67 protein-coding genes and 1 pseudogene (2 of these 68 running past the window's edge) are annotated in these 57,306 nt (G+C 40.8%); 34 read left to right on the plus strand and 34 right to left on the minus strand.

The window, feature by feature from the left end:
• The 5 genes from JI667_RS00315 to JI667_RS00335 all read left to right on the plus strand — a co-directional run.
• Positions 1-945, plus strand: partial view of a Tn3 family transposase gene (locus JI667_RS00315; protein WP_206848852.1) — the 3' end only. Its footprint begins 2,007 nt before the window's first position; only the last 945 of its 2,952 coding nucleotides appear in the window; its start codon lies off the left edge, out of view; the stop codon is at positions 943-945.
• Between the two features lie 304 nt (positions 946-1,249).
• Positions 1,250-1,795: a VanZ family protein gene (locus tag JI667_RS00320; protein WP_206848854.1), complete on the plus strand. Its 546-nt coding sequence runs from the start codon at positions 1,250-1,252 to the stop codon at positions 1,793-1,795.
• An 18-nt stretch (positions 1,796-1,813) separates the two neighbouring features.
• Complete coding sequence (locus tag JI667_RS00325; RefSeq protein ID WP_206848855.1) at positions 1,814-2,206, plus strand: hypothetical protein; 393 nt, start codon at positions 1,814-1,816, stop codon at positions 2,204-2,206.
• A 90-nt stretch (positions 2,207-2,296) separates the two neighbouring features.
• On the plus strand, positions 2,297-2,743 hold the full coding sequence (locus JI667_RS23105) for a VanZ family protein (RefSeq protein WP_206848857.1): 447 nt from the start codon (positions 2,297-2,299) through the stop codon (positions 2,741-2,743).
• A gap of 345 nt (positions 2,744-3,088) precedes the next feature.
• Positions 3,089-3,655 carry a cell wall hydrolase gene (locus JI667_RS00335; RefSeq protein ID WP_206848866.1) on the plus strand — a complete coding sequence of 189 codons (567 nt, stop codon included), beginning with the start codon at positions 3,089-3,091 and terminating at the stop codon, positions 3,653-3,655.
• Positions 3,656-3,703: 48 nt separating this feature from the next.
• Here the strand turns inward: JI667_RS00335 and JI667_RS00340 are convergent, their stop codons facing one another.
• Entirely contained in the window at positions 3,704-4,408 is a 705-nt protein-coding gene (locus tag JI667_RS00340) for a hypothetical protein (protein ID WP_206848868.1), read from the minus strand.
• Positions 4,409-4,691: 283 nt separating this feature from the next.
• On the opposite strand from JI667_RS00340, the gene JI667_RS00345 reads away from it, so the two are divergent.
• Positions 4,692-5,243, plus strand: a complete 552-nt coding sequence (locus JI667_RS00345) for a recombinase family protein (protein ID WP_206848870.1) — start codon at positions 4,692-4,694, stop codon at positions 5,241-5,243.
• Positions 5,244-5,296: 53 nt separating this feature from the next.
• Here JI667_RS00345 and JI667_RS00350 read toward each other — a convergent pair whose 3' ends face one another.
• Together JI667_RS00350 and JI667_RS00355 are read right to left on the minus strand one after the other, a co-directional pair.
• Complete coding sequence (locus JI667_RS00350) at positions 5,297-5,701, minus strand: sporulation protein (RefSeq protein ID WP_206848878.1); 405 nt, start codon at positions 5,699-5,701, stop codon at positions 5,297-5,299.
• Positions 5,701-5,838 carry an FbpB family small basic protein gene (locus tag JI667_RS00355; RefSeq protein ID WP_206848880.1) on the minus strand — a complete coding sequence of 46 codons (138 nt, stop codon included), beginning with the start codon at positions 5,836-5,838 and terminating at the stop codon, positions 5,701-5,703. Before JI667_RS00355 ends, JI667_RS00350 begins: the two co-directional genes overlap by 1 nt.
• A 348-nt stretch (positions 5,839-6,186) precedes the next feature.
• On the opposite strand from JI667_RS00355, the gene JI667_RS00360 reads away from it, so the two are divergent.
• The 3 genes from JI667_RS00360 (at position 6,187) to JI667_RS00370 (ending at position 7,722) form a co-directional block, all read left to right on the plus strand.
• Entirely contained in the window at positions 6,187-6,612 is a 426-nt protein-coding gene (locus tag JI667_RS00360; RefSeq protein WP_206848882.1) for a DUF1801 domain-containing protein, read from the plus strand.
• A 192-nt stretch (positions 6,613-6,804) separates the two neighbouring features.
• A complete protein-coding gene (locus JI667_RS00365; RefSeq protein ID WP_206848884.1) occupies positions 6,805-7,440 on the plus strand; it encodes an FMN-dependent NADH-azoreductase in 636 nt (211 codons plus the stop codon).
• Between the two features lie 96 nt (positions 7,441-7,536).
• Positions 7,537-7,722: a hypothetical protein gene (locus JI667_RS00370; RefSeq protein WP_206848885.1), complete on the plus strand. Its 186-nt coding sequence runs from the start codon at positions 7,537-7,539 to the stop codon at positions 7,720-7,722.
• A gap of 90 nt (positions 7,723-7,812) precedes the next feature.
• On the opposite strand, the gene safA is transcribed toward JI667_RS00370, so the two are convergent.
• Complete coding sequence (gene safA / locus JI667_RS00375; protein ID WP_206848894.1) at positions 7,813-8,442, minus strand: SafA/ExsA family spore coat assembly protein; 630 nt, start codon at positions 8,440-8,442, stop codon at positions 7,813-7,815.
• A 201-nt stretch (positions 8,443-8,643) separates the two neighbouring features.
• On the opposite strand from safA, the gene JI667_RS00380 reads away from it, so the two are divergent.
• The 3 genes and pseudogenes from JI667_RS00380 to JI667_RS00390 all read left to right on the plus strand — a co-directional run bounded on the left by JI667_RS00380 (position 8,644) and on the right by JI667_RS00390 (position 10,323).
• A complete protein-coding gene (locus JI667_RS00380) occupies positions 8,644-8,814 on the plus strand; it encodes a tRNA U-34 5-methylaminomethyl-2-thiouridine biosynthesis protein (protein WP_206848897.1) in 171 nt (56 codons plus the stop codon).
• A gap of 54 nt (positions 8,815-8,868) precedes the next feature.
• The gene (locus tag JI667_RS00385) at positions 8,869-9,615 is read left to right on the plus strand and encodes an HAD family hydrolase (RefSeq protein ID WP_206848899.1); all 747 of its coding nucleotides are present in this window, start codon (positions 8,869-8,871) and stop codon (positions 9,613-9,615) included.
• A pseudogene (locus JI667_RS00390) lies at positions 9,612-10,323 on the plus strand (nucleotidyltransferase domain-containing protein). Before JI667_RS00385 ends, JI667_RS00390 begins: the two are co-directional and overlap by 4 nt.
• A 60-nt stretch (positions 10,324-10,383) precedes the next feature.
• On the opposite strand, the gene JI667_RS00395 reads toward JI667_RS00390, so the two are convergent.
• A complete protein-coding gene (locus JI667_RS00395) occupies positions 10,384-10,779 on the minus strand; it encodes a sporulation protein (RefSeq protein ID WP_206848907.1) in 396 nt (131 codons plus the stop codon).
• 358 nt (positions 10,780-11,137) lie between these two features.
• Here JI667_RS00395 and JI667_RS00400 point away from each other — a divergent pair, with 358 nt between their 5' ends.
• From JI667_RS00400 to JI667_RS00445, 10 genes are all read left to right on the plus strand, one after another.
• Entirely contained in the window at positions 11,138-13,261 is a 2,124-nt protein-coding gene (locus JI667_RS00400; RefSeq protein WP_206850453.1) for a peptidoglycan D,D-transpeptidase FtsI family protein, read from the plus strand.
• A gap of 218 nt (positions 13,262-13,479) precedes the next feature.
• Positions 13,480-15,381, plus strand: a complete 1,902-nt coding sequence (locus tag JI667_RS00405; RefSeq protein ID WP_206848909.1) for an IucA/IucC family protein — start codon at positions 13,480-13,482, stop codon at positions 15,379-15,381.
• On the plus strand, positions 15,347-17,323 hold the full coding sequence (locus tag JI667_RS00410) for an IucA/IucC family protein (RefSeq protein ID WP_206848911.1): 1,977 nt from the start codon (positions 15,347-15,349) through the stop codon (positions 17,321-17,323). The genes JI667_RS00405 and JI667_RS00410 overlap by 35 nt, the downstream gene beginning before the upstream one ends.
• A complete protein-coding gene (locus tag JI667_RS00415; protein WP_206848913.1) occupies positions 17,320-18,531 on the plus strand; it encodes an MFS transporter in 1,212 nt (403 codons plus the stop codon). The genes JI667_RS00410 and JI667_RS00415 overlap by 4 nt, the downstream gene beginning before the upstream one ends.
• A gap of 3 nt (positions 18,532-18,534) precedes the next feature.
• Positions 18,535-19,770 carry a type III PLP-dependent enzyme gene (locus tag JI667_RS00420; RefSeq protein WP_206848915.1) on the plus strand — a complete coding sequence of 412 codons (1,236 nt, stop codon included), beginning with the start codon at positions 18,535-18,537 and terminating at the stop codon, positions 19,768-19,770.
• A gap of 76 nt (positions 19,771-19,846) precedes the next feature.
• Entirely contained in the window at positions 19,847-20,011 is a 165-nt protein-coding gene (locus tag JI667_RS00425) for a hypothetical protein (RefSeq protein WP_206848917.1), read from the plus strand.
• Between the two features lie 134 nt (positions 20,012-20,145).
• On the plus strand, positions 20,146-20,391 hold the full coding sequence (locus JI667_RS00430; protein ID WP_206848919.1) for a nucleotidyltransferase family protein: 246 nt from the start codon (positions 20,146-20,148) through the stop codon (positions 20,389-20,391).
• An 87-nt stretch (positions 20,392-20,478) separates the two neighbouring features.
• Entirely contained in the window at positions 20,479-20,958 is a 480-nt protein-coding gene (locus JI667_RS00435; RefSeq protein ID WP_206848921.1) for a YjdJ family protein, read from the plus strand.
• 105 nt (positions 20,959-21,063) lie between these two features.
• The gene (locus JI667_RS00440) at positions 21,064-21,474 is read left to right on the plus strand and encodes a MerR family transcriptional regulator (protein ID WP_206848923.1); all 411 of its coding nucleotides are present in this window, start codon (positions 21,064-21,066) and stop codon (positions 21,472-21,474) included.
• A 42-nt stretch (positions 21,475-21,516) separates the two neighbouring features.
• Positions 21,517-22,785 carry a hemolysin family protein gene (locus tag JI667_RS00445; protein WP_206848925.1) on the plus strand — a complete coding sequence of 423 codons (1,269 nt, stop codon included), beginning with the start codon at positions 21,517-21,519 and terminating at the stop codon, positions 22,783-22,785.
• A 366-nt stretch (positions 22,786-23,151) separates the two neighbouring features.
• Here the strand turns inward: JI667_RS00445 and JI667_RS00450 are convergent, their stop codons facing one another.
• Both JI667_RS00450 and JI667_RS00455 read right to left on the minus strand, forming a co-directional pair.
• Positions 23,152-23,544 (minus strand): SET domain-containing protein, encoded by a 393-nt coding sequence (locus JI667_RS00450; RefSeq protein ID WP_206848932.1) that lies wholly within the window; start codon positions 23,542-23,544, stop codon positions 23,152-23,154.
• Positions 23,545-23,648: 104 nt separating this feature from the next.
• Positions 23,649-24,962, minus strand: a complete 1,314-nt coding sequence (locus JI667_RS00455; protein ID WP_206848934.1) for a D-alanyl-D-alanine carboxypeptidase family protein — start codon at positions 24,960-24,962, stop codon at positions 23,649-23,651.
• A 263-nt stretch (positions 24,963-25,225) separates the two neighbouring features.
• Here JI667_RS00455 and JI667_RS00460 point away from each other — a divergent pair, with 263 nt between their 5' ends.
• The 4 genes from JI667_RS00460 (at position 25,226) to JI667_RS00475 (ending at position 28,444) form a co-directional block, all read left to right on the plus strand.
• A complete protein-coding gene (locus JI667_RS00460; RefSeq protein ID WP_206848942.1) occupies positions 25,226-26,239 on the plus strand; it encodes a S66 family peptidase in 1,014 nt (337 codons plus the stop codon).
• 242 nt (positions 26,240-26,481) lie between these two features.
• Positions 26,482-27,027 carry a GNAT family N-acetyltransferase gene (locus JI667_RS00465; RefSeq protein ID WP_206848944.1) on the plus strand — a complete coding sequence of 182 codons (546 nt, stop codon included), beginning with the start codon at positions 26,482-26,484 and terminating at the stop codon, positions 27,025-27,027.
• Positions 27,024-28,040, plus strand: a complete 1,017-nt coding sequence (locus JI667_RS00470) for a serine hydrolase domain-containing protein (protein ID WP_368077865.1) — start codon at positions 27,024-27,026, stop codon at positions 28,038-28,040. The genes JI667_RS00465 and JI667_RS00470 overlap by 4 nt, the downstream gene beginning before the upstream one ends.
• Positions 28,041-28,126: 86 nt before the next feature.
• Complete coding sequence (locus JI667_RS00475; protein WP_206848946.1) at positions 28,127-28,444, plus strand: hypothetical protein; 318 nt, start codon at positions 28,127-28,129, stop codon at positions 28,442-28,444.
• Between the two features lie 1,295 nt (positions 28,445-29,739).
• Here JI667_RS00475 and JI667_RS00480 read toward each other — a convergent pair.
• Together JI667_RS00480 and JI667_RS00485 are read right to left on the minus strand one after the other, a co-directional pair.
• Positions 29,740-29,889, minus strand: a complete 150-nt coding sequence (locus JI667_RS00480; protein ID WP_206848948.1) for a DUF2639 domain-containing protein — start codon at positions 29,887-29,889, stop codon at positions 29,740-29,742.
• A 61-nt stretch (positions 29,890-29,950) separates the two neighbouring features.
• Complete coding sequence (locus tag JI667_RS00485) at positions 29,951-31,021, minus strand: undecaprenyldiphospho-muramoylpentapeptide beta-N-acetylglucosaminyltransferase (protein WP_280515454.1); 1,071 nt, start codon at positions 31,019-31,021, stop codon at positions 29,951-29,953.
• Between the two features lie 361 nt (positions 31,022-31,382).
• On the opposite strand from JI667_RS00485, the gene JI667_RS00490 reads away from it, so the two are divergent.
• Positions 31,383-32,741 (plus strand): MATE family efflux transporter, encoded by a 1,359-nt coding sequence (locus JI667_RS00490; protein WP_206848950.1) that lies wholly within the window; start codon positions 31,383-31,385, stop codon positions 32,739-32,741.
• A gap of 49 nt (positions 32,742-32,790) precedes the next feature.
• Here JI667_RS00490 and JI667_RS00495 read toward each other — a convergent pair whose 3' ends face one another.
• From JI667_RS00495 to JI667_RS00510, 4 genes are all read right to left on the minus strand, one after another.
• Entirely contained in the window at positions 32,791-33,564 is a 774-nt protein-coding gene (locus JI667_RS00495; protein ID WP_206848952.1) for an SDR family oxidoreductase, read from the minus strand.
• 332 nt (positions 33,565-33,896) lie between these two features.
• Complete coding sequence (locus tag JI667_RS00500) at positions 33,897-34,715, minus strand: CAP domain-containing protein (protein ID WP_206848954.1); 819 nt, start codon at positions 34,713-34,715, stop codon at positions 33,897-33,899.
• A gap of 318 nt (positions 34,716-35,033) precedes the next feature.
• A complete protein-coding gene (locus JI667_RS00505; RefSeq protein ID WP_206848956.1) occupies positions 35,034-35,393 on the minus strand; it encodes a hypothetical protein in 360 nt (119 codons plus the stop codon).
• A gap of 96 nt (positions 35,394-35,489) precedes the next feature.
• Entirely contained in the window at positions 35,490-35,768 is a 279-nt protein-coding gene (locus JI667_RS00510) for a hypothetical protein (protein WP_206848958.1), read from the minus strand.
• A 70-nt stretch (positions 35,769-35,838) separates the two neighbouring features.
• Here JI667_RS00510 and JI667_RS00515 point away from each other — a divergent pair, with 70 nt between their 5' ends.
• Positions 35,839-36,084: a DNA alkylation repair protein gene (locus JI667_RS00515; RefSeq protein ID WP_206848959.1), complete on the plus strand. Its 246-nt coding sequence runs from the start codon at positions 35,839-35,841 to the stop codon at positions 36,082-36,084.
• A gap of 48 nt (positions 36,085-36,132) precedes the next feature.
• Here the strand turns inward: JI667_RS00515 and JI667_RS00520 are convergent, their stop codons facing one another.
• The 3 genes from JI667_RS00520 to JI667_RS00530 form a co-directional block, all read right to left on the minus strand.
• Positions 36,133-37,752, minus strand: coding sequence for an MDR family MFS transporter (locus tag JI667_RS00520; RefSeq protein ID WP_206848961.1), 1,620 nt, complete (start codon positions 37,750-37,752; stop codon positions 36,133-36,135).
• A 152-nt stretch (positions 37,753-37,904) separates the two neighbouring features.
• On the minus strand, positions 37,905-38,330 hold the full coding sequence (locus JI667_RS00525; protein ID WP_368077866.1) for a MarR family winged helix-turn-helix transcriptional regulator: 426 nt from the start codon (positions 38,328-38,330) through the stop codon (positions 37,905-37,907).
• 191 nt (positions 38,331-38,521) lie between these two features.
• Entirely contained in the window at positions 38,522-39,442 is a 921-nt protein-coding gene (locus tag JI667_RS00530; RefSeq protein ID WP_206848963.1) for a CobW family GTP-binding protein, read from the minus strand.
• Positions 39,443-39,665: 223 nt separating this feature from the next.
• Between JI667_RS00530 and JI667_RS00535 the strand changes: the two genes are divergently transcribed.
• A complete protein-coding gene (locus JI667_RS00535; protein ID WP_206848965.1) occupies positions 39,666-40,391 on the plus strand; it encodes a helix-turn-helix domain-containing protein in 726 nt (241 codons plus the stop codon).
• 213 nt (positions 40,392-40,604) lie between these two features.
• Here JI667_RS00535 and JI667_RS00540 read toward each other — a convergent pair whose 3' ends face one another.
• The 5 genes from JI667_RS00540 to deoD form a co-directional block, all read right to left on the minus strand.
• Positions 40,605-40,769: a hypothetical protein gene (locus JI667_RS00540; RefSeq protein WP_206848967.1), complete on the minus strand. Its 165-nt coding sequence runs from the start codon at positions 40,767-40,769 to the stop codon at positions 40,605-40,607.
• Positions 40,770-40,844: 75 nt separating this feature from the next.
• The gene (locus JI667_RS00545) at positions 40,845-42,305 is read right to left on the minus strand and encodes a S41 family peptidase (protein ID WP_244668157.1); all 1,461 of its coding nucleotides are present in this window, start codon (positions 42,303-42,305) and stop codon (positions 40,845-40,847) included.
• 117 nt (positions 42,306-42,422) lie between these two features.
• Complete coding sequence (locus JI667_RS00550) at positions 42,423-43,010, minus strand: YitT family protein (protein ID WP_206848969.1); 588 nt, start codon at positions 43,008-43,010, stop codon at positions 42,423-42,425.
• A gap of 168 nt (positions 43,011-43,178) precedes the next feature.
• Complete coding sequence (locus JI667_RS00555) at positions 43,179-44,018, minus strand: M15 family metallopeptidase (protein WP_206848971.1); 840 nt, start codon at positions 44,016-44,018, stop codon at positions 43,179-43,181.
• A 151-nt stretch (positions 44,019-44,169) separates the two neighbouring features.
• Positions 44,170-44,874 carry a purine-nucleoside phosphorylase gene (gene deoD / locus JI667_RS00560; protein ID WP_206848974.1) on the minus strand — a complete coding sequence of 235 codons (705 nt, stop codon included), beginning with the start codon at positions 44,872-44,874 and terminating at the stop codon, positions 44,170-44,172.
• A gap of 131 nt (positions 44,875-45,005) precedes the next feature.
• On the opposite strand from deoD, the gene JI667_RS22850 reads away from it, so the two are divergent.
• A complete protein-coding gene (locus tag JI667_RS22850; RefSeq protein ID WP_257475071.1) occupies positions 45,006-45,128 on the plus strand; it encodes a hypothetical protein in 123 nt (40 codons plus the stop codon).
• Between the two features lie 18 nt (positions 45,129-45,146).
• Positions 45,147-45,290: a hypothetical protein gene (locus tag JI667_RS00565; protein ID WP_206848976.1), complete on the plus strand. Its 144-nt coding sequence runs from the start codon at positions 45,147-45,149 to the stop codon at positions 45,288-45,290.
• A gap of 66 nt (positions 45,291-45,356) precedes the next feature.
• Here the strand turns inward: JI667_RS00565 and JI667_RS00570 are convergent, their stop codons facing one another.
• From JI667_RS00570 to JI667_RS00580, 3 genes are all read right to left on the minus strand, one after another.
• Positions 45,357-45,677 carry a YodL domain-containing protein gene (locus tag JI667_RS00570; RefSeq protein ID WP_206848978.1) on the minus strand — a complete coding sequence of 107 codons (321 nt, stop codon included), beginning with the start codon at positions 45,675-45,677 and terminating at the stop codon, positions 45,357-45,359.
• A gap of 95 nt (positions 45,678-45,772) precedes the next feature.
• Positions 45,773-46,546, minus strand: a complete 774-nt coding sequence (locus JI667_RS00575; RefSeq protein ID WP_206848979.1) for a sporulation protein — start codon at positions 46,544-46,546, stop codon at positions 45,773-45,775.
• Positions 46,533-46,757, minus strand: a complete 225-nt coding sequence (locus JI667_RS00580; RefSeq protein ID WP_206848981.1) for a hypothetical protein — start codon at positions 46,755-46,757, stop codon at positions 46,533-46,535. Before JI667_RS00580 ends, JI667_RS00575 begins: the two co-directional genes overlap by 14 nt.
• A gap of 564 nt (positions 46,758-47,321) precedes the next feature.
• On the opposite strand from JI667_RS00580, the gene JI667_RS00585 reads away from it, so the two are divergent.
• Positions 47,322-48,413, plus strand: a complete 1,092-nt coding sequence (locus tag JI667_RS00585; RefSeq protein ID WP_206848984.1) for a DUF2515 family protein — start codon at positions 47,322-47,324, stop codon at positions 48,411-48,413.
• A 119-nt stretch (positions 48,414-48,532) separates the two neighbouring features.
• Here the strand turns inward: JI667_RS00585 and JI667_RS00590 are convergent, their stop codons facing one another.
• Entirely contained in the window at positions 48,533-48,709 is a 177-nt protein-coding gene (locus JI667_RS00590; protein ID WP_098350299.1) for a YozD family protein, read from the minus strand.
• Positions 48,710-48,833: 124 nt separating this feature from the next.
• On the opposite strand from JI667_RS00590, the gene JI667_RS00595 reads away from it, so the two are divergent.
• Complete coding sequence (locus JI667_RS00595) at positions 48,834-49,004, plus strand: hypothetical protein (protein WP_206848986.1); 171 nt, start codon at positions 48,834-48,836, stop codon at positions 49,002-49,004.
• Here JI667_RS00595 and JI667_RS00600 read toward each other — a convergent pair.
• The 9 genes from JI667_RS00600 to JI667_RS00645 form a co-directional block, all read right to left on the minus strand.
• Positions 48,988-49,647 carry a hypothetical protein gene (locus JI667_RS00600; RefSeq protein WP_206848988.1) on the minus strand — a complete coding sequence of 220 codons (660 nt, stop codon included), beginning with the start codon at positions 49,645-49,647 and terminating at the stop codon, positions 48,988-48,990. The two genes, JI667_RS00595 and JI667_RS00600, sit on opposite strands and share 17 nt — an antisense overlap.
• Positions 49,648-49,849: 202 nt before the next feature.
• Positions 49,850-50,074 carry a YozE family protein gene (locus JI667_RS00605; RefSeq protein ID WP_206848990.1) on the minus strand — a complete coding sequence of 75 codons (225 nt, stop codon included), beginning with the start codon at positions 50,072-50,074 and terminating at the stop codon, positions 49,850-49,852.
• 102 nt (positions 50,075-50,176) lie between these two features.
• The gene (locus JI667_RS00615; RefSeq protein ID WP_206848992.1) at positions 50,177-50,461 is read right to left on the minus strand and encodes a YokU family protein; all 285 of its coding nucleotides are present in this window, start codon (positions 50,459-50,461) and stop codon (positions 50,177-50,179) included.
• Complete coding sequence (gene ablA / locus JI667_RS00620; RefSeq protein ID WP_206848994.1) at positions 50,454-51,881, minus strand: lysine 2,3-aminomutase; 1,428 nt, start codon at positions 51,879-51,881, stop codon at positions 50,454-50,456. The genes JI667_RS00615 and ablA overlap by 8 nt, the downstream gene beginning before the upstream one ends.
• 96 nt (positions 51,882-51,977) lie before the next feature.
• A complete protein-coding gene (ablB, locus tag JI667_RS00625; protein ID WP_206848996.1) occupies positions 51,978-52,811 on the minus strand; it encodes a putative beta-lysine N-acetyltransferase in 834 nt (277 codons plus the stop codon).
• Positions 52,812-53,026: 215 nt separating this feature from the next.
• Entirely contained in the window at positions 53,027-54,292 is a 1,266-nt protein-coding gene (locus JI667_RS00630; RefSeq protein WP_206848999.1) for a peptidase, read from the minus strand.
• A gap of 18 nt (positions 54,293-54,310) precedes the next feature.
• Positions 54,311-54,970 (minus strand): 3-oxoacid CoA-transferase subunit B, encoded by a 660-nt coding sequence (locus JI667_RS00635; RefSeq protein ID WP_206849001.1) that lies wholly within the window; start codon positions 54,968-54,970, stop codon positions 54,311-54,313.
• Entirely contained in the window at positions 54,949-55,647 is a 699-nt protein-coding gene (locus JI667_RS00640) for a 3-oxoacid CoA-transferase subunit A (protein ID WP_206849004.1), read from the minus strand. Before JI667_RS00640 ends, JI667_RS00635 begins: the two co-directional genes overlap by 22 nt.
• The gene (locus tag JI667_RS00645) at positions 55,648-56,955 is read right to left on the minus strand and encodes an aspartate aminotransferase family protein (protein WP_206849006.1); all 1,308 of its coding nucleotides are present in this window, start codon (positions 56,953-56,955) and stop codon (positions 55,648-55,650) included.
• 340 nt (positions 56,956-57,295) lie between these two features.
• On the opposite strand from JI667_RS00645, the gene JI667_RS00650 reads away from it, so the two are divergent.
• Positions 57,296-57,306 carry the 5' portion of a methyl-accepting chemotaxis protein gene (locus tag JI667_RS00650; RefSeq protein ID WP_368077867.1) on the plus strand. The gene runs 1,780 nt beyond the window's last position, so the window shows 11 of its 1,791 coding nt (coding positions 1-11); the start codon lies at positions 57,296-57,298; its stop codon lies beyond the right edge, outside the window.

Below are 57,306 nucleotides of genomic sequence, written 5' to 3' on the forward strand. Positions count from 1 at the left end.
ATATGGGGAGATGGTACCACTGCATGTGCATCTGATAGCAAGAAGTTTGGTGCATGGGATCAGAATTTGCTTACAGAATGGCATATTCGCTACAGGGGACGCGGTGTAATGATTTATTGGCATTTAGAAAAGAAATCAACATGCATCTATTCTCAATTGAAATCATGCTCATCTTCTGAAGTTGCTTCTATGATTGAAGGGCTACTTCGACATTGTACAAACATGGAGGTAGAAAAAAATTACGTTGATACACATGGACAAAGTGAAGTAGCGTTTGCCTTTTGTCACTTGTTAGGGTTTCAGCTTATGCCGAGGTTTAAAGCCATCCACGCTCAAAAACTATACCGCCCAGACAATGGAATACAAGAAGCTTTTTCCAATTTACAACCTGTATTAACTAGACCAATTAATTGGGCATTAATAGAGCAACAGTATGATCAAATGATTAAATACGCTACTGCTTTAAAGTTAGGTACTGCTGAAACGGAGGCTGTACTGAAACGTTTTACACGGAACAGTGGTCATCCAACGTACCGTGCTCTAAGTGAACTCGGGAAAGCAATGAAAACCATTTTTTTAAGTGAATATTTGTCTTCAGAAGAGGTTCGGAGAGAAATCCATGAGGGACTGAACGTCGTTGAGAACTGGAACTCCGCAAATAGCTTCATTTTTTATGGGAAAGGAGGTGAAATTCAAACGAACCGTATGGAGGATCAGGAAATTGCTGTGTTGGCTCTACACTTAATTCAAAACTGTCTAGTCTACATCAACACATTAATGCTACAAGAAGTGCTATTGGAGCAAGATAAGTCACTGCTTCAGAAACTAGTACCGGAGGATTTTAGAGCCCTCACCCCATTGATTTATTCGCATGTAAACCCTTATGGAACTTTTAGATTGAACATGCAGGAACGACTATCTTTCCAGAGAGCATTTAAAGTTTGAACTAAAAAATATGATAGAAAGAGAACATTAACGACTCACACAAATGGATATTATCCTTTCTATATTATAACTCTTTAAATCAGGTATATTTAGATTCCCTAACTTTATTACTAAATGGCACCCGTATAATTTCTATAAAATTACTTTTTTTGAAATAAATGAAAAAACATAAAGGGATTTACTTTAATGAGTCGAATTAATTTAGTAATATATATTTTGATGGAAAGGGGGAGATATTCTGCTAGATTTTAAGGTATTTTATTATTTACCTCTAGTAATCTTATATTCTGTAGGGGTAATTCTTTTGTATTTTTCAGGAAAAAGAAACTTCAACCTCTTCAGTCACCTGATTAACATTACATTTCTTCTTTACATCCCTTGGTTAATGAGCATAACACTTTTTCCAATTCCAATTGATTCAAGATTGATTCAAAGTTTAATAGAAACAAATACTGCTGCAAGCAACAACTTTGTACCTTTCCAAACAATTTCTCAGAGTGTGTTAGGAGCCTTTCGACAAGATTATTTTTTGGGATTTGCTAAGGTAATCCTAGGAAATATAGTAATGATGATCCCTATCGGGTTCTACCTCCCATTGATTAGACCAAACCTTCATTCAAGAAGAAATATCTTTATTTTGGGTTTCTCTGCGGCCATTAGTATGGAAATTTTACAAAAAATAATTTCTTTAGTCGTTAATGTCAGTTATAGAAGTTTTGACGTAGATGATATCATCTTAAATACCATTGGAGTCTTAATAGGTTCAATTATTTTAAAGTTAGTTAACCCGTTAATTAAGAGATTAAAAGGTTACCTTGATGATAATCAATCTGAGACATTTACTTATTAAAAATGGAAGGAATTAAAAATGAAGAAACTCAAGAAAATCATAACTGTACTATCGTTAGTAGCAATACTTTCTGCCCCTGCTGCGTCAGTATTTGCATATTCGCATAATTACGCATTTGACTTTAAATATAAGTTGAATTCCAACATTTATTATTTAGACCCTGGCACAAAAAATAGAATATACATTGAAAATGACGCTAATGGTGGAGCTGGTGTATACTATTTTGATCTGTACAAGGGAGATAGTTTTGGTAGCACTTATCTAGGGACGTCAAGTTTCCCTAGAAATGGTAGGGGCTATGTAGACCTTCCTGGAAAAGGAAGTGGAAAGTATTGGTTTACACTCAGAAAATCCGATGATGGCGCTTATGTTAAAGGCAATGGAGAAATTGCTGACTATGATTTTAATTAAACACTTGAAGTCAATCCCGAAAATTGGGATTGACTTTTTTGTACTACCTTAACTTTTATGGACATACGTATCTAAGGGAGGTGTATTTTTATGGAAGTTAATTCAAATAAAACTTTCCTTTTTTTACTGTTGAGTGTATATATATTTTCCATTCTTTTTTTGAGTTTATTCGGTGTAACTGGAAGTCTGCATTTTATTAAGGTATATGATGTTTCTAATAACTTTATCCCCTTTCATACTCTAAGTGACTATATATTTAACTTTAATAAATACAATTTTGATACCTGGTTCTTTAATACGTTTGGGTTAATCATTGTTTTCATTCCTATTGGATTTATATTCCCCTTCCTGGTTAAACAGTCAAGGTCCTACTTTGGAGTAGTTCTTATATCTTTGTTAATTAGTTCAGCGTTTGAGACGATCCAAAGTCTTACCAAATATGGTGTTTTTGATGTAGATGACATTTTACTAAGCATAGTAGGCGGTTGTTTAGGATTAATGTTTTTTATAAAAAAGAAAAATAAGGGGTCCCGGTAGCAAAACGCGGAAAACTTACGCTAAGGAAAAATTCGACAAGATACAAGCTGTACTTTCTACTCTAAGAAAGCACAGTTTTTTTTATTTTTTAAAAGGGGGTGACGTCAGGTAATTAAAATAAAACGTTTAGTAAATTAACTCTTGAGTTATCCTTTTTGCTCTACTCCTGATTTTATATAATTTTTCCGACCAATATATTTTTAATTGACATTGGAAAATGACAATCATCAACACAATAACACATATAAAAACCTAAATATTTGTAATTATTTGAAATAAAAAGAGGGATTACCAATTATTAAGAGAATTTATCATTATATAAAATAATAATAGGGATGTGGGGAAATGGAAAAAAGAATGCTTTCCGTAATATTATGCTTTGGAATCTTATTCTCAGTACATGTCGTATCTCCCTCTAAGGCATCAGCTGCTGGCGCCTGCTTAACAGACAAAACAGGATTAACTGAATTTAACGGATTAAGTAATGTAGATTTGTTGGCTCGATTAGTTTATTCAGAAGCAAGAGGAGAATCTTACTCAGGAAAAAAAGCTATTACACAGTTAGTTATAAATAGGCAAAATAAAAACCTATCGGAATTTGGAGGGAGTAGCCTTTCTGGCGTTGTATTAAAATCCCCTGGAGGATTCGTTGGCATGACTACTTCAAGCGCTAGGTGTCCCTCAACTTCTACTCAAGGATGGCAGGATAGCCTAACAGCTGCAAGTTACCCTGGTACAGATATCATTGGCTACAGTTTATGGTTTAATACCAATTCTCTATTCAGTCAGCAAAGCCGCATAGGCTCTTCTGGATATTTAGAATACAAATTCCCTGGAACCAGTACATATAAAAGAGTAATGGAGAAACATGTAGTAGACAATCATACCTTCTTTAGAATAATTGGGTATTAGTACAAATAAGGAGGTGCCGTAAAAGACTATATTACGGCACCTCCTTATTTAATTTATTGGTTCAAATTTAATTTCTTTTGCTTGATACAAATTTTTATTCAAAGTATAAGTAATAAAAATCTCCCCTATATATCCTCCAGAAGGTGATATTGTTGCTCCAACGATAGCCACTAACTTATCATTAATAACTTTATATTTAATTACGCTTCCGAAAGCAATATTTGAAAATAAATGACTCGGCTTAATCCCATACTTGTCAATATTAACTTTGATTTTTTTATTTTGTACGTCAATTATCGCTTCATTTTTAGAAAGTGTGGTAGTTACATTCTTATTTATAACTTTAATAGGGTCTTCAACAACCTTTTCCGTAAACCTATTATTATCTTTGTGGAAAACATGGACTTTCTGAATCACTACCTCACTGCCGTAATCTGTGGTTAAAACAACGATTAATTCCTTATTTTGATCGTGATTAAGGTCCGTGAAGTAGAGATGTGGACTATAAGTTGGATTTGATACGTTCACCCAATCCGGAAAAAATAAAGTATCTTTGTCTATTTGGAGTTTAAAATCAGTTAATATCCCTTCTTTTTCTGATGCATATAAATTGACTTTTGCATCAGGTATACTACCTATAAGCTGCTTAGATGATTGGTTTACTTGTTTACTTCCTTCAGTTGCAGATGAAGCCAAAGGAAAAAAAACAAATATGGTAACTAAAGCGATAGTGTACTTTATAAGTTTTTCCATAGTGATCTTTACCTCACTTATTTTTTATTATTGTCTATAAGTGTCTTACTTTTTATGCACTAATATTTCATTGATTTAATTTACAAATTATAGAGATATTAAAGTAACGTTTAAATTCATTTTGTAACAAATACGAACATTTTTGTTACAAAATAAACAATAAGAATGGTAAGTTGACTAACGTATATACATACCGTAACAAAAATATGTAACAAATTAAAATTGTAACATTACCTCCTCTGACCTATTTTGATACAATATATGTGGAGAGGGGTGTACATAAATGAAATTTGGTTACATGCGTGTTTCCACAGTCGAGCAAAATTTTGATAGACAGAAAAAACAATTAGAAGAATTTGGATGCAAACGCATTTTCTTTGAAAAAGTAACGGGTACAAAGCGAGAACGTCCAGAGCTTAACCGTATGTTGGATTTTTTGCGAAAGGAAGACACTGTTGTAGTAACAGACTTAACAAGACTGTCTAGATCTACAAAGGACTTAATTGAAATCACTGATATGATTTCAAAAAAAGGTGCTCACCTTAAAAGTCTAAAAGAATCTTGGCTAGATACAACGACAGCTCACGGGAAAATGCTTTTTACAATTTTTGCTGGTATTGCACAGTTTGAAAGGGATCTAACCTCAGAGCGAACCAAAGAAGGAATTATGGCGGCAAGAAAACGGGGAAAGCATCCAGGAAGACCAAAAACTGATGAAGAAAAAGTTCAATATGCCATCTACTTAATTGAAAAAGGTCTTAGTCGAACAGCAGCTGCTGAAAAAGCTGGTATATCTCGGATGACACTCTATAGAAAATTACTACAAGGCGAATAGAACAATATTTATTACAGAAGGCAAAGTATCTGTTGATTCTACTTTGCCCCTGGTTACACGAACGCTGGTACTGGGCCAATTGAGATGTAATCCTCATCCACGCTTTCAACCCCCTGGTCAAATGTCAGCTTGGTCTTGAACAGAAACCGTGATCCTGATTCAAAAGAAGGGAGTTTACCGGGTATACGGTAGGTAAAGGAAAGTTTATTGCGTTCTTCCGCACGAATGATGTCCGATTTTAATACAGTAGTCGAATCAATGCGTTTTTCTTCTTTCCCATTTCTATCGATCATAACCAAATCACATTCTACACGCTTCAGTTTTTGTTCAATAATTCCGCCTTCTAAAAAGAAATACCCATGCAAAAGTTCTCCTTGTTTAAATGATGATTTGGGTAAGACCAAATCAATTTTAGCCGAACCTATACCGAAGAGGGTCATGTATTTCCGCAAAATCATTAGGCATTCTCCTTATTGGTAGAAGTATATTTCATGTCTATTTTTTTCTCGATTTTATCTATTTCTTGTTGATCGCTCAAAATTTCTTCTTTGTTTTGTTCTATTAGTTGCGAGAAGTTTGTTTTTAATTTTTTCATGTTCCACTACTTCCTTTCAAAGTGAAGTGATAAAGAAAAAGACCTTTACCACATGTGGTAAAGGTCTTAAATGAACATATATAAGCCTTCACCAACTGGTAAAGGTCTCGCTAACAACATTGTTGTCAATAAAGCCGAGAGTGTGCACTCTGTAATGACGACCTTATTGTTACAGCTACTCCCCTTTAGGAGAATATTAAATTATGAGACCATCATACTTCAAGGGATGGTGGTTGTCAATGAATAGAAAGGAGTGGTGTCCAAAAGAAAAGTCATACCCCGTGCAGGAATCCACATTATTGAAAGAGAAGTAATGAATAGTAATGTCACTGAAAAGGAGATGTTCAAATGTATGAATTGAAAACGAAGCAAAATGATAATAGCGTACTTGAGTTCATCGAAAGGATTGACAATCCTAGAAAAAAGGAGGAGGCATATAGCCTTCTCGACATTTTCAGTGAAACGACCGGATGCGACGCTAATCTGTGGGGACCAAGTATTATTGGATTCGGCTCATATCACTACAAATATAAGACCGGCCACGAGGGGGATGCACCACTGGTGGGCTTTTCACCCCGCAAGGCGAAGATAAGCCTTTATTTTGCGACTGGTGACCCGAATAGGGAAAAACTTTTAGATGCTTTTGGAAAACATACATCGGGCAAAGCCTGTGTGTACATAAACAAAATGGCTGATATAGATGAATCTGTGTTAAAGCAATTGATCCTTCAATCAGTAAACTACCTTAAAACGGCGTATCCGGAAGATCATTAGCATGTTTACCAGGAATTAGTCTCTCTCTTATGAGTCTAATTCCTTATTTTTTTATGAGGAAGCTTTAAATTTGTATTCATTAGTAATCTCCTATATTATTAATCTTGAATTAAAAATATTCTAATTCAAGATAGTTGGATGTTATCCTGGACTGGAGTAGTAGAATTTCACATTTAGAAAGGGACGATTTACATGACAAAGGTTTTATATATTACAGCTCATCCCCACGATGACACACAGTCTTATAGTATGGCTGTAGGAAAGGCATTTATTGATTCTTATAAGGAAGCAAACCCTACGCATGAAATTGTTAATGTTGACTTATATAAGGAGAACATTCCACATATCGATGCAGATGTATTCAGTGGATGGGGTAAATTACAATCAGGTAATGGTTTTGAAGAACTGTCACAAGAAGAACAAGCAAAAGTGGGACGACTGGGTGAATTGTCCGATCAGTTTGTTGAGGCGGACAAATACATCTTCGTTACACCATTTTGGAATTTCTCATTCCCACCTGTAATGAAAGCTTATATTGACTCTGTATCCGTTGCTGGCAAAGCCTTTAAATATACAGAACAGGGTCCTGTAGGGCTTCTGACGGATAAGAAGGCTCTACACATCCAAGCACGTGGAGGAATTTATTCAGAGGGACCTGCTGCCGCGATGGAAATGGGCCACCGCTACCTTGAAGTGATGATGCAATTCTACGGCGTCCCTTCATTTGAAGGATTGTTCGTTGAAGGACATGCTGCAATGCCTGATAAAGCAGATGAAATCAAAGAAAATGCGATTGCAAGAGCAAAGGATTTAGCTCAAACGTTTTAATAGAAGGAGAGCCAGCGTGTTGGCTCTCTTTTTTATTTTTCAAAAAATGAAACTTCACCAGACGTTCACCCGTAAACATACAAGGGAGGTGAGTATGTGAAAGATCAAGTGTTTATGGATATCAACATTAGTAAGGAAGAGTCACTGGCGGAATTGTTACAAGGAATTGTTTTAAGAAAAAGGGAAGAAGCGGGAACTCATTCGGTTTATGTACAAGAGGTTATCCCTACATATCCTGGTAGTTTTACAATCATTCTTGAAATCGACCGATCCATATATTAATCATATGTAGAATTCTCATTAAAAAAATGACCCTGGTTTCGATACCAGAGTCATTTTATGATGTAACAAGGAGTTTATTCTTTGGAATATTTACCTTTTAATAAACATTTGAGTCCAATAATGGCCGTACGATCCACCTTTCACATACCCAACTCCGATTTCAGTATATGTCGGGGAAAGGATATTTTTTCTATGACCTTCGCTATTCATCCAGGCCTCTACAACTTCTGCAGGCGTTCTCTGACCGGCAGCGATGTTTTCTCCTGCTGCTTGATAAGAAATGCCGAAATCTTTCATCATTTGGAATGGAGATCCGTACGTCGGGGAAGTGTGACTGAAGTAGTTCTTATTAATCATGTCTTCAGATTTGTACCTCGCCACCCTGGATAACTCCCAGTTTTCCTTTAGAGGAGGGAGACCGACTTTTGAACGTTCCACATTGACCAATTTCACCACTTCATATGTATAGTTTTGAGAAGTGGAATTTACACCTGGAATATTCAAGCTTTGACCAGGGTAAATCATATTTGGATTACTGATCTGGGGGTTAGCTGAGATTAATTCAGATACACCCACCTGATTCTTAACAGCAATCTTCCACATCGTATCTCCATATGTAACTTTGTAAGTACCTGCAGCGGAAACCTTGGATGAATTACCAAAACCAAAGACTAAAGTGACAGACAACAATGAGATAAATAAAAGTTTTAAAGTTTTCATAGTTCTATTGAAATATAATTCTGTAAACTTTTAAACAGGTAGTTGTTACCACCAGTATAAAAAGCCCATTAAATCAGAACATAGTAAATATTTCTAGCGTGTCAGACGGTTACTTTTTTATCATGAACTCATCCGAATTATGGTCATAATTGATATAATAATAGATACTAAAGTTGGTCTGATTTGAAAGGAGAGCGTTATATGAAGTCCATTTTATTATTGACATTCGGTGCCGTTCTAGGTTGGGGCATTAGCGGCTTCTTCACGAACGGTTTTGAAACAGATTATCTTTTTATCTTAATCTTGGGTATCGTTGTAGGATACATCATAGGACAGAGGAAGGAGAAAGAAGATATAACAGAGTCTCTATGAATATTGTAGCATTCAAATCACATATCTATAAATAGATAAAGGAAGAGAACTTTCATGAAACCTCTATGTCTTAATGGCTATGAAGTATTCTTATTTGATCTGGATGATACGTTATTCGATCATTCAGAAGCTTATGAAAGGGGAGTTATAAATACCATTGCCAATTTCCCCTTGATATCCAATCTTGATTCAGCTGAATTTTTGCGAATATTCACTTCGCACAATCATAATTTGTGGCCCAAATTTGCCTCTAATGAAATAAGCTTTGAGAGATTCTCCTCCATGAGGTTTGAAAATACTTTGAGGGATTTCAATATAAACATAGACGGCACACCCGAACTTCTACAGCAGATGGTTAAAACTTTCCAGATTTCATATATACAGCAGATACAACCTCAAACCAGAACTCACCGTTTCCTTTCTGATGTATCAAAGTATGTAAAAGTGGGGATCGTCACAAATGGGACGGTATTTAATGCTTACGAAAAGGTTAAGCGACTTGGCCTAGACGATATCTTCCCGGACACCGCGATCATTGTTTCCGAGCGGATAGGTTTCGCCAAGCCGCAAATAGAAATATTTGAACATGCACTGGAACTGTTTAGAGTAGAAGCATGCAAGGCCCTCTTTATTGGTGACAACTATTTCACTGATATTTCCGGGGCAGATTCCATTGGAATGGATACAATTTGGATTAATAAACATGACTATGAATGTCCAGGAAGTGTATATCCGTCTTATACAGTAAAACATTTGCTGGCTATGGAAGAATTAATCTACAGAAAAGAGTGGCTAAGATGAAAAGACCAACAGCGATTGATGCAGCCAAGAAATTCATAGAATTACACTTCCCAACGAGTCAAGCCGCCATTCTCGCAGGGAGTGTTGTAAGGGGAGAAGAGACTTCCACATCAGATCTCGATATTGTCGTCATCCATGAACAGACCCCCTCTGAATACCGCGAATCCCTTATCGAATTCGGTTGGCCGATAGAAGTTTTCGTACACAATCAGCATACCATCCGTCAATATTTTCAATCTGACTGTGAGAGGACCAGACCATCACTGCCAAGAATGGTAGCAGAGGGCATTCCCCTCATCAAACATCCTGTCATCACAGCACTCAAACAAGAGGCGAACTCATTATTGAGGGACGGACCTCCAAGCTGGTCATTACAAACCATTGAAAGGAAGAGGTATTTTCTTACAGATGCTCTCGATGACTTCATCGGATCAACGAATCGGGGGAGAAAGTCTATGCATTGCCAATACAATAGGCGAATCGCTTCATGAATTTGTGCTCAGAACGAATGGTCATTGGGTCGGATCTTCAAAATGGATCATCCGAGCATTAAAGGAATATGATCTGCAATTCGCCAGCGAATATGTAGACGCTTTTGAACAATTCTATCGAAAGGACGAAAAGAACGCCATTGTGAAATTGGTTGATACCGTACTCGATGGCCATGGTGGCAGATTGTTTGAAGGATTTTCGATGGGTAAGAAATAAACTTGATGTACTATAAAAAAAGCCCTTCTGGAAAATTGAAGGGCTTTTTCTGCATGATCATTATATCAAAATCTGAAACTCATCATGATCCACACTATTCACACCATCATCGAAGACCAGGCGTGTGACAAACTTATAGGAAAGTGTTTCACTGCTCGGCGGGAACGTATCTGAAAGTCTGCACGAAAAGTGAATGGACCGTTGTTCATTTGCTTTCATGGTGGATGAACTTAATATGGTATTTTGGTGAAGAACAGATGAACGATCCATGGAGTGATTATACTGAAGGAGGTCCGTTTCGATCCTCTTTAATTTCTGTTCGACCCTTCCTCCGGTAAGTTCATATTCACCCTTGATGACATCACCTGGGCGGAACTCCTTTTTATTCAATACTAAATCAATCTTTGTTGCCCCGATACCGAATCTGCACATCAGTTTACTAAACATAACAGCCATTCAACCTCTCATTCATCTAGTTACCAATTCTACGTATTATGGAGATCTTTGGTTTCAATTATCTGCACCTAATCTACGACTATATTCTAAAAGAAAGAAACCCCATTTGTCTATATTCCTCCTTCGACATATTTCGCGTTTAGTTCTGTTAGCCTTCACTCCACAATTCCTGTATCTAACTACAACACTCATGTAGTAAATTAAATGGAATTTGTTCCATATAGAGGTAGAAAAATAGTCGAAAATTCTATAAAATAGGACTAGAACATTATCATATTTTGGTAAAATACGAGCTTAAAAGGGGTTATTAAAATTGAAGGATAAGAAGAAAAAGAAAAAAACCCATGTCCCATTGAGAATGAATTTACTGTTTATTTCGGTCTTTTTTCTATTTTCACTTCTGATTCTTCGTCTTGGGATTGTGCAAATCGTGCAGGGAAACCATTATGAAGCAGAAGTCGCAAGAACCGAGAATGTCAAATCCCATAATGGAACACCTCCGAGAGGGAAAATCTATGACCGATACCGGAATGTCATCGTCGACAACGTTCCATTGAATGCCATTACGTACACAAGAACACAAACGACGAAACCTAAAGATATGCTGAAGGTCGCTGAGGAATTGGCTGAATTGATTGAAATGGACACAAAAAAAATCACCGATCGTGATCGCCAGGATTTCTGGCTCCTCACACATCCAGATGAAGCCGAAAAACTGGTTACCAAAGAAGAAATAAAGAAGCTGGAAGATGACGAAGATCTTGCAGAGGATGACAGAAACAAAAAAATTTACGAAATGCAGTTAGAGAGGATCACGAAAAAGGATATTGAGTCATTCTCTGATCAGGAAAAAGAAGTATTGGCGATTTTCCGTGAGTTCAATACGGGATATGCCCTCAGTCCTCAGATCATTAAGAATAAGGATGTATCTATGGAGGAGATGGCGAGGGTGAGTGAACGTTTGTCGGAAATGCCCGGCGTTAACGTTACGACCGATTGGGAACGGAAGTATGTGAATGACAGTACGTTGCGGACGATTCTGGGAAGGGTTTCCACCTCTCAACAAGGTCTGCCTAGCGAACTGGTAACAGCTTATAAGGCTCAGGGCTATGCTTTGAATGATCGGGTAGGAACGAGCTATTTTGAGTCTGAGTATGAAAATGTCCTTAAAGGGCAAAAAGAAGAAATCGAATATATTACGAAAAACGGGAGTGTCCTGGACACTCAGCTCGTAAGCGAGGGACATAGCGGAAAAGACGTAGTTTTGACCATTGACTTAAAGTTGCAAAAAGAACTGGAAAAGATTGTTGAAGAAGAACTCAGTAAACAAGCATCCCAATATTGGGAATCTCCTTTTCTTGATCGGGCATTTGTCGTCATGATGGATCCCCATTCAGGTGAAATTCTTTCAATGGTTGGAAAGAAATACGGTAAGGATGAGAATGGAAAGACTGAATTACAGGACTATGCTTTAGGAACGTATACTTCTGAATATGGGGTAGGGTCTGCTGTAAAGGGTGCTACTGTATTGACGGGATATATGACCGGAGCGTTGAATGTTGGGGATGTTTTGTATGATGAAGCGATCGCAATAAAGGGCACTCCGGTTAAAAGATCATGGTTTAACCTTTCTAGAGGGCCAATGTACTTAAATGATATCGATGCCCTTGAAATTTCTTCGAACGCATACATGTTTAAAACAGCTATAAAAATCGCTGGAGGTGTATACAGGAAGGACCAGCCAATTGATATGGATCCAAAAGCGTTTGATACCATGCGAAATTACTATAGTCAGTTTGGACTTGGTGTAAAGACGGGTATTGATCTCCCTGGTGAAGTCGAAGGGTTAAAAGGTACAGAAAGAGAGCCAGGTAAGTTAATGGATTTTGCCATTGGCCAATATGATTTATATACACCTATGCAACTTGTACAATATGCATCAACAATCGCTAATGGAGGTTTCAGAATGGAACCTCATTTAATGAAGGAAATTAGGGAACCAAGTCAGGAAAGGGACAAAGTTGGACCTTTAATTTATGAAAATGATGCTAAGGTTTTAAATCGGATCGATGCAACGGAAAGACAAATTCAGCAAGTGCAGAGAGGATTTTATAAGGTCGCACATGGGAGCCAAGGTACTGCAAATAATTTTAGAAACGCACCATACGATGCAGCAGCTAAGTCCGGTACTGCGGAAGCATTTTACTATAGTCCAGAGGACAAAAGACAATATGATACCTACAACACAACCTTAATAGGCTATGCACCATACGACAACCCAGAAGTGGCTTTCTCAGTAGTGCTGCCTTATTCACACCAAGACAAAGATCCTTACGTTAATAAAACAATCGCTAAAAGAGCGATGGACAAATACTTCGAACTGAAAAAACAATACGAAAAAGACGGCTACTTCAACTCTTCAACCGAAGAGAAAGTACGCAATGCAGATCAGCTTGAAGATCAGGAAACGACAGAGGAATAATGAAAGAGCAGCCCTTTTGAACCAAGGGCTGCTCTTTTATTTTTTCATGGGGTTCTTATTAGTATTTCATCATCATAACATGAAGGGCAGAATCACAGTAAATATATGACCATTTCAAGGACTTTCTTCCTTATTTCCGTATTTTAGATTGACAATGAGAATCATTTTCAATTAAACTTTGTAATTGAAAATGATTCTCATCAAAAGGAGGAAAAGATATGACTTTATCTACTGGGTGCCATTCAGAACAAGATGAGTACAATAGGATTCAAAAACTAGCTAATGAAAAAGTAAAACAATCAGAAACTCGTATCCTCAATAAATTAATGCAGGCCATGATACGGGAAGAACTCATTCAATACACCTATGAAACCACAGAAGAAAATGTAAAGCTCATCTACATAACACCGGTGAAAACAGCTAAGATCACCGTACCCATAAAAAATTCCTACTTCCTTGGACAGTTGGATATCGGAGGTAGAATTACTGTAAAAAAAGAAGGATCTACTACTCAAATTCATACACCGACACAGTTAATCAAAGAACTTTTCCCTAAAGTAGATTCCCGACAATTAGAACTTCTTATAAATGAACTGGAGAACAGTGTGAAAAATGACGCATTGGCATTAACGGCAGAGGAGATGCAGAAGGACCTTTACTCAGGAATAGGGACGTTTGAGTACCTGCACCGACAGTCTTCTAATACTGAGTTCAGTCCGCTTGTTTTCCTGGAGCAATCGGTCATTGAAGGCCACACACTTCATCCATGTTCGAAAACAAGGCTGGGATTAACTGGGGAAGAAGTCATGAAGTATGCTCCAGAATGGAGGGGAGAGGTGAACGTCCAGCCTGTCGCCATTCATAAAGACATTTCGTCTTTCAGCACTGTAAAAGGTGGACCGACCATGACAGAGATTTTATTGAAAGAATACCCTGCCATTGAAATTGGAATGAAGAGACAATTTAAAGAGTTACAGAAAGATCTAAAAGACTACGAAATCATCCCAGTCCACCCTTGGCAATTCGAGCATATTGTAAAGCGTTATTTTAAGGAAGAGTTGAAACAGGGACTGCTTATTCCAGTTGACATGACCATCCCTTCACAGCCGCTCATTTCGTTTCGTTCTTTAGCACCCCATAACCGGAGACATCACCATTTGAAGACAGCATTAAATGTTCAAATGACCAGTGCAAAGAGAATCGTTTCTCCTACATCGGTATGGAATGGTCCTGTAATCTCGGAACTGTTGAATATTGTTTGTATTCACGATCCGGAAATTAAGGAGAAGATACATTTTTTATCAGAATGTGGCGGGGGGCATTATCGTTCTCATCGGATAGAAGCATCTATCAATCTAGAAAAAAACTTGTCCGCTCTTATCAGAGAAAATCCTGAAAATAAGCTGGAGAAAGGACAAATAGCTGTTCCAGGAGCCGCTCTCATTAACACTTCACCAGTGTCGGGAAAGGTACTTTCACTAGAAATCATTGAAAAATGGTCAATAGAAAGAAACGTTTCTGTGGAAGCAGCTGCGGTCCATTTTATTCATGAGTACTCCAATACACTTATTCCGGGACTTATTCATTTAATCGTAAAACATGGAGTCAGTCTGGAAGCCCATCTTCAAAATGCCATCATGATCTTTGAAAACGATTGTCCAAAAACATTGATGATTCGTGACAACGGCGGAATTAGAATATTAAAACATCGCCTTCCATTAGAGTTCCAAGACGGAAGAATCAGTAACAAAACAAACTTACTTACTACAGAAGCTGTTGATCTATATAAAATGTTCTCACATGCAGTCCTGCACAACCATTTAGGCGAAATCATCGTAGGAATTATAAAGGAAACCGGACTTTCCGAAGGACTTCTGTGGGAACAGGTTACGAAAGTCATCCAATCTACAATTGATTCTATAAAAGAAGATGCAGCCCACTGCAAGAATGCATCACAATTCGAACAGGAAATCTTCGGTACAGTCACTTACTTAAAATCACTGATAAAGATGCGTCTATCTGATGTGTTTACGGAAAACGTATATATTAGCGCTCCCAATCCATTAACGCGAAAGGGGAATACTGATGAAGTTACTATCTGCAAAAATCAACTGGCTTGAAGATGAATTAAAATGTATGAGCTACCTGGAAGAAAGGCAACCGCATTTGGTTACACACTTTAAACAGAATCTAAAAAAAGGACGACAGGCGATACTGCATAAATTGGCCGCTTCCCTCTTAAGAGAAAACGTAAACTCACTATACAGCGATTCTGTACAAATTAAGAAAATAGGATCTGTCTATGTCACAAGTCTGTTAAAAGTGTACAAACAATGGGAGCCTTTCCTTCACCAGCTGCAGAACGTTGAACTAAAAGAAGGAATTTCATACAGAATGAAATCCTTCGGTGAGTATATGATCTTATTTCCCATTAAGACCGAACTCGCCTTTCAACGATTCACACTCGAAGGAGACATCGTGTGGATATCTCGGGAATCCCATCATAGTATTCAAACGGCAACCGAGCTAATGAATTTTCTGGGTCTGTCTGAAGAAGGAAAGGAACTGGTTCGTGAACTTGACAATGGTACAGCAAATCAAACACTTAGCTACGCCGCAGAATCGCACTGGAAAGAGAAGCTAAGGGATGACTCTCAATTAACCCCTTATCATTCCACATTCCAGTACATCCAAAATATGAAGAAGGTAGAACCCGCATGGAGTTCTCTCGCATTCTTCGAGCAGATGAGCGTTGAAGGTCACCATTTGCACCCTGGTTCAAAAACCAAAATGGGGATGAGTCCTCAAGAGGTTGCTACATATTCCCCGGAATTCAGGCAAACGTACAAAATTTGCTTTGTGGCGATCCGAAAAGAATGGATAGAATTCACCGAATCAGAACCGTATGTAATTGAAAAGACGTTTGAAGATATTATTCCGCGTTACCATGAATTCATGGAAGAGAACGGTCTGGCTCCTGAACTATTCCAACTCATACCCGTTCATGAATGGCAATTTCATCATGCCTTATACAGTTTATACGAGAATGAAATTGAAAAGGGGATCATCGTACCAATTGATTCAATCAGTGTTGAATGTCATGCTACATCGTCCTTTCGAACAGTCATGCCCATTACACAATCCAATCGATTTGTGAAATTGGCCGTTAACAGTCAGATGACGTCCACGGTAAGATCGATTTCCACTCAAACAGCTCTAAACAGCACCGTTTTTAGTGCTTTAGTGGGTGAAGTGCTCAGTAATGAGGCAGAGTTATCAACCTTTTTGCCACTAGATGAAATCGCCGGATACTCATTCATTTCAGATGACAATGAACAAAGAAGAAATCTGACCGTGGTTGTAAGAGAAAACAGGGAGGAAGAATTGAATGAAGATGAGGTCATGATCACTGGAAATAGCTTGTATGCAACCTCTCCTTTTTCTGAAGATACGATCCTTGCCGAGCTTCTCACAGAATACTGCGCGAATCGTAACCTGTCCATGGGAAAAGGCGCACGATTTTTCTTTAAGGACTATTTATCTGTAACACTTCCAGGCTATCTAACACTGCTAACAAAATATGGTGTTGCACTAGAAGGACATCTTCAGAATAGTATCCCTGTTTTTAAAAGAGGGAAGCCGGTTCGATTCTATTTCAGGGATTGGGGTGGGGCAAGAATTTACAAGAGGCGATTAGAAGAAAGAGGAATGTATCCGAAGTTTTACCCTGAAAGTATCACGTTGACTGAAAATAAGGAAGAAATGTATTCAAAAGCGCACTATACAATCTTCCAGAATCATTTAGGAGAGATTATCCGTCTACTTGTAGAAGCGTCAGGCGTATTTGAAGGGGAATTCTGGACGTTGGTCAAAGAGGCTTGTGACGACATTTTTTCCTCCCTGTCCCATGAAGTTCCAGTAAATGTGATAGAAGATCGTCAATTTTTATATCATAAAAAAGTAAACCACAAAGCATTGACGAAGATGAGATTGAGACCAAGCGCAGGCTATCTTTATGCTGATGTGGAAAATCCATTAGGAAAAGAAGCTGGTTTACATTGAATGATTATCCTGCTCAGCAACAGTTTGCACTGAAATCACCACCCTTTCGAAGATTTTTATACGGCAGTTTCTTCGTACGATGCTCGGACTGGATGGACTTGACCATTCTGAACTGGATTGTGTACGAGTGGACCCATTCACCACTATCCCTTGGGATCTTGAATGCGTGCAGGCTGATCCCTGTTTTCCTTTTTTCCATGTATGCAGGTGGGGTGGCTGACAAATATAATCGAAGGCAATCTCTTCTCGTCATATACAGTGGAATGCTGGTATCGACTCTTTTTATTGCGTTCATCATCGGAGAGCAAGCGTCGTTCATATTATTATTATCCGCTGTTACTGTCCGGTCCGTGTTAATGAGCTTTGAAGTGCCGATCAGAAATGCCTGGTTGGCAGACCTCGTACCAGGCAGTATGCTCGGGAGCGCCATAACCCTGCAAACAACCATTATCAATGTGGCCAGGATGGTTGGACCGGCATTTGCCGGAGTACTTTTGGGATATTTTGCTGCCAGTAACATCATGCTGTGGGTATCAGCAGGTACATTATTGGTCATATTTACCCTATTGACGGTTCCGGGTGACCAAGAAAATACAGAGCAGGGAAAAAAGCGTGAGAGTAAATCCATAAAAGACACCATTCAATACATAATAGGCCAACCTGGCATTCTCGCTGTTTTACTCGTGGCCATCGCTCCCATGATATTCGGATTCCCTTATACGACCATGCTCCCTATTTTTTCTAAAGAGCTGATGAATCTTGGTTCTGCCGGGTTTGGTTTCTTGCTTTCCATATCATCTTTAGGGGCGATTACCGCAACAGGACTCCTTGCATTTCGGCAACCGGTCATGGGAGGGAGATGGCTTATAGTATCAACCTTGGCTTTTGGGACAAGCCTTGTCCTTTTTACCACCTTTAGCGGATTTTATTTAGCATCCGCAGGACTCATGTTTCTTATAGGATTCACCAGTCAGTATTACCGGACATTGAGCAGGATCATGATCCAAATGAAGGTGGATGGGGAATATAGAGGCAGGGTCTTGAGCATCGCCCTCATGGACCGTGGCTACATTCCCCTTGGGTCCCTCTTTATTGGCTGGATTGCAAGCTCATTTGATGCATATGTTGCCGGACTTTCAATGGGACTGGGAACGATTCTGTTTACCATCCTCATAGTTCGCAGCAATCGAAATTTGTGGAAGGAGTAAAGTATGATTTCTAAAACTGTCATGGCCTTTCTTCCTTCGCTTCTGAAGATAAGGAAGAAAGAGCCGATTTGTGCCTATATTTATGATATACATGCATTAAAAAATCATGTTCAGCACCTGAGGGAGACCCTGCCGGGATACTGCGCCCTGTATTATGCTGTTAAAGCGAACCCCGATACATCTATTCTTCAGGCATTGGAAAAGGACATCGATGGATTTGATACAGCTTCTGAAGGGGAAATTGTGAAGGTCCTGAGTCTGTCAGATAAACCTATTATCTTTGGGGCACCTGCCAAAAAGGATAAGGAATTGGAGTATCTTTCTACGGGGGAACTTCAGACCGTGAATATCGAAAGCGAAAGGGATATGCAGCGGCTAAATCGGTTGGGTTCCATGGTAGGAAAGAAGCTGTCAGTGCTCATTCGTGTAAACAGTACCTATCATGTGGCAAACAGTTCACACCGAATGACCGGTGTGCCGACACAGTTTGGAATAGAAGAAGATGAGATTCCGACTCTATTGAAGAAGCTTGTAGAATTCCCTTATCTAGAAGTAAAAGGGTTTCACTTTCATGCCATGAGTAATAACCTGGATGCCCATGATCACCTGAAATTCATCTCATTTTGCAGAGATAGGATGTTAGGGTGGAAGGCCAAGTTTTCACTAGTTTCTGCCACTACATTAAATGCAGGCGGAGGCATAGGGGTAAACTATCATCAACCGGAGAATCCATTTCATTGGGAAACGTTCTCCAGTGGGTTGCATCAAATGGAAGACACATTTACTCATGAGGGGCTGCATCTTATACTGGAGCTTGGACGTTATATGGTAGCCCACTACGGATATTATGTGGCAGAAGTAATGGATATTAAGAAAAATCACGGAGAGCATTTTGCCTTGATAAGAGGAGGGACTCATCATTTACGCCTTCCGGCCGCGTGGAAAATGTCCCACCCTCATACGATTTATCCCGTGGAGAAGTGGTTTGACGAACCACTTCCGCGACCCGGGATCAAGGGAAAGAATGTAACGGTTGCCGGGGAATTGTGTACTCCCAATGACATTTTGATTCGACAGGCGTATGTCGAAAGATTACGTGCAGGGGACCTGGTCATTTTTACAATGGCGGGAGCGTATGGATGGACCATTTCACATCATGATTTCCTCTCTCATTCACATCCTGTCTTTCATTATCTGGATTCATCCTTGGAGAAAAGAAGATTTCCAGAATTGTTGTAAGTTAATTTGAAACTTTCCCTCCTTTCACTCGTATATATAGTAAAGGTGAATTTTCCTAAAGAAAGGAGTGAGTAGAATGCTATGGTGGATCATAGGTATAGCTGTTGGATTTGGAATCATTAGTGGAATCCTCAGACGTAAATTTTCTCAGAATACATTTGAAGCCGGAAATCAACATGAAAGACAGCTCCAGGAAGAAGAGCGCGTGAAGGCGAGCAGCTGGTTTCATGGAGGTCAATAGATGAACATGCCAGGGAGTATTCCCGGCATGTTTTTTTATTCTTTATATAGGGTGAAACTAAGATTAAAACCCTCTTAAGCTGGAACATATGGTAAAATAAGCTAATGTAATACACGTTTAAAAAGAGGGATAACATGTTCGAATCGGAACAGGATATTATCAATTTAGTGAAAAAAGATGCTTGGATGATGAGCATGATTGAAGCCGCCAAGATGTTACATCTGCCAGACTGGTGGATCTGTGCCGGTTTTATTAGATCAAAGGTGTGGATACACTGCATGACTATTCAAATAACACAGACTTACCGGATATTGATGTCGTATATTAAGATCCTTTCTATGAGGCTGAATGGAGGGACGGACCTCCATTCAGCCTCATAGATCAGAGGGAATCCTTATTATTACACGTTTTTCATTCTGAATATTATCATTTTATGAGGTCCGTCCCTCATAAGGGAGGAGCAGGTTATGTCTATTAGGTATTGGTCGCAATTGGGGATTGGGTTGGTTATATTGGTATTTTCGACTTTGGTTTCTTGGTATGAGGGGAGTGCATTACTTGAGGATCCTTGGGAATGGAAATATTCGGCTCCGATCAGTGAATGGATGTATGGGAGCGTTGGTGGTTCAAAGGATATTTCAGGTCTTGACTTTTTTGTTTATGCTGCCAAGTTTTCACCACTTTATCCCGCTTTGATGATTGTAAGCGCAAGCTATTTAATCGTTTTGATCGGGATCAGGTTATTGAATACGACAGGGATCCGTATCTTGCTAGTCATTTTTGGATTGATTGAACTTGGTTTATCATTCATCCTGTCCACATCTCCTACAGCAGGTGGGGAATTACTTTCCTGGCTATTTCTTTCAGTTGGTATACTGATGCTCATACTAGCTGGTACCATTCACTTGCTGCCACTGCACAGAGATAAGCATTTTTCACATCAGTGACAGCTATGAGAAGTATATTTTTATTATGTATTAAAAACCGTAACGTTTAACTGTACGGTTTTATTAAAATAAAGTATACTACTTGAGAGGTGATAACTTGGGAATTTGTATCGAATAGGCGAGCTATCCAAATTAAGCAAAGTGTCCAAGAGGACCATTGATTATTATACGAAGATGGGTTTATTAAAATGCGACAGATCAAACAATAATTATCGATATTATCATGAAGAGACTTTAAATGACCTTAAGCTGATTGAACAGTGTCAACAGATGAATATGACCCTCCATGAAATTAAAGATCGCATGATACTTCTGAAATCCAAGCAGGTGGATCAATCTGTGCTTGAAAAACAGGTCAAACATATACGAAATGAAATGAAACATTTGCATAATGAATTGCATGAAGTGCTACAGGCAATGGAAACTTTAGGGGTAGAAGATCGCAAACGTGTGTTGAAACAGGTCTCCCCACAGGCCCTGGCCTTGTTTCAAACCTTAATGGTTTTTTCTGGTTAATCCAGCATAATAGATAAACAACTACAGGAGAGTGACTTTTTTTTGGACGATATACCACTGAATTCATTAGTATTATTAGGAGCATTAATCCTTTTATCTGCCTTTTTCTCATCGGCGGAAACGGCGTACTCAAGCGTCAACAAGATCAGACTTAAGAACTTTGTAAGTGAAGGAAGAAGAGGAAGCGTCAAGGCGCATTATATTGCTGAGAATTTTGATAAAGCACTGTCAACGATACTGGTTGGGAACAACATCGTGAACATCGCTGCGGCCAGTATTTCAGCAAAGCTTGCAACTGATATTTTCGGAGGGAACACGGGACTTCTCATCAGTACATTCGTCATGACGCTGTTAATTCTCATTTTCGGGGAGATCCTCCCGAAGTCATTGGCAAAAGAAAACGCTGAAACCTACTCCCTGAGCATTTCCGGAGTGCTGTTCTTTTTAATAAAAGTCCTGACACCGATCAATTTCTTCTTCATCAAGTTGAAGGAGTTGGTATCGAAGTTCTTTTCGAAAGATCACGAGATGCCGTCAGTCACTGAGGAAGAGTTAAAAGTAATGCTTGATATTAGTGAAGAAGAAGGAGTCATCGATAAAGAGGAACGGGAATTGATTCACCGCTCCATGGATTTTGATGAAATCCTTGCAACAGAGGTCCTGACACCTAGGATCGACGTCAAGGCCGTGGAAGTGAACCGACCGATTGAAGAAATCAAAGAGATTTTCTTTGAAGAACGCTTTTCACGGATTCCGGTTTATGAGGATCATATCGATAACATTATCGGAATCCTCTCTGAAAAAGAGTTCTTTACTCACTTGATTAAGTTCGGTGAAGTGAACATCCGGGAATTGATTCGTGAACCGATGTTTATATTTGAATCTGTTAAAATCTCAACTCTTCTTACTAAGCTTCAAAAAAACAACGTGCATATGGCGATTGTAGTGGATGAATTTGGTGGGACCACCGGAATTATCACTCTTGAAGACATTTTGGAAGAGATTGTAGGGGAAATCTGGGATGAGCAAGATGAGAAAACACATTCCATGAGTAAAATCAGTGACAAAGAATATAGATTTGATTCGCAATATCAATTGGATGAATTTACTGAGCTACTCGATGTACCAGAGCCTGAAAGTTCTTACCATACCCTTGGCGGGTGGGTCGTTGAAAGCTTTGAAGACCTTCCATCAGAAGGAGACAGCTTCGATTATGAAAACTTAAAAGTGAGTGTCGAAGAAGTGGATAACCGCCGGGTACGGACCATTAAAGTTGAAATTTTAGAAGGAAAAACCGGGGACCTGGTTTAAAATACTTTCCAGATGACAGGCTGAGACGCCTGTTATTTTTTTACCTTAAACGAAAGGATATGTACCATGCGTCAGGAAGTAATGAATGAGGTCCTCTTAAAGGAACTGGAGATTGTCAATAAATGGGCTGAGGATCAGAAGGGACTTTGGTTTTGGGAGAAACTGGGTCGGATTCCATTTATGATCCTTGACCGAAGAGGGACGGACCTCAATATAACCAGGCTAATTCAAGCAGAATTCAGCTTTAACGCATTGTTTCTATTAATTATAGAGATTAATGAGAGGTCCGTCCCTCTCTATAACACAACTATATTTCTAATGAATGAGAATGAAAAAGGGACCTCCAAATCGGAAGTCCCTTTTACTTTATTCTTCTTCAGCCTTATCTTTATTAAACCAAAGTGGCTCATCATTATCCACTTCGCCGTTATAATTAATAAGCAGCTCTTCTCCGGCTTGAATGTCTTTATAGGCATAAAAGTCGAACGTATGATTATCAAAATTGATTTCATAAATCGTGTTCGGCGTATATGAATGGTTAAACAACATTCCATATCCTAATAAGAGTGCTGTGTGATTGATTCCATATTCGAATACATAATCCGCGAGGAATGTTTTCTCAATATGTTCATGTTCCTCGTTAGGATATGGGATGACCGGTGCTTCATGAACCAGTTCCCCTTTGGCTATATCCCTTTTTGCAAAAACTCCACGATTAAGATCGCCGTCGCTGAGAGACGATAGTTTCACTTCGATCATTATGCCACCTACTTTCTAAATCCTTGACTTAGCTAAGCTTGACACGAACCGGAAAGAAAAGCAACACTAAATCTTTTACATCATGATGTTTGAGGATTGACTGTTTACAAAAGATTACCGAAAAAATCCTGAATGCTGCGGGCACTTCTTACAAACCAGCTGGCTTTTTTCACTGATTCGGCTGCATAAACATCCAACCTGTAAGGTGCTTTCTTCTGATCGAAGATGTATTCTGCATCTTCACCGGGTTCGATGACCAATTGCCCGATCTTCTCTCCTTTTTCTATTGGTGCTTCAAGACTGCCGTCTTCGTCGACTTTCATATCATCAAGCTCCAGTGCGGTTTTCACCTTATCTTTCTCCTCGTCTGAAAGGCGGAGGGAGATGGGATTATCTATTTTAATGGAAACTGTTTGATCCTTGCCGTTTGGAACCGGCAGTGTGTGGTCCTTTTTCGTTTCAATGTTATCCAAATTAAAGGTTACACTCTTAAATTCTTTGAAACCATAGTCGAGGAGTTCTCTGGATTGGATAAATCGTTCTGCACTGCTCGGTTGTCCAGTCTCATCCTTCGCATCCAAAATGACGGAAATATAGCGGACCCCATTTCGTTCCGCCGTTCCTGTGAAGGTTGAACCAGCGAAGGGAGTCGTGCCTGTTTTCAGTCCGTCAGCCCCCTTATAATAGTAAGACTTCCCCTTTAAAAGACCATTTGTATTCTTCATAACCAATTCTTCACTCGTACCGGGCCTGAATACTTTAGAGGAGAGACTGGATGTCTCCAATACTTCAGGAAAATCATGGATGAGATAGTAAGCCAGTGTAGCCATGTCTTCGGCTGAAACCATATTTTCATCATCTTCACGCGTACCTTTTGGGTACATGCCCAGCATGTCATAGTTGCTAAGACCGGAAGAATTGACAAAGTGATAATGTTCAAATCCCAGTTCCTTCGCCTTGGCATTCATCATTTTCACAAATTCACCTTCGGAACCTGCCACCACTTCAGAAAGTGCGATTGCAGCACCATTTCCAGATTTAATAACCATGGCATCGTATAATTCCCTCACTGTATACTCTTCATCAGCCCTCAACGGAACATTGCTCAATCCCGGGGCATTGGCTAATTGATATACTTTATCACTTACCTTATACGTTTGATCCCACTTTATCTTTCCTGTGTCTATCGCTTCCAGTACCAGATATTCCGTCATCATTTTCGTCATGCTGGCAATACCCAGCGGTTTGTCTTCATTTTCGCTATAAACAATTTTTCCTGTATCTGCTTCAACTAATATAGCGGCATCCGCCTGAATATCCAAAGTTGATTTACCATGCGCCGTTTGCTGAAATGGCGTCACAGCCATGAATGATATCAGCAAAATCGACAGGCTTTGCTTCACCGTTTTCTTATTCAAACCATAAACCTCCAAAAAACCAATTTTACACAACCACATTATTTTACCACACAAACCTGATATACACCCCAAATCACCGGAACCGTTTCAAATCGTTCATATTATTGTAAAAAACTGTGGTGCATTCAAGGGACGGACCTTCTCTTCACAATTTTGGTTTACCATAATATGAAAGGTAAAGGTCCGTCCCTCAGGAAAATAATTCTTGTACGAGTTCTACCAATCTGGTAAAATCATGTAAATTAACCGTTGGGGGGATAGGGATGATTGTATATCCATTGCTTAGGATACATTCTACTGTAGGCGTGACCGCACCTTCTTCAGGTGTGCCACATGAGCTGCATGATTCACTGAAGAAAGCCATGGCTAAAATGGAAGAAAAGGGGTACTTCATAGAGTCTGGTGAAACCGTCTGGAAGCAGCACAAGGCAAAGTCTGCCCCTGCAGACGAGAGAGCAGCCGAATTAAATCGCATGCTCCAGGACGAGTCGATTTCACTCATCGTTCCGCCATGGGGAGGAGAACTTCTCATTGAAATCCTCGAGTTAATCGATTATGAACAAATCAAGACTAAGTGGGTGCTTGGATATTCCGATATCAGCGCCCTCTTACTTGCCATTACTTTGAAAACTGGGATTGCCACGGCACACGGGACCAACCTCATCGATTTACGAGGAGAGTATACGGATCCTACGACGAAGCAATGGGAAAATGCCCTTTCGACAGAAAAGGGCTCTTCGGTAACCCAATTTTCATCCCAAAAGTTTCAAAAAGAATGGAAGCATGATCAGCCTTCACCTCATGTATTTCATTTAACGGAGCCTACGGTCTGGAAGACCATAAGAGATGAGGACGTCGAAATGAATGGCCGATTCCTTGGGGGCTGCATCGATGTGATCAGAAACCTTATCGGCACTCCGTACGGGGATGTGGCTTCTTTCAGAAAGAAACATCTCGTTGGTGAACCTATCATTTGGTATTTTGAAAACTGTGAGATCAATACAGCTGATCTGCGCCGTACACTCGTACAAATGAAACTCGCTGGATGGTTAGACCACACTTCAGGTTTACTATTCGGGAGAAGTGCCGCTAATACTCCCGTGAATGACTATACAACCGAAGATGTTTACCATGAACTTGAAAATGAATTCCAAATACCGGTTGTATATGATATCGACTGCGGCCATCAGCCTCCTCAGATCACTTTCATTAATGGTGCATATGGGGAAGTGGAAGTGAAGGATGGAAAAGGCAGGATTAAACAAACCTTTAAATAATCCAACCTTACTGTTCTATAGCTGAAAGAGTGACTTACCAAACATGTACAGCGCAAACAGACTAAAGGATATTACACCCATACAATAGAAGTAATAAAAGGGACGCCCAAAACGGAACAGTGATCCATTTTTATAAGAGTGGTCACACTCCTCACTACGAGGAAGCAGACCGCTTTTCTGAAGTGGTGAAAAATTTCCTCAAGGTTGAAAGCCCCACATATATAAGATAAGGAGAAACAAACATGTTTACATACAAACTGAATGACAAACTTGAATTAAGATTATTGGATATCCAGGATGCAGACCGCCTTTTCGAACTGACAAATGGATCGCGCTCACATTTACGAGAGTGGCTCCCCTGGGTCGATTACACTAAGACACCGGAAGATTCAAAGGAATTCATTAAGGCTACCCGAACAGGTTTTGCAAACAATAAGAGTTTGACAACAGCTATCGTTTACGAAAATGAAATAGTAGGTATAGCTGGTTTCAATGAATTGAATTGGTCAAACAATGTTGCATATATTGGTTATTGGCTTGGGGAAGGCTACCAAGGAAAAGGAATAATGACGACCGTTGCAAAAGGATTGACGAATTACGCATTCGACTCTTATAAAATGAATAAAGTTGAAATAGCCGCTGCAGAATTCAACCACCGGAGCCGCGCAATCCCGGAAAGACTGGGCTTCACTGAAGAAGGGAAACTGAGGCAGAGAGAGTGGCTTTATGATCATTATGTTGATCATGTTGTGTATGGCATGCTCGCAAATGAGTGGAAAAAGAAGTGAAGCAGTCCTACAGGCAAGGTGTAGAAGTTCTGGTTTCCTGGGTAGAAGATATCAAAGAGAAAAACGGAAGCTCTGCAGCAGCGCTTTATATTCTTAAAGATAATCAGGTAGTGATGGAGCACTACAGTGGAAAGCACTCTCACCAAAAGCATGCAAGGTACGTGCAGGCTGATTCACAATTCAATGTGGCTTCTGCCCGGAAAAGTTATTTAGCACTTGCCATTTCCTTTGCCATATATGATAAGTATATACATTCTCTTGACGATCCAATTTCCAGATACATGCCCGAGTTGGACTCCAATCTAGTAATGGGAGTGACCATTCGTCACCTTGTTACCCATTCCCACGGTCTCGATGTGGATGAACACGGTCATTGGTTTCGTGAATTCGAAGCAGGAACAGACTGGGCTTATCGAAACACCGGAGTCGATATCATGGCTGAATTGATTCATCGAATATATGGAAAGGGTTTCCCGCAGCTATTAGAGGAGAGAGTATTTTCAGAGATAGGTTTAAAAGAAACCGGTTGGAGGACCAGTGCTGATGAAAAACTTGTAAACATTATTGGGGAAGTAGATGAGCCACCGCTTTCAGGACTTGGAACATCAAATGATGGGAAGGAGAAGAATCTATTCGTTTCCCCTCGTGAATTTGCCCTTTGGGGACAACTGCATCTAGAAAGAGGCCGGGTGAACGGAAAACAGGTTGTTCCAGCTGAAGTGATCGAGATATGTACCTCCGTACAGAATGAAGAATACAGAAATGCTTCCCTTCCTGATAACGGGCTTTTCTGGTATGTACAGGGAAATCCGAGGATAAAAAGTGAATTGGGTGAGCGTGTACCCCGTGGCTCTTATCAGATTCTCGGTGTCACCGGCCCAACGCTCCTTGTTATTCCATCTTTAAACGTTGTGGTGGCGAAGATGTATAATAAACGTTACAACTACGGTGGAAAGAATTATCTTTATTATTTAAGGGAGTTCAGCAACAAAGTATCTGATATATTCTGCTGATCTACATCTCATTTGGTAATACATTTCCATATGGACGGGTACACTATGACTTATAAATGGTCTCGTACTTTTTTGGGGGGGATCCCATGTTTCATATTGTCGTTATGTTATCAGTCTTTCTATGTTCCTTGAAATGGGGATCCTGGAGCAGATGGAAGGAATTCCTTCCCACTATCTATTACTTTGGGTTTTTCAATATGTTTTATCAATACCTCAGTTATACGGTAAAAGCTGTATGGGAACTAAACGGGTTTTTCATCAATATGTTTGTGACCGATACGCTCTATACCATGGTGGCATACCCTTGTCTTGTCGTTCTATTCCTGAGTCATTACCCGGAAGAATGGAGAATCAAGGCCGTTTATTATTTGAAATACATAGGTGTTGCCTTACTAATAGAATGAGCAGCCTTTCAGACCGATTCGATTGAGTATTTTGAAGGGTGGAACTTGTGGTGGACTTTCCTATTTTATTGTATTATGTATCCATTGCTCCGTCTCCATCATAAAAATCCTATCCGGGCATTGCTACTATCAGTATTGGTAATCGCTTTTCTTCTGAGCAGCTTTAATTATCATATATGGTGAAGAATAACTAAATTCATATACTCTAAATATGTACAAAGCCTATATCAAGTGATACACCGCTGTTAATTTCCGTGCAAGACTTCGCTTTCCGCGGGTGTAAGGCAAGCCTCCTCACAGGTTTCGCTCCTGCGTGTTCTCACCTATTCCGCTTTTCCCTTAATACATGGAATAAGCTTTAGCACTGAAAATTAAAAATCCGAGCGAGTATGATTTTCATCCAATCACTCGTTCGGATTTTATTTAGCTGAAATCCTTTTGGCCCAGCCTCTTTCTTTTAGGCTGTTTTCGCAAAGATTGTCGCTATTCTCATACAAACTAATATGTACGATGCTCTGTCATTTAAGTTGTGGTGCAGGAGGGTGAAGGGAACTGCTCCGCTTTCCACGGACGTTCGGCCGAGCCTCCTCAGCACAATTTGCTTCCGGGGTCTCGGCGCGCCCGTTTTCCGTAGGAGTCTACGCAGTTCCCTTCACCCTCTAGAGTAGTAAGTGTCGACAGAGCAAAATAGATCGTGAACATCGGTTGTGGAAGGGTAATGGACGATTAAATAAAATCGTCCACTACAACAAATGAATAAGCAGTGGCATAAGCAAACTCCACATTTTCTTTATGGTTGTAAAACATAGTTGATTCTCGCTGCAGGTGCTCGACTCCGGCGGGAAACGCTGGACAGCACGAAATGCGGAGGCGGCTCGTTCAGCCCCGACAAGCATAAGATGAATGGACTAAGAAGGCGTCCTTTTGCCTTCTTGGGCCATTTAGCTTATGACCTCGAGGGGCTAGCCGCCGTAGCTGGACAGCACGAAAAGCGGAGGCGGCTCGTTCAGCCCCGACAAGCATAAGATGAATGGACTAAGAAGGCGTCCTTTTGCCTTCTTGGGCCATTTAGCTTATGACCTCGAGGGGCTAGCCGCCGTAGCTGGACAGGTGAGACCCCGCAGGGCCTGAGGAGGCTCACCGCCAGCCCCGCGGAAAGCGAGCACCACTCGCTGCAATCAACAGCCACTCGCTACATCCAAAAGCAACAATGTTTACGAAAACAGCCTTTCAAAAAAAAGGAACTGTATCTGGTAGCTTACTCAAGATAAGCATCACCAGTCCAGCTCCTATTATCACTTCTTTTTAGACAGCTTTTCAAAATATAGATTTCGTACAACAAAGGTTTTATAATTCTCCAGTTTTCTTTTCTCAACGGGATGATGATTGATTCCCATCTTTTTAAGCTCCTGAAGGTACCAACCCTTTGAATACTGATATGCCATACCCCAACTCCCCCTAAGACCATTTATATATTATATGCTTGAAGGGGAGTGCAATGACCACTTATCTGGACATTGTTGATAGTTCCTTATACATGTCTTGAATGGTAAACGCTTTTTCGCCCTTATCCATATGTTGGATCATCGTGTCCCTGTTTGCCTTCAGTTCATTGACGCTCGCCATGAAACTCTCTTCGTTCAGATCTTCTTCTTCTAATTTCATCGCATAACCGTGTTTCACGAAGCTATTTGCATTGAGGATTTGATCGCCCCGGCTCGCTTCCCTGGATAGCGGGATCAATAACATCGGTTTCTTTAAGGCAAGAAATTCAAAGATTGAGTTAGAACCTGCCCGGGAAATCACGAAATCTGTCATGGCCAGGTAGTGAGGTAGTTCACCCTTGATGAATTCATATTGACGATACCCCTTTTGAGTTAGGAAGTCATCAACATTTCCCTTCCCACATATATGAATGATCTGGAACTGTAAAAGCAGTTCTTGAAGATTCCCTCTCACTGCTTCATTGATTTTCCTTGCTCCCAGACTTCCTCCCATGATCATCAATATAGGCAGTTCATTATAATATCCCGTTAATCTCTTTCCTTCACTGGCATCACCCGTAAACAATTCTTCCCGGATGATGGCACCGGCGCATAATGATTTCTCACTAGGGAGCGATTTGACCGTTTCAGGAAATGTAGTGAATATCTTTGTTGCAAAAGGAACCGCCAGCTTATTTGCGAGTCCGGGCGTTACATCGGACTCATGAATTGCCACAGGAATCTTCGCTATTTTAGCTGCCATGACGACGGGTACTGAAACAAATCCCCCTTTTGAAAAGATGATATCGGGCTTTACCTTCCGAATGATGGATAGTGCATCAAACACCCCTTTCATCACACGAAAAGGATCGGAGAAATTCTTCCAGGAAAAATATCTTCGAAGTTTCCCGCTAGAGATGCTCTTATAAGGGATATGAGGAAACTGCTCAGTAATGATATCCCTTTCAATCCCGTCTTCCGAGCCTATATATGTTATATCCCAACCCTCTTTTTCAAAGTATGGGATCAATGCTGTATTGACTGTGACGTGACCTGCTGATCCTCCACCTGTAAATAAAATGCGTTTCATCATATGTACTAAGCTCCTAACTCCATAATCTCATATTCATATTACTAACCATTATACACTTTACCAAAAATACAGACGGGATAGAACTACGAATATTTGACATTCGGAGTGAAAGGATCCTTTTTTCCCTGTACCATGATGCTTCTATCCCATATAATCGGCTACATTGCTTCCACTCATGGTGACCAACCGTGATCCTCCGCCAGGGCGAGTCGTCCCCCGACGTTCAGGTAATCCTCTGTGAATACCCGTTAAGAATCATTGCTTCACAAATATATTTCACTCTCTATACTTTTTAAAATATGGTACAGTATGATAGTAATTCATCTGCAATATCCGTAGAAATTCTGGAGGAGTTCAATTTATGAGAGAAACCCATACAATCAAGGAAAAAGTTACACAACTATCCATCATACTGATTCCCATCCTTGTTACACAGCTCGGAATGTTTGCCATGAATTTCTTCGACACGATCATGTCAGGAAAGTATTCTCCCGAGGACCTTGCCGGTGTGGCCATCGGTTCATCTCTTTGGGTCCCGGTCTTTACAGGTTTAAGCGGAATTCTCCTGGCCGTAACCCCCATCGTCGCTCAATTGATCGGAGGCGAAAAAAAAGAAGACGTACCTCATACCGTCCTTCAGGGTGTTTATGCTGCTATTGTATTATCCCTGATGGTTATAATGGTTGGCGGATTCATCCTGAATCCCATCCTGAATGGCATGAACATAGATGTTGAAGTACGTATGATCGCAAAGCAGTATCTGATAGCCCTGTCATTCGGCATGATTCCTTTATTTATCTATAATGTTTTGAGATCATTCATCGATGCACTGGGGATGACGAGGGTCACAATGTTTATTACACTCCTTTCACTGCCGATTAATGTGGTATTTAATTATCTTCTCATATTCGGAAAGCTTGGATTTCCTCCACTTGGAGGAGTGGGTGCAGGTGTTGCCTCTGCCATTACTTACTGGCTCATTACACTCATTGCTTTTTGGGTCGTTCATACGAAAAGACCCTTTAGCCAATATTGTGTTTTCCGGACTATGCACAAGCCTGACCTTTCGAAATGGAAAGAACTTTTCGTAATCGGGGTGCCCATTGGCTTGTCTATTTTTTTTGAAGTGAGTATTTTCTCGGCCGTCACTCTGTTTATGAGCGAATATGATACCGTCGTCATTGCGGCTCATCAGGCAGCTATCAACTTTGCATCTTTTCTCTACATGATCCCTCTTAGTATTTCCATGGCTTTAACCATCGTTGTAGGGTTTGAAGTCGGTGCCAACAGGCTGCGAGATGCGAAGGTTTACAGCTGGATGGGTGTCTGTTTCGCTTTGCTCTTGGCCGTCCTATATGGTGTGATATTACTCGCTTTCCGTTCACAAATTGCTTTTCTGTATTCCGATGATGAGTATGTATTGGAATTAACGGCTCATTTCTTATTGTATGCTGTATTTTTCCAGCTTTCCGATGCGATACAAGCCCCTGTACAAGGAGCACTAAGAGGTTATAAGGATGTAAATATCACTTTTATCATGGCCCTCATTTCCTACTGGGTGATCGGCCTGCCATTGGGCTACTTCCTTGCTAACCACACAGAATTCGGTCCCTATGGCTATTGGCTGGGACTTACATCAGGTTTAACGGCAGGTGCCATCACATTGTCCGGCAGGCTTCTATTCATACAGAAAAAGTATAGAAAACAATATGATTACTGAAATTGATATTGATTGTAAGAGCCACGGCCACTTCCACTGCCGTGGCTCTTTATTGATGAAATACCTTTCCAAGCACATCTTTACCCCCGGTAACAGGAATGATGGAACCGGTGATGAAATCTGATTCTTCTTGGCACAGGAAGAAAATGATCCTTGCCATATCTTCCCCTGTACCAGGTCGTCCGATTGGTGTGTTTGGATCCAGATGTTCTTTTGCACTGCTGATGTCCCTTTCCTTCCATTCACCAACGATGTCTCCCGGACATACCATATTCGCGGTTATCCCGTTATGTGCTTCTTCGATTGAAATCGTTTTTGTGAAGGATGCAAGGCCAGCTTTAGCCGCCGCGAACGCTGAACGATAGATCCAGCCGGGTGCAGATTCAACACGGTCATATCCAAATGTGATGATCCTGCCCCACCGCTGTTGCCTCATTTTAGGGATCACTAGCCTTGATAAGTAAAATACACTATTTAAATTCCCGTTCACTATGTAATTCCATTCCTCCGGAGAGTAATCGGCAAATGATTTTCTTTCTTTGACATATGGTCCTGCGTTATGGATTAAGATATCCACGCTTTCCACCTTGCTCCAGATTTCTGCTGCCATCCGTTCACATTCATCCGGTACAGAGATATCCCCTCTGATCGGGATGATGGTATTCGTATATTGACGGGCTAAGTCAGAAACCAGGTTCTCAACAAATTCATCATTTTTTCTGTAGTTCATGATAACGATGTACCCTTTTTTGGAGAATTCTTCTACCGTTTTCCGCCCGATCCCTTTTGATCCACCCGTTATTAGTACCACTTTTTCTTTCATCAAGCTCAACTCCACGTCCTCGTTATATTTCAATAGTATGAAGGATTATGAGGAATTGCAAATGTAAGCTCTTAAATAGCGCATTAACGTTCACAGGCTTTGGAACATATAAGTAGCGACTGGCAGCTGATTTCCGCGCCAGGTGTTCGCTGTCAGTGGGGCCACCCTCCTGCAAAACCTTAACCTCTAGCGATTGCTAGTCCTTGTATCATGTTTGAATAGCTGCAATCTATGCAGAGCCTCGAATAAAGTATCCCGAATATACATGTCTAAATATTGAAAGAATAAAAAAGCAGCCTCTCCTAGGAGAGACTGCTTCGCTGCGATCAGAATTATTTACCTATGAATTGTTGTGTCCAGTAGTTACCGTTTTCTACATAACCTACACCGATATGAGTATAGTTTGAGCTCATAATGTTTTTACGGTGACCTTCACTGTTCATCCAAGCTTGTACCACTTCTTCTGGAGTCTGTTGACCCATTGCGATATTTTCACCTGCAGAGCTGTACTCGATACCAAACTGCTTCATCATGTCGAATGGTGAACCATACGTAGGGCTGGTATGAGAGAAATATTTGTTGGCTTGCATATCACGAGACTTCTCACGTGCCACTTTGCTTAGTTCTGCATCTACTTTAAGCGCAGGAAGTCCTTGTTTTGCACGCTCTTGGTTTGTTAACTCTACTACTTTCTGTTCAAACTGACTTAATTGACCAGACTGCTCAGTTGCTTGTTCTGATTGTTGGGTTTGCTTATTTGCAGCTGGTGCCGGTGCTGGCGCTTCTGCCTTAGGTGCTTCTGGAGCTGAAGCTGGCGCTTCTGCTTTTGGAGCCGGAGCTTCTGATTTAGGCGCATCTGTTTTTGGTGCTTCCTTAGCTAGTGCTGGTGAAGCCGCTTCTGCTTTTGGAGCCTGCCCTTTCAATAACTCTTGTACATTAATATTCTGACCGTTCATTTGATATTTTGATAGAACATCTTGTACAAATTTATTAAGATCTTCTTGATTTCCATTATATTTAAATGCGTTCGCTTGTTGAACGACCTTATCCGGTGTTGGGCAAGGGGCTGCAGCGTCAGCTTTCCCTGCTGCGAATGGAGTTGCTAATAATGTTAATGCAGTTGCTGTTGAAACCATCATTTTCTTATTCATAAAAATGAATTCCTCCTTGGTAAATGTGTTTTTCTTTGCTGCACATTCATCATATCACCCTGTTTTTGTTACATTTACGGGAGAACTTGGTAACTGGGAATCAATTGTTCTATTTTGAAAGACAATTTTCTATAGTACTATAGTAACCACTGATTCTATCAGGAAGAAAAGCACTTTTATATGATTTACTTACATTTCCAACAGCTGAATGATTTGGGTTGAGTAACTAATTATTACCGGTATATGATTCTTGACAGGTTTTGAAGAGCTTTAATAATGTAACGGATATTACAGAAACGTTTCAAACATAAAGAGAAATCACCCTAAAGAAAGGTATTCATTACATCTTTTGTCTGATCCGATGATCAGGTACCCTTCTACGTTGAATCCCAACCGCTTTAATTGCCTCACCCCTACATTACACTCGACTAGATTGCTTCCCATCACCAACAGAGGTCCTTCAGGAATATCGCTGAAATATCTTCTAATGTACCCGCAGGGCAAGGCGACAACATCATTACAAGCTCCTTTGGACGAGTCTTGATAATCCCTGACGTCTACTACAATATGTTCGGACGTGACATCTTGAGAAAACCATTGCTTTATTTTTACTGGAAAATAACGATAGTACATCATATATGAAAATACACTGGCCAGTAATAAGAGAAGTACTAGCATATTGCATCATCCCTTTTCATTGTTCTTCCCCCATTATATACCTATATAGGTATATAAAAAAGGTATATGCTCATCATTCTCTTATGTGGACACCGCTCAATTATGATCTGTAAATTGTTCGGCAATCTCTATATGTAGAGCAATCAATTCGACTTTATGTTCATTTGAAATGCCTGATTCCGCTATTCTCTTAGTAGCACTATAATATTTATCTTTCCAAGATTTACGGATCCGTGGATGGCTATTCGCATCTTCAAGTTCACGTTTGATGGCTTCTTTCAATATTTGTTCCGGCGTAGTATCATGTTCGGTCAATTTACGGTTTTTCCATATCTGCCTATAGGATTCCAGCAGATTACTGAACGCATCCGACATATTCAAACATCCTTTACATAAAAAGTTTATTCATTAAGCATACTAGAAAAAAAGGAGAAAGGTGATTTCCATGACTACACCGTATCGTTGCCCTGGCTGTAAAACAAATCGCACCCGATTCAATATTATACAACAAGTGCCTCAGAGTGTGAAACTTGATCCTGCTTCCGGAGAAGTCGTTCAAAGTTATGAACAAGGACAACTCGATCCATTTCATATGGCTTACAAAGGACCGGAATTGAAAGTTCAATGTGCCGCTTGCGGACTTGTAGAAGATGAAATGACGTTTAGAAAATTTGGAGAAAGCACTATGTAAACGAACGAAAGGGTAAACCCCGACTGATTGGGGTTTACCCTATTTATTTTATTGATTCGAAACTTCTTTTAGCTTTGATTCCTTTTCTTCTTCGGTCATATCTTTATTCGACATTCTTAATGGAATTTCCTTCATAAAGAAGGTTAGTACGAATCCAACAAGAAGAATGATGGCTCCTATAAAGAAAACATTCGTTAATGCAAAGCTTAAAGATTCCCTGACTCCATCCAAAATGGAGGCATACACTCCCTGGAATTCTTTCGGCAATGTGGATTGAAGCTCTTTCAATTTTTCAGAGTTCATAATGTTTTGAGGGTCTTGGAGCTGCTTCAACACCCCACTCGTTTTAGGATCTGTCAGCAATGGTGAATCTTTCACTGCAGACATTTTCTCGGTCATTTTGGACGTCATGGAAGAATTCATCACCGTTCCCATGATGGCCACACCAATTGTCCCCCCGATTTGTCTAAATAACTGTGTAGCTGCCGTGGCAACTCCGAGGAACTTATGCTGAACGGCATTTTGAACAGTGAGTGTGAACACAGGGAAACTGAGCCCAAGTCCTGTACCCACTATAATGATATTGAACAAGGCTCTTGCATTGGTTGTGTTTGTATCCATGAAGGATAACAGAATCATCCCCGTACTCATGACAAACAAGCCTATAAGGGCAAGAATCTTATATTTGCCTGTCTTCGTAATGATTTGTCCACCGATTGTACTTGCGAATACCATGCTTAATGTCATCGGCATCATGACAAGTCCTGACTTAGTGGCTGAAGTCCCCATTACCCCTTGAATAAAGAAAGGCATATACATGATGGCCCCGAACATTCCTGCTCCGAGAATGAATCCGATGATATTTGATAGGGTAAAGATTTTATTTTTAAACAATTGAAGTGGAAGCACAGGATTACTTGCCCGTTGTTCCGTAATGATAAATAGTACAAGTGCTACTACCGATGTAGTCAGTAGCCCTATGATTTGAAGCGAAACCCACTCATAATCATTTCCACCCCATGTAAAAGCGAGTAATAATGGAATGATCGTCAAGGTTAACATGACCGAACCTAAGTAATCCACTTTAAGGCCTTTATTAGGTTCTTGGGAAGGGAACATTTTATAGATCATTCCAAAAGCGATGAACCCAACTGGAAGGAAAACCCAGAAGACCCAGTGCCAATCGGCATTATCCACAATCCAACCCCCGAGTGTTGGCCCAAAGACACTGGCCAAACCAAAGACACTACTCATTAATCCCTGCCATTTCCCTCGTTCACGAGGGGAGAATAAGTCTCCTACAGCAGTAAATGCCGTGGACATGATCATCCCAGCGCCAAATCCCTGAATCCCCCTGAAAATGATTAACTGGATAATGGAAGCGGAAAGTCCGTTTAAGAACGAACCAATCATGAATACAGCAATCCCAAGTAAGATGAAAGGCTTTCTTCCGTACATATCGGATAATTTCCCTACCAGAATGGCTGTGACTGAACTGGTCAACATGAAGATGGTGAATACCCAGCTATAATAATCCATACCGCCAATTTCAGAAATGATCTTAGGTAATGCAGTTCCAACGATGGTTTGATTCAATGCTGCGAATAACATGGCCGACATGATGGCAACCATGATCAATACTTTCTTGCGATGTTCTAAATGCTCCATATTCTCTGTCTCCCTTAATATTTATAGTATGAATAATTAACCAACTTAAGTAAATGAGCATAATTGAAGGGATGACCCTTTATATGGTCAACCCTTTTTCACTCCTGTTATACATGGTTCCAAGTATAACAGGATATTATCTTCAAATACGATTACTTGCGTATTGATGAGCTTAACAGTTTCTCAAACAAACCGATCAAATGATTGATTTCCTCTTTATCAAAGGTTTGGAATAACTGTTGAAAATAATGTGACTTTTTCTCTTCACACTGTGCCAGCACTTCCACTCCTTGAGGTGTCAGGGTCAACTCTACGACTCTGCGATCTTCACTGGACCGCTGTCTTGTGATATAGCCTTTTTCCACTAATGTATCAGTAATGGATGTAATATGACTCGCAGATACTTCCATACGTTTAGATATCTCAGAAGATTTCAATGCACCATTTTCCCTGATAAGTTGAAGCACCCGAAATTCTCCATTTGAAATGAATTCTCCAAAGATGTTTCGAATATCTGATTTCATCATTCTAAAAACGGATCTAAATAACCCTTCTAACTCGAACAATTCTTTTCCCACAAAAAATCGACCTTTCTTACACTCGATAAATACTTCACTAAGTTAACTATTAAATCATAAACATTTTACCCGATATTGTCAATGGTATGAACTCGTTAATATCTGACATTCAGTTGAATACCCAGTGATAAATAAAATGCGTTCCACACTAAACAACTGAAACACCATAAGGTTTCCCCCCACCCCATGTGTTACTTCATCAGATCGATTTCTTGCAATGACTGTATTATTTCTTCTTTATGTATATTTTCCCCTATTATAACAAAATTGGTGGGATATTTCATTTCCCCAGGCATGAAGAGTGGCATCCCATATGAATACTGAAATAATGTTGGGTATTTCCTTCCCTGAAGCGGTACATATCCTTTCATTCTGTAAATGGTGTCAGATTGAGCTTTCACCCATTCCTCAAAGGCTTCTCCATTCACTTTTCCACTAAACGTATAGACGACCGCCTGAAGCGTTAAATGTTCACGGAGGGAAGATCGATCGTGGGAAACCGCCACTTGATCTGTCTTGAGAGAGAGGATATCCTTCATTGACACTTTAGAATAATTGGTTAGGTATACTTTGGCATTCTGATTGATTTGCTGTAACTCATATGAGAAAGTTCCCTGCTCCATTTCAGTAAGCAAGTCCATCTTATTCGCTACAATGTACTGGGCATGACGAATTTGTTCCCTCATCAAATGTAAAACAGCCGGACTGAAGTCCCCCCGGTTTCGCCACTGCAGACCATCCACCACGGTAATGATGCCCCTGAATTCAAATCGATCGGCAAACAACGGGGATAGAATGGAATCAACCACTTCAACCGGATGTGCCGCACCCGTTGTTTCAATGATCAGCACATCAAATTCTTCGTTCAATAAAAGCTCCTGAAGCTGTGCCTCCAATTTCTCCGATATCGTGCAGCAAATGCATCCATCCAGAAGCTCACGTAACGCTGTGTCATCCTCAACTGAATCACTATCAATCGATACACTTCCTAATTCATTCATCAATACGGCCGGTTTTTTATTATGATCCTTTAAGGATTGCAGTAATTCTTTCAGTAAAGTCGTTTTTCCACTGCCAAGAAATCCTGATAATATGTAAACATCCTTTTTCATGTAATCTTCCTTTCCATAGATTCCTATCCATATTCTATTAGAAAGTAATTAGGAACACAACGGACAATACCAATGAAACAACATCCCGACCAAAGAATTATACGTTTAAGAGCGTTATCCTACACTATTCACGCATAGAATGGAAATAGCAACCCTTACTTACAGTTAGAGAAACCAATTGTAAGAATGGCTGGGTACCGAACCGATTAAAGGTGGGGTGAACATGTATTATGAGAAGATTGTTCCGTTAAGGTTAAGGGATTTCCTGAAGAATCCTTCTCATGAAACATTGAAGGATCTATTGCTTCATAACACCGGTGAGACGGATTATGTGGACTTTAAATCTGATTGGATTGAGTTCACCAAGATGGCGAAACATATCCTGGCGATTTCCAATACAGGAGGTGGATGCATCATCATCGGTGTCATGCAATTTGACGATGGATCCATTGATCTGAAAGGGTTGACTGATGAGGAGTTTCTGGATAAGGCAGATGTTGACAATAAACTGCAACACCTTCTGCCTAAATATTTAAGATATAGAACAGAAGACTTCATTTTCCCTGAAAGGACCCACCCACTCGTGAGTCTTAAACGATTTCAGGTGCTTATTATCGATTATGATCCAAGATATGTTCCCTATACTTCTATTGTTACCAGAGGGGATTTGAGATACGGGGCCATCTATGCCAGGCAAGGAACTAAAACCATCGAAGCCACACATGACAAGCTGGTCGATGTCATTCTCCGTAAAGTTCAGTCTGGTGGCTCTGACAGTGATGAACGAACATTAAAGGAACATCTAGAGCACTTAAAAATCCTTCATTTGGAACATGATCAGGCAGAAGATCAGAAGTATAAGGACTATCTTCATGATTTGATCATAAGAAAATTGAAGAAGATTGAAACGTTCCTGGACCTTGATTCTTCTGAATTTCATTCCTGGTGATCGGTACTGAGGAATTTCTTAATGGCTTCTCGATTCTTTTGTTGATTCAAGTCCAGAACTAATCCTGTGTGTGATGTTGAAAGGTCTGTGAAGCTTCCCCTCTACAGGGGGGGCGTAATGCTTTCACATGATCAATAGGATTTAGTAATACAGACATTCCGTATTTATTTCCTTGCTTGTTGAAGTAGAGGTTTCAACATTATCCATTCCAACTCAGATTAGGGAAATGACGCTTGTAACCCCTTCACCCGATTGAATATCTTCCATGAGATTCTCTTCTGCCAGCCGGATGATTTCCTGCTGTCTTTCCTCACCTCCGAAATCGTTAATACAATCTCCCCTGAGCCTTCCATACTGAAGGATTTCCTCTCCTTTCAACAATGCTTTTCCAATTGAACGCTTCCGAAAGAATATTAAAAAAGATCCCAGGTTGAATTCACCTGGGATCTCTATTTATTGTTGCTTATTTAATACGTCAATTGCTTTTTTCAATTGAGGATCGTTTTCTTTCAGCTTCTCTCTAAGGTCATTCATAAGCTTCAGGATGGTTTCACCATTTAAAGTACCGGTTACTTCAAGATCCTTTTTCCCTTGAAAGTCTTTAACTGCTTTCGTTGTTTTCTCATCATAATAACCGTCTACCTTTCCAGGGTCGATTTCCAATGCCTTCAGCATTTGCTCAGCTGTTTTAACCCCATCGGATAGATCTTCTTCTTTCATTTCTTTGTCAGGATTGATATAAGGAAGCTGTGCATAATCCGGCATTTTCACTTCCACATCCGGTTTGATTCCCTTCTCATGGATCCAATTCCCCTTAGGTGTAAGCCATTTAGCCGTGGTGAATTTCATGTTCGATCCGTCTTTGAACGTCTCGGCAGTTTGGACAGTTCCTTTACCGAATGTCTTCGTTCCGATGAGAGGAATATCGTTGGATTCGCTCACAGCAGCTGAAAGAATCTCAGCTGCACTCGCACTACCTTCATCAACAAGAACTGCTGTTGGAACGTCTACCTTCTGACCTGATTCTGAAACATACTTCTCAATCTTCCCTTTACTGTCTTCCACCTGGAATAATACTTCGCCTTCTGGAACAAAAAGGTTTGAAATCTTGACCGCTTGATTCAATAAACCACCAGGGTTTTGTCTTAGGTCGAGAACAAGTTTCTTCATGCCTTTCCCGTTCATTTCATTTAGGGCGTCTGTTAATTCTTTGTACGTATTCTCGGAAAAACTGGTGATCTGAATTTCTGCCACACCGTTATCCTTCATCTCTGCATATACCGTTTCAATCGGAATCTCATCCCTGGTGATGGTGACTTCCATCGGCTTATCCTGACCAGGGCGTTGAATGGTCAACGTAACCTTTGTGCCCTTTTCTCCACGGATAAGAAGGACCGCATCCGTTACTGACATTCCCTGAATACTCTTGTCATCGACCTTTGTAACGATGTCGTTCGGCTGTAGACCGGCTTTTTCTGCAGGAGAGCCTTTTATGGGGGAAACAATGGAAATATAGCCTTCCTTCTCCTGAATTTCCGCCCCGATCCCTTCAAACGAAGAAGAGATGCTTTCTTCGAACTTTTTCGCTTCTTCCTCATTCATATAATCAGAAAACGGATCGCCTACGCTATCAATCATGCCGTTGATCGCACCATTGACAAGAGTATCCTCATCAAGGTCTTTGTAATAGTCCTCGTTTAATTTGTCATAGGCTTCATAAAGTTTCTGAAACTCCGAACGTTCCGTAACACCCACGTTGACCGCTTTTTCATCACCGAATGCCAGTGCAAACGTAGTGATCCCTGCAGTTAGGAAAACAAGGAAAAAGAGGAGCATGACAAATTTGAATTTTTTCATTTTGATGAAACTTGAATGCGTTTCCTGTTGCGATTGTTCTGTCTTATCTTGTTCCAAATCTTCCACCACTTTCGTTGCTATGTAACTCCTGTGAATTTTCGTTTAGAATATCGTGAAACGTGCCCCTGAGCAATGATATGCTCATAGCTTCTTCATTCTATCAGCTTTTCCATCTTAGTGAAAGGAAAATCCATCGTCCTCATTATGATGTGTCAAAATCGTTGTAAAAAACCCTACTGTGCTGACAGCCAGTAAAGAATATAGAAATGCCTCGGTCCCAATGATCGGAAAACCAACCAAAAGGACGATACTATCGAAAGCAAAGATCAATTTGCCCACATTCAAGGCGAAGCTCTTCCCTATCAACTGCGCCAATAAGTCTGATCCACCCGTTGCAGAATTCCCCCTCAGCATAAGGCCAATCCCGATACCGACAAACGTACCGCCAAGAAATGCACTGATGAGCGGGGGGAAGTCGACGGCCGTATGCCATTGATAAAAAAAGTCGATCATCAAGGAGGACAACCAGAGACCGTGAATACTATTATAAAAAAGGGCTCGATCCTTCAGGAAAGCCAGGAAGTAAAGTGGCACACTTAGAAGGATGATGGTAAGTCCCGGTTTAAAGCCAAACCAGTAGTGGGAAATGAGGCCGATTCCGATCATGCCTCCGTCCAGGAAATGGTGAGGGACAAAGAAAAAATTGATGCCTATACCGACAAAAATACTTCCTACTACGATGATACTGAACACCCTCATCATAAACTCCACCCACCTGTTTCAAATTGGACAGCCCTATTACTGTTTTATGTGAGTATACTTGAAATCAGAACCCTTGGAGTGTCGAGTACATCAAGAATATGGGGTTGTTAAGGTACACTTCTCCTACAAAACGAAAAAGATCAGGACCTTGAGCCCTGACCCTCTCCACTATATTTTCTTTACATTTTGAAAGTACTCTTCGAGTGCCCAATCATTTTCATGAATCACTTTCGAAGCGTCGATGCCGACATATCTATAATGCCAAGGCTCAAATTGATAATGAGTAATAGAAACCTTATCCTCAGGATAGCGAAGGATAAACCCGTATTTATACGCGTTCTCTGCCAGCCACTTTCCTTCTTTCGTTTCCCCGAACTCAATATTCACTTGAAATTGGTTGCTTTCGCTTGAAATATCCATCGCTAATCCCGATTGATGCTCACTTTGCCCAGGCGGTGCTACGGCCATGACCGCTTTTTCTTCGCCGTATTGGGCAATCTCCCGTTCTAGTAGCATTTTTTGATACTCGTAGGAACGGTAACCAGAAATGGCTGTCAAAAATACGCCTTGCGCTTTTGCATCAGAGAACATTTTCTCAAGCTGCTCAGCCGCTTCTTTACGGAGATGTGCCTTTTCAAGTTCCTGATCTCCAAATACGAAAGGCACGTTCGGACGAACTAAGTCAGCAGGTTTGTATTCGTCTAACGCGTATTCTTTATTCACAAGTGCTAATAAATTGGCTGGGTTCTGAATGACCTGCTTCCCATCCACAACCTTCACTTCATTGAAGAATTGGGATTCCAGTTGCAGTTCTTCAGGAACAGTTTCTTCAGGAGGTTGTTCCGGCACTGCTTGTTCATCCTGCTCTTCATCAGGTGCCCGGACCTCGTGTTCTTCCTGTTTCTCTTGCTGTTTTTGGCCAAATAAATCGTCTGACCACTCTTGTACTTGCGAACACCCTGATAACATCACCAGGGAGGCAGCAGTTACGAAGATGATCTTTTTCATACTTTCACCTAGTTTCTTTAAAATGGTTCCATCCTCCATCTTACCATTTCGGAAGATGAATGTAAGCAGGAGAAACCTCACAAAAAAAGAAAAACTGCCTATAAACCCTTCAAGGGTAATAAGCAGTTTTCTCCATCACAAATCAATGTGTTTAATTTTGAATTGCTGCTTCCAAAGCCACTTCGATCATTTCATTGAAGGTGGTTTGACGCTCCTCAGAAGTTGTTTCTTCACCTGTCAGGATATGGTCACTGACAGTAAGGACGGAAAGTGCGTTCCGGCCATATTTGGCTGCTAATGTGTAAAGGGCGGATGTTTCCATTTCGATGGCAAGAATACCATACTGAGCCCACTTTTCATGCTCTGCATTATCATTGTAAAACATATCAGCGGTGAATACGTTTCCAACCTTTAGATTAAGCCCTTTTTCTACACCTGCGTCATATGCACGTTTCAGCAGATCAAAGTTGGCTGTTGGAGCATAATCGATGCCATTGAAGGTTAATTTATTCATTTGAGAATCTGTTGATGAAGTCATGGCAAGAATGACGTCACGTACTTTGACATCCTTTTGAATAGCTCCGCACGTACCGACACGGATGAGGTTCTGAACGTTATAACTTTGCATCAGTTCATTGATGTAAATGGAAATGGATGGAACACCCATGCCGGTTCCCTGCACAGATATCCTTTTTCCTTTGTACGTTCCTGTGTAACCAAACATATTTCGGACTTCATTATAGCACGTCACATCTTCCAAGAATGTTTCCGCAATGTATTTAGCACGAAGGGGATCCCCAGGTAATAAAACCGTTTCTGCTATTTCGTTTTCTTTTGCGTTAATATGTATACTCACTAACCTATTCCTCCTAACGAGAGTGTTGAACCACCATTGTAATCCTTTTTCTTATCATATGCAACGCTAGTAAATGGAAGGATAGAACCCTTGATGAGAGGTCAAAATAAAGTCAGAAGGAGTGATTATTCATGTCTAAAGAAAAAATGAGCAAGAAGTTGAAACAAGCGGTACAGCATGCAAATGAAACCAACCCTTCTACTCGATCTGGAACCCAGCCCAACTCTTCAAGAACAGAAAAACTCAAGTCATAATAAAGGGGGAATCCAGTAATGGGAAAAAAACATCGAAACAGAATCAATGCCCCTAAGAAAAATAATCATACTCCTAAAGAAGCATTAGAAGCCGAGCATAATGCGCACGGGAAAGAGGACACAGGGAAGAACAGAAAAAACGGTCCGGGGCACAATTTGTAAGAAATCAAAAAAGGAAAGAATCCTCCCCAAGGAAGATTCTTTCCTTTTTAGTAATTTACGGTTAATTTAATGAATGACGATCCGGTTTACTCTCTTCCATCCATTTGGTTGCAGACGGTAATAGAAATGCCCCCTCCGTCCCTCATCTATAAAGATAATGTCACGTGTAGCAATATACCTGCCGCTATAATCCTTTGGGACCAGATCCGGTACATTAAACGTTCTGAAGGTTTGATACAGGGCTTCATCATGATTATTTGCTTCGATAGAGATTCGATACACCTTTTCATATCCTTTATCCTCTCCGTAATTCGGGGTTTGAAATATGGTCAGGTCATATGTTGATCTCAAAAGCTTAGGACGAATGATTTTTTCAAGTAACGGCATGAGCACCCCTCCATCAATAGTTTGTACTCATACCATTACACAAAATGTGTGTCGAATCCTTCATAGAATCATAGGAACCTTTGTCGAATGGAATATCACTTAGCGAATTTATCTATAGCGTGTTGCAGTTTTGAAGCCAGTTGTGAAATATCAGAGGCATTGATTGTCATCTTGACCATGGACTCATCCATTTCAAGGGCCTCCGCCAGAAATCCACTCAAGCCACGGGCACGTCTGTCAACTTCAAGGAGCAATTCAACTTGATCTTCGGTTTGATGAAGGAACATGACTTCAATTTCATCCAATATACGCTGATATGGACCATTAACAGGCACAAATTCAAACTCCTGGATGAATGGGTAACGTCCCCTGTATCTGCGGGGCGCCTCCTCACATTCCACTTTGCGGATTCTGAAGCCGAGGTCCTGGACGGCAGTAAGGATGGCTTCAGTCAATGAATTCGGTACAATCTCAATATAATCTTTATCTTTAGGATCGACTGCATTTTTAATATCGACCCCGGTGGCTACCCAAACCCTCGTATTTCCATAGGTGATCGGGGTTTCAAAGGGTAGTACGAAGGTAAAAGGGAATTCTCTTTTCTCATTTTCCAACACAGTGAATGGGTGAGAGATTTGAACCTTTTCAATAGGGGCATAATCTGTATATTTTTTATCATCCGATTCCCGAATATATGTAGCGAAGAGCGTCAGATATATGGCGTCTATACTCTGTTCCGTGCTCCCACCCGTAATTTCAACAACACCGTTCACCTTTTCCCCTGCTTCGTAGCTTGACTTCTCCAGTTTAGTATCGACTGTCGCTGCTCCGATCCCGATTGATGCAAAAACTTTATTAAAAAATGACATGTGACAATTCCTCCTTGTTTATCGTGCATTTCATCTCGATCACCTTTTTTATATCTTCTAAATGCTCGGAACACTCAGGATATTCTTCGTCTATCTGCAGAAGCCTCCTTAAAAGCTCTTTTGCAGCCTGATGAAGGGTTAGTTTCTCTCCCCGGCTATTTCCTTCTTTAAACATCAACTCCTCAAAGGCCCGACCATTCATCTTCTCCATTATAAGATATGGAATCCCCTGATGTTCACCGGTCATAAGAAGTTCAGGGACGTTTGGATGCGATAAAGTTTCAAGTGTATTCCTTTCATTCCGGACATATTGGACGTGATTGGAAAATAACTTTTTGTAAGGGCGTATTCGTTTTAATATCGCTTCCTACCATTTTCGAGTGTAACTGAGTACGTTGTGCCGTAACTACCCTTTCCCACCAAGTGATTGATTTGAAAGCCATTGATGAGGGCTTCCAGAAGTATTCGAAAGCATTGACCAGTCTCTGAAAAAGTGTTTGTATCATTCATCACGTCCCGGTCAGCTACTAAAAATGCTGGAGAAAAAGTTCTTACTCTTATGCTTAATAATGGTGATTTAGACGTTTTCCAGGTGTCACTGGATCTTTAGTGATGATGCCTGGAGGATCCTATTAAACTTTTAATGAACTTCTTCAACATAAGCTAACCTCCCAAGAATGTTTCGCGATTCATAGTATTAATATATACGAATGATTTTGAAATTAGTTTCAACATAGGGAAATGTTTTTCACTTTAAATAGAGAGGCGGGATCACTTGAGTTATTCACCGTTTCTGAAGATTATAAACCTATTTAAAGAAGGGAATAACGACCAATCATCACCCCTTCTTGACTTATGTGAGATTAGCCGGTTATACGAACAGATGAGGGAGGAGCCGTTTCCTAAGATTTACTTCCCGGGTGATCAGTCGTTATATAAGGAAATTACCAGCAGTGTAAAAAAAGGCAATGTTAATAATCTGACAAGAACCTCATACTATCACGATTTTTTCAAGAAGCACTCTGAACTTCACTGGGCCTTTCTGGCCCATATGGTCTCTAGGAATGCCGGTTATCATATGACAGATCTCCGCAGTCATCTTTTTTCACATATATTAGATGCAGGTGAACAAAGATCCCTTTTCTCGTTTCTTGAAAGATGCAATGCAGCCATCTTTAACGATGCATATCCACAATTGTTATTGTATGAAAAATGGAAATTAACCGGGGAATCCCCTTTTCACCTCTTAAAAAAATTCAATGTTTCAGTATTCATGCACAAGATGTGGGACGAATTTATTAAAACAGGGAATCAACACGTGTTGACCATTGCCCTTATTATGAATGAACAGCACATGATTCAAAAACGAATTTTATCCGACCCCAATCTGAATATCGGCATCGAGCGGTGGAAGTTCTTCCTGCAGGATCGGCTCGAGTTCACTTCCATACTTTTTCCTTATGGAAAGCACCTTCCCTATTCCCTTGCCGGACTTTCTGTTTCTCATTTTGAGAAAGTGGATCGCAGGATATTGTTAGGTAAGAAGCTATATAGTGTATTATTCCACGGGAGCGTTTTGCCTAGTGCATTTACATTCGCCGATCGCCATCCACACACCGGGTCCCGTGAAGATTATTGGCCTCATCTATATTCGGTAGAAGAGAAGAAAAGTCGTCTCTTCAGTCCAACTTTAGCGTCTGCATGGGAGAACGAGTCTCCACTACACCTCTCATCGCAGGACTGGTTTAACGCTCAAACCGCTGATGTAATGACACCCCTTCTTTCTATGGTCACCCCCCGTCATTTCTCAATGACCCGGAAATGGAAGGCGCGTGCTACTATCCTGGTTAATCTAAAGAGGGATTAACTCAAAATAAAATGCCTCCATGCTTCATAAAGAAGGCATGAGAGACACATAAGAGTTAATCCCTATTATATGAATGGTCGTTACAGACTTTATCAAATCCGTATCGATGGTTGAAAAGACTAAACATCATCTTCCCATTCTTCATCGATGATGCATTTGGCAATCAGATACTCGAATGTGATATCCGCTATTTCTTCCAGCTCATCTTCTGACGGTACATATCCTCTTTGAACGAGTTCTTTCATAAAGAATTCTGCAATTTCCTCGGTGTCGATAAACACTTCTATCTCCCGCATGTGATCGCCCCCTTTGATTCTCAATTTATGACACTACTCTCCCGGTTATGCCAGAAGAAAAAAGTTTTCATAAGACATTAAAGACAAGCATAGACTTTATCATCAAAGGAAGAGGAGCGATAATATGTTACATACAATCACCAAAAAAACGAAATCAATGTTAAAAGATCTTGAAAACGGTGAAGGGATGGTGGTTTCGGGCATGCAATGGATCCTTCGTGTCATCCTTCTGTCCTTCTTGGTCATAAGCGTTCCTGTTTTTCTTTATATTATGTGGCTTATTCCTTCTCTTTAACGATAGATTGTGAGTTCGTGTGGTTTTTCAACTGCTCTAACACATAATCCATTTTATTCTTGTATTTACTGTCCTCAAATAAGAGATAAAGTGTTTTATAATCATTGTAATGATCGAGTAGCTGATCGATCCAGGTGGGCTTCGGGTGCGCAGGTGAATGGAGCAATTTGGATTTTCCTTCCTTTTTCTGCGGGAAGACAAACCCATACTTCTTTATAAATGCTTCTGCCTGTTCTTCATCTGCAACCAGGGTGATTTCATCTTCATCTGCCTCGAGCCATTCTCCATCAGTGATCCTCATCAATTCATAGATCACGTCTTCCCAGGCATCATCCTTATACCGCCATATTTCTGTCCTGAACCCCACTACTTTAAAGAGATCCTCTTCATATCCCTTCACAATCACAAGATCTCCAAACAAAAATTTATATTCAATATCGATCTGTTCTTGTTCAAAAATGTATCCATCATAAGAATCCAGCAATTCCAATGCTTTCTCCTTGAATAATCCTTCACTTTCGTTAACCTCATATAAAAACTCTCCATCAAGCTTTTTGATATCGGTAATCTTTCCTACTGTACCATAGATTGTAACGACTACTGTTTCCCCAACTCTGAATCTAGGCTCTTTTCGTTTCTTCATTCTCCCCTCACCCTTAATCGCCTTTTTTATATGATATGCAATTACAATCATATCGGTATACACGAAATCCCTGACTGCCTTTTCTTTAGGGTAAGAAATATTATAGATGTTTCTTTCAGTTAAACAGATGCGGAGCGACTGATAAAAAAGGACCGACGTTTGCTCCTAACAAATGTCAGTCCGGTGGCTAAGGTATTTACATTTAATCTTTTTCTTCTAATTGATAATGATCCCAGGCGCTGTCGAAAATGGACATGCTTTCAAGGTAATGACCATTCATTTCCAGGTAAGAGCTGATTTCATGGTACTGCTCTGATTGTTTAGGAAAACTGTGATCATCATACGCTGAATTTGCGAATTGGGTTATATCATCCTTGGCAGTAGGTTGCCTAAATTTCATTAAGTAATGATAAAAGGATTTTCTCATCTCTTCCACCTGCCCTTATTGTTCCTTTTTTAAAGGATAGCGGAAGAGAAAGAATTCGTAAAGTGTTTGACATGAGTAAGAGCATACCCAGTATTGCACCTATTAAAAACGAAAATAATTTTTCTTTAGTAAGCGGGGAAGGTTCATTAATTCTTTAAATGGTATCACTTTATCTATCAATCTGGTATCAATCAGCATCAGTTGATCTTCAATCTCATTGATGACTGATTCTTCCTGGTATTCCATTCCACATTGACTGCAGCTCATACCCGGGACATCCGCAATCTGAATCGCACGTGAGCCATCCGGCAGTTCCCAATACACACTGGTCAGATGTGCGTGTGCTGAGTTCTCTTCGCACCATTCGCATGTTTTATGACTAACCATTGATTTTTCCTTCCTTATCATCTTTTTTATCTTCCTTCATTTTTGATAACATCGCTTTATGTTTCTTTTCCTTCAACTGATCTCTTTTTCCCCTGAAGTCCTTAAGGGAATTGTGATCTGGATTCTCTTGATATTCTTTGCGACGCTCCAGGCGTTTAAGTCCTGCTGGTGTAAGGGATGAATGGGTCTGATTCATCAAACCGGCAATTCCTATTGTCGGTTCTTTCATTTCTTCGTCAGGATACACATCCTTGAAGTATTCGTCCGCTCTTCCTGAGACGTATCCCTCCGGTTCCGGATAAGTGGATATGACTCCCTCAAAATTTCGGACAACCACCTTCGACGCACATTGGGAAATGAGGTAATTGGGCTGAAGGGAAATCTTTCCTCCCCCGCCTGGAGCGTCCAGCACGAAGGTTGGAACAGCGTAACCGGATGTGTGTCCCCTCAACCCTTCTATGATTTCGAGTCCCTTACTGACAGGTGCCCTGAAATGACCGATTCCTTCAGATAGATCACATTGATAAATATAATATGGGCGCACGCGAATCTTCACCAGGTCGTGCATAAGCTTTTTCATGATCGGGACACTGTCGTTAATGCCTGCCAGGATCACTGCCTGATTTCCGACAGGGACCCCCGCATCCACAAGCATCTCACAAGCCTTCTTGGATTCTTCGGTTATTTCGATCGATGTATTAAAGTGGGTATTTAACCATACCGGATGATACTTCTTTAAGATAGTACACAGGTTTTCCGTGATCCGTTGCGGAAAGACGACGGGTGCTCTCGTTCCAATCCGAATGATTTCGACATGGGGGATGTCCCTGAGGTTCTTTAAAATATACTCAAGAATCTGATCATTGATCAAGAGACCATCCCCGCCAGAAAGCAGTACATCCCTTACCGCCTTAGTTTCCCTGATATATTCAATGGCCGCATCAAGCTGTTTCTTGGGAACTCCCATCCCGATCTGTCCAGAGAATCTTCTTCTAGTACAGTATCGGCAATACATTGAGCATTGATTGGTGACTAGAAACAATACCCTGTCCGGATACCGGTGTGTCAATCCGGGAACGGGTGAATCTTCATCTTCATGCAATGGATCCTCTAAGTCATACTTCGTTTTATGAATTTCCTCTCCGATCGGGACGGACTGCATCCTGATCGGGCAACGCGGGTCGTCCTCATTCATCAGCCATGCATAATACGGAGTAATATTCAGCGGAATGGTCTTGGTTGATATTCTGACGCCTTCTTCTTCCTCAGAAGTCAGATTCACCACTTTCTTCAAGTCATCAAGGGTTCTGATCGTGTTCGTGAGCTGCCATAACCAGTTATTCCATTGATCATCTGTGACATCTTTCCAGAGCTCAATTTCCTTCCAATCCCTCTTAGGTTTATAGAGATTCATTTTCATATACTCCACCAACTTTCAAAAAGTTTGTTTCCACCAGACTGGATTGACCCGTTTTAGAATCCGACCTGAATGATGATAAGATCGCTTTAGGCACTGTTACTGTTCACTTAAATCCCTTTCCCAAATATTCATGTCTTCCATTTTGTCAAAGATGATGCAGTTGTTCGCTAACCTTCCTCTGTATCTGTATCCGAGCTGATGAAAGGCTGCATTCATGCCAAACGAAAGCGCCCTTGCAATGGTATAGGCACAAAAAATGTTCTGCTGTATTAATTCGTTTTCCAATCTCCTTAATAAGTGCTTCATGTATCCTCCCTTTCGATGGGAAGGTCTTGTTGCACAATCTGTCAGTTCGGCATTCTGATTAGAAGATGATACCTCTGCAGAGGCAGCACTGATAATCTTTCCATTCTCTTCGATGCACACAAAGATTGTCCCATTTTTCATGGATTCTTTGACATAGTCAGGATCATGCAAGGGTACAGGATAAAGCTTGAATACCTCTTGATACAATTCTGCTAAATCATTTGCATGTTCAACGGTTGCGACTGTAATCAATCCAGTCCCATCCACTGCTTTTTTATCAAGTTTTTGAACGGCTCTGAGAATTTCATCCTCTTCTTTCCAATAAGAGCTATTCCTTCTGTCGTCCGTGAGAAATCTACTCATAAAGAAAGCCCTGTCCCCACTAAAGTAACCGTTTACTCCCCCCTCCATAACAAACCCCTTTTCCATTAAAGGGGAAACCTGATTGAACCTTGCCTTGATCAAAATCTTTTCAAAACGATGTGAAACAGCCTCATCCATCAAGTATTCCCATAGCCTGCCTGTGTTGCCGTTGAACCCATCCACCCTGAGTCTCTGATTGTAGCTGTCTTTGTAAACAGTCGCTTCAAGTTTAGGTTGTTTAATATATTCGTATTTTTGCATCCTTTAAGCCCCTTTTTAACAAACATATGAGGAGATGAGATAAGTTATGAAACAAACAACCATAAAAAGGGAACAACCTCCATGTCATGTGAGTTGTTCCTTCTGGGTGAGATATCTACAATCCATCATTATTTGGTGGACGGTATCTACATCGGAGTCAAAATATCCGGAGTAATAAAGGCAACCTATTCCCCTTTACCCCAAAGTGTAATCCATTATCTCGATTGATTACACCAATCTATTATAAAGAGTGCCAGTATTTCTGCAGTCTGATACATCCTCTCCAATTCAATATATTCATTTGCATCGTGTGCGACTTCTGTTGTTCCCGGTCCGAAAATAACCACTGGTATATCTCCTCCTTGTGACAAAATACCACCATCCGTTCCCCAGGGCGAGGCTTCTATGACAGGTTCCGTTCCCATCACCTGTTTGGCATGTGCTGACAGGGTATTGACCAGTTCATGGTCACTTGGAAGGTTCCCGGGCTGCCAACGTCCTCCGAACCATTCCACCTCGGCGGGATGCTCCAGAAACCAGGCATCTACTGTTTTCAGGTTGGAGATGGTTAATATCAATTCTTCTTCAACATCCCTCATTGTTTCCCAAGGACCGACTCCAATCCTTCCTTCTATGACAGCCATATCCGGAACTGAAGATGGCCACTTCCCACTCTCTATCCTGCCGATATTAACGGGTAATGGAATCGGTATGTTGCGATATAATGGATCATCCACCCTGTCGTTACGTTCTTTTTCCAATTTTTGAAGAGCGTGAATGACCGTATAAGCTTTATCAATTGCATTTACTCCTTCATACCTGGTTCCACCATGGGCAGATTTCCCCTTAACTCTTAAACGAAACCACATGGATCCTTGCTGTTTGGGGAAAATCTTCATATTTGTCGGTTCAGGAATGATGGCAGCATCTGCTTTATACCCCCTTATTAATGCAGCTAAGGTCCCTGTCCCACCACTCTCCTCCTCGATGACACTTTGAAAGATGACATCTCCTTTTAAAGGGATATTGATCTCCTTTATCACCTCAATGGCAAGCAATAACGCTGCGGACCCGCCCTTCATATCTGTAGCCCCCCGGCCGTATAGCCTTCCGTCCTCGATGAACCCGCTATAAGGATCATGTACCCAGTCCTTCTTATTCCCCTCAGGAACAACATCAATATGTCCATTCAATAGAAGGCTCTTCCCTCCTCCTGTTCCTTTAAGGACTCCGACTACATTTGGATTTCCTTTAAAACTTTTTCTATCACAACGATAGAAAGGGTGATGGTTTAGATCATTTTCGCTTATCTCCCATATATCAAGCTCCAATCCCAGCTTCCTGCACTTTTCAATGATGATGGCCTGAGCCTTTGATTCATTTCCCCTGATGCTATCCTCCTGGACCAGTCTTTGCAGAAGCTTGATTGTTCTCTTCTTTTTATCTTCAATTAATTCATTGATGAGACGATGGATTTCCATTGATTTATCTCTCCCTACCTAAATAGATCTGATTTCAGGGCTTAAGATGAAACGGGCTTCAGTTGACTCCTCTATATCTTTTATCATGAAGGGGTGAAAAACCTCACTCAGGACTAATTGATCCTCATCAATGGTAAATACAGCCCGGTCGGTGATAATCATCGAAACACATCGGGCAGCTGTTAATGGGAGAGTACATTCCCTCACGATTTTGCTGCCGCCATGCTTATCTAAATGGGTCATCAATACAATAACCCTCTTTGCTTTGGAGGCAAGTTCCGTCGCTCCCCCCATCCCGGGAACTTTTTTTCCAGGTATGATCCAGTTTGCAAGGTCTCCCTTCTCACTTACCTGCAGTGATCCAAGTATCGTCAAATCGACTTTTCCCCGACGGATCATGGCAAAGGCGATGGAGCTGTCTGTATAGCATCCCCCGTTCATCAGTGAGACTGGGAATCCTCCTGCATTACACAAATGCTCATCTTCATCACCTGTAACCGGCGCAGGTCCGATGCCGATAATTCCATTCTCCGATTGGAAAACGACTGGAAATCCCGGGGGGAGGTGATTGGGGACGAGAGACGGAATGCCGATCCCTAAATTGACAATCATATTTTCTTTGACTTCCTTTGCTGCCCGCATAGCCATCTTATCCTTCAATTCGTTTCCCAGGCCCATTTCCAATCGACTCCTTTAGATAAAACGATATGATCTACAAATACACCTGACGTGATAATTTCCTCCGGGTCCAGTTCTCCATAATCCACGATTTCAAGAGCTTCTACAATCGTAACGTCAGAAGCCATTGCGATGAGCGGGTTTGTATTCCTTGCACTCTTATCATAGATGAGGTTTCCAAAGGTATCGGCTTTTTTTGCATACACGATACCCACTTCAGCAACCAGTGCGCTTTCAAATACATAACGGCTCCCGTCCATTTCAAGTAAGATCTTTCCTTTATTTAAATATGGATCATCCACGCCTATGTCGCTTACAATGCCTTTCAGGCCCACTCCACCTGCCCTGATTCTCTCTGCCAATACTCCTTGTGGTGAGAATTCTACCTCAAGCTTCCCCTCACTCATTAACCTTCCTGCGATGGGGTTCGAGCCGATATGGGAAGCAATCACTTTCTTCACTCTATTTTGAGCCACTAGTTGCCCAATTCCAATATGAGGAAATCCTGTGTCATTTCCAATGATCGTAAGGTCTTTCACACCCCACTCCAGCAAATGATTTAATATGGTAGGTGGAGATCCGACACCTCCGAATCCGCCGAACATCAGTGTCATGTCATTTTGAAAAAAATGCCGGACTTGTTCATAATCGCTCATTTTATTGTGATGGGCGGACATCTACTTCACCTTCCATTTCTCTGTCACCATTTGAAAGGTGCTCCTCAGCCGTTTTGCCATTTCTTCGAGCTCCCTTTTCGTACTGTTCAGAGGAGGTGCCACCATAATGGCCGAGCCCTTCCTCCCGTCGATCCCTGCAGCTGCAGGATATAGTAAAATGCCATTTTCCACCCCTGATTGAACGATAAATGAAGTAAATTCTCCCCCACGTTCGGTGAATTCAATTCCGAGCATGAGTCCCCTGCCCCTAATATCTTGAATAAACGGATATTCAATTCTGCATCTTTCCAGTAGATTTCTTAAATACGTCCCTTTCTGCTCGACTCCCTCGATGATCTTTTCTGATTCTATCAGTTTCAGGACAGCGAGTGCAGCAGTTGCCGACATGGGATTTCCACTAAATGTGTGCCCGCTCATGATTACTTTACTTCCACTTAATATTGGTTCCATGATCTTGTCTGAAATGAGGGTCGCTGCAATGGGGGCATATCCTGCGCTCAGGCCTTTCCCAATCGCCACTATATCTGCTTCCACTCCCCATTGCGTTAGCGCCAGAAAGCTTCCTGTCCTGCCGCATCCGGTCATTACTTCATCAGCAATAAACAAAATGTCATGCTTATCACAAATATCTTTTATTCGTTCATAGTATCCTTTAGGTGGGGTGATAGCCCCGCCTGCTGCTCCGATGATCGGTTCTGCAATGAACGCCGCAACATTTTCTGCCCCAATCCTGGAAATCATCGTATCCAGTTGAGTCGCACACGCAAGATTGCAGGAAGGATGAGTCTTACCAAATGGACAACGTGCGCAATAAGGTGGCTCGATGGCCGGCCAATCACCTAAAAACGATTCAAAACGTTCCCTTCTTGCAGGGTGACCCGAAGCAGATAAAGCCCCAAATGTGATTCCATGATAACTGAGCCACCTGGATAAGATTTTTCTTTTCATCGGTTTCCCCTGCTCCTGCCAGTGTTGAATAGCGATCTTGATGGCTGTCTCCACTGCCTCGGATCCACTATTCACAAAGAAGGTCCATGGATAACCTGTTTTGTCATTCAAAAAGGCCGCTAAATCTTCTGCAGGCTGATTACTGAACTGCGAACGGTACACAAATGCCACTTTGTTTCCCTGATTCACGATGGATTGCAAAATATCTTCCATACCATGTCCCAAATTTGCCGTCACCGCTCCTGAACAGGCGTCTACATATTCATGGCCTTCGGTGTCATATAAATAAACCCCTTTCCCATAATCAATCGTCGGATAATACTCTCCAATCAATGGTTTTATTAAATGCGAATGAGGCATTGTTCCCCCTCCTGAAAGAATCAGATTCGTACTCTCTTTCGATTCGCTAATCTGGATGCCCATCAAGATTTCCCTTACCTTATTCATATGTATCAAAAGCGGAATCTTTCTCTCTTTATAAAAAAACAGCCTTTCGTTGCATGGTTTCACACACTGTGATGTTCCACCATCGAAGGACAGGTAAAAATTGTATCTTATACTATGATTGAAATATACTAAAATTCTCAAAAATTCGACAAAATTACTGAAATTGACTAGATATATTAGGTCGATATGTATAAAATAATGGTAAGTTCATCCTTTGATGCTACTTTTTGCTTATCTTCAGGAGGGGGAAACGGTGAAAAAGAC

This window comes from Bacillus sp. NTK074B (assembly GCF_017303375.1).
Taxonomy (GTDB): Bacteria; Bacillota; Bacilli; order Bacillales; family Bacillaceae_B; genus Rossellomorea.

Coding starts and splice junctions, on each gene's coding strand:
- JI667_RS00395 (WP_206848907.1), bottom strand. CDS start 10,779: ATGGCTGTTATGTTTAGTAAACTGATGTGCAGATTCGGTATCGGGGCA.
- JI667_RS00490 (WP_206848950.1), top strand. CDS start 31,383: ATGAGAGAAACCCATACAATCAAGGAAAAAGTTACACAACTATCCATC.
- JI667_RS00550 (WP_206848969.1), bottom strand. CDS start 43,010: ATGATGAGGGTGTTCAGTATCATCGTAGTAGGAAGTATTTTTGTCGGT.
- JI667_RS00325 (WP_206848855.1), top strand. CDS start 1,814: ATGAAGAAACTCAAGAAAATCATAACTGTACTATCGTTAGTAGCAATA.
- JI667_RS00595 (WP_206848986.1), top strand. CDS start 48,834: ATGTTACATACAATCACCAAAAAAACGAAATCAATGTTAAAAGATCTT.
- JI667_RS00510 (WP_206848958.1), bottom strand. CDS start 35,768: ATGTCGGATGCGTTCAGTAATCTGCTGGAATCCTATAGGCAGATATGG.
- JI667_RS00580 (WP_206848981.1), bottom strand. CDS start 46,757: ATGGAGAAGATGAATGGTCGGGCCTTTGAGGAGTTGATGTTTAAAGAA.
- JI667_RS00590 (WP_098350299.1), bottom strand. CDS start 48,709: ATGCGGGAGATAGAAGTGTTTATCGACACCGAGGAAATTGCAGAATTC.
- JI667_RS00335 (WP_206848866.1), top strand. CDS start 3,089: ATGGAAAAAAGAATGCTTTCCGTAATATTATGCTTTGGAATCTTATTC.
- JI667_RS00380 (WP_206848897.1), top strand. CDS start 8,644: ATGAAGTCCATTTTATTATTGACATTCGGTGCCGTTCTAGGTTGGGGC.
- JI667_RS00575 (WP_206848979.1), bottom strand. CDS start 46,546: ATGTCATTTTTTAATAAAGTTTTTGCATCAATCGGGATCGGAGCAGCG.
- JI667_RS00505 (WP_206848956.1), bottom strand. CDS start 35,393: ATGCTAGTACTTCTCTTATTACTGGCCAGTGTATTTTCATATATGATG.
- safA (WP_206848894.1), bottom strand. CDS start 8,442: ATGAAAACTTTAAAACTTTTATTTATCTCATTGTTGTCTGTCACTTTA.
- JI667_RS00420 (WP_206848915.1), top strand. CDS start 18,535: ATGATTTCTAAAACTGTCATGGCCTTTCTTCCTTCGCTTCTGAAGATA.
- JI667_RS00500 (WP_206848954.1), bottom strand. CDS start 34,715: ATGAATAAGAAAATGATGGTTTCAACAGCAACTGCATTAACATTATTA.
- JI667_RS00410 (WP_206848911.1), top strand. CDS start 15,347: ATGAAGTTACTATCTGCAAAAATCAACTGGCTTGAAGATGAATTAAAA.
- JI667_RS22850 (WP_257475071.1), top strand. CDS start 45,006: ATGTCTAAAGAAAAAATGAGCAAGAAGTTGAAACAAGCGGTACAGCAT.
- JI667_RS00535 (WP_206848965.1), top strand. CDS start 39,666: ATGTATTATGAGAAGATTGTTCCGTTAAGGTTAAGGGATTTCCTGAAG.
- JI667_RS00605 (WP_206848990.1), bottom strand. CDS start 50,074: ATGAGAAAATCCTTTTATCATTACTTAATGAAATTTAGGCAACCTACT.
- JI667_RS00360 (WP_206848882.1), top strand. CDS start 6,187: ATGTATGAATTGAAAACGAAGCAAAATGATAATAGCGTACTTGAGTTC.
- ablA (WP_206848994.1), bottom strand. CDS start 51,881: ATGAAAATGAATCTCTATAAACCTAAGAGGGATTGGAAGGAAATTGAG.
- JI667_RS00355 (WP_206848880.1), bottom strand. CDS start 5,838: ATGAAAAAATTAAAAACAAACTTCTCGCAACTAATAGAACAAAACAAA.
- JI667_RS00385 (WP_206848899.1), top strand. CDS start 8,869: ATGAAACCTCTATGTCTTAATGGCTATGAAGTATTCTTATTTGATCTG.
- JI667_RS00485 (WP_280515454.1), bottom strand. CDS start 31,021: ATGATGAAACGCATTTTATTTACAGGTGGAGGATCAGCAGGTCACGTC.
- JI667_RS00460 (WP_206848942.1), top strand. CDS start 25,226: ATGATTGTATATCCATTGCTTAGGATACATTCTACTGTAGGCGTGACC.
- JI667_RS00350 (WP_206848878.1), bottom strand. CDS start 5,701: ATGATTTTGCGGAAATACATGACCCTCTTCGGTATAGGTTCGGCTAAA.
- JI667_RS00555 (WP_206848971.1), bottom strand. CDS start 44,018: ATGAAAAAGATCATCTTCGTAACTGCTGCCTCCCTGGTGATGTTATCA.
- JI667_RS00405 (WP_206848909.1), top strand. CDS start 13,480: ATGACTTTATCTACTGGGTGCCATTCAGAACAAGATGAGTACAATAGG.
- JI667_RS00425 (WP_206848917.1), top strand. CDS start 19,847: ATGCTATGGTGGATCATAGGTATAGCTGTTGGATTTGGAATCATTAGT.
- JI667_RS00430 (WP_206848919.1), top strand. CDS start 20,146: ATGTTCGAATCGGAACAGGATATTATCAATTTAGTGAAAAAAGATGCT.
- JI667_RS00515 (WP_206848959.1), top strand. CDS start 35,839: ATGACTACACCGTATCGTTGCCCTGGCTGTAAAACAAATCGCACCCGA.
- JI667_RS00435 (WP_206848921.1), top strand. CDS start 20,479: ATGTCTATTAGGTATTGGTCGCAATTGGGGATTGGGTTGGTTATATTG.
- JI667_RS00520 (WP_206848961.1), bottom strand. CDS start 37,752: ATGGAGCATTTAGAACATCGCAAGAAAGTATTGATCATGGTTGCCATC.
- JI667_RS00615 (WP_206848992.1), bottom strand. CDS start 50,461: ATGGTTAGTCATAAAACATGCGAATGGTGCGAAGAGAACTCAGCACAC.
- JI667_RS00400 (WP_206850453.1), top strand. CDS start 11,138: ATGAATTTACTGTTTATTTCGGTCTTTTTTCTATTTTCACTTCTGATT.
- JI667_RS00480 (WP_206848948.1), bottom strand. CDS start 29,889: ATGGCATATCAGTATTCAAAGGGTTGGTACCTTCAGGAGCTTAAAAAG.
- JI667_RS00530 (WP_206848963.1), bottom strand. CDS start 39,442: ATGAAAAAGGATGTTTACATATTATCAGGATTTCTTGGCAGTGGAAAA.
- JI667_RS00340 (WP_206848868.1), bottom strand. CDS start 4,408: ATGGAAAAACTTATAAAGTACACTATCGCTTTAGTTACCATATTTGTT.
- JI667_RS23105 (WP_206848857.1), top strand. CDS start 2,297: ATGGAAGTTAATTCAAATAAAACTTTCCTTTTTTTACTGTTGAGTGTA.
- JI667_RS00645 (WP_206849006.1), bottom strand. CDS start 56,955: ATGCCTCATTCGCATTTAATAAAACCATTGATTGGAGAGTATTATCCG.
- JI667_RS00465 (WP_206848944.1), top strand. CDS start 26,482: ATGTTTACATACAAACTGAATGACAAACTTGAATTAAGATTATTGGAT.
- JI667_RS00365 (WP_206848884.1), top strand. CDS start 6,805: ATGACAAAGGTTTTATATATTACAGCTCATCCCCACGATGACACACAG.
- JI667_RS00495 (WP_206848952.1), bottom strand. CDS start 33,564: ATGAAAGAAAAAGTGGTACTAATAACGGGTGGATCAAAAGGGATCGGG.
- JI667_RS00640 (WP_206849004.1), bottom strand. CDS start 55,647: ATGTCCGCCCATCACAATAAAATGAGCGATTATGAACAAGTCCGGCAT.
- JI667_RS00345 (WP_206848870.1), top strand. CDS start 4,692: ATGAAATTTGGTTACATGCGTGTTTCCACAGTCGAGCAAAATTTTGAT.
- JI667_RS00630 (WP_206848999.1), bottom strand. CDS start 54,292: ATGGAAATCCATCGTCTCATCAATGAATTAATTGAAGATAAAAAGAAG.
- JI667_RS00600 (WP_206848988.1), bottom strand. CDS start 49,647: ATGAAGAAACGAAAAGAGCCTAGATTCAGAGTTGGGGAAACAGTAGTC.
- JI667_RS00450 (WP_206848932.1), bottom strand. CDS start 23,544: ATGATCGAAGTGAAACTATCGTCTCTCAGCGACGGCGATCTTAATCGT.
- JI667_RS00635 (WP_206849001.1), bottom strand. CDS start 54,970: ATGGGCCTGGGAAACGAATTGAAGGATAAGATGGCTATGCGGGCAGCA.
- ablB (WP_206848996.1), bottom strand. CDS start 52,811: ATGCAAAAATACGAATATATTAAACAACCTAAACTTGAAGCGACTGTT.
- JI667_RS00475 (WP_206848946.1), top strand. CDS start 28,127: ATGTTTCATATTGTCGTTATGTTATCAGTCTTTCTATGTTCCTTGAAA.
- JI667_RS00565 (WP_206848976.1), top strand. CDS start 45,147: ATGGGAAAAAAACATCGAAACAGAATCAATGCCCCTAAGAAAAATAAT.
- JI667_RS00570 (WP_206848978.1), bottom strand. CDS start 45,677: ATGCCGTTACTTGAAAAAATCATTCGTCCTAAGCTTTTGAGATCAACA.